This is a genomic window from Methanobrevibacter arboriphilus JCM 13429 = DSM 1125 (assembly GCF_002072215.1).
Lineage (GTDB): Archaea > Methanobacteriota > Methanobacteria > Methanobacteriales > Methanobacteriaceae > Methanobinarius > Methanobinarius arboriphilicus.
The window spans coordinates 57672-115342 of the sequence record NZ_JXMW01000005.1 but is presented as its reverse complement, the minus strand read 5'-3'; the positions used below and the strand labels follow the sequence as shown (position 1 = coordinate 115342).

The following is a 57671-nucleotide window of genomic DNA, read 5'->3' as shown; positions in this document are numbered from 1 at the left end:
TACTGTATAATTAATGTTATATAATGTAATTAATTACTGTATAATTAATATTATATAATGAATTAATTTTAGTGTAATGCATTAAATATATAATAATCAATATCATAATATTAATGTTATGATAAAATTAATTAATAATTGTTAATCATATTATTTATAATTATTAATTTTGGGTTGATACTTATTCTTTGATTAATATGTATATTTAATAAAACACTATCAAATACTTTTAAAATAATATTTAAAGAGTAAAAACATGAAAATTTTAATTATTAACAACAAAGGCCAATATAATCATAGAATTGGCAGAAGTTTAAGATATTTAAACATTCCTTATGAACTAATTCCAAATAATCTTTCAATAGATGAAATTAAGGAAAAAGAACCTATGGGTTTGATATTTGGAGGAGGTCCATCTATTGAGGAATCAGAAAATAGTTTAGAATATATTAATAACATCGATGATATTGGTGTCCCTATTTTAGGAATATGTTTAGGTCATCAGTTAATAGCTAAATCATTTGGAGGAGAGGTTTCAAGTTCTTCAACAGAAAGCTATGCTCAAATTGATATAGATATATTAGATGAAAATAAGCTTTTTAAAGGAGTTTCATCACCTATGAAAGTTTGGACTTCTCATAAAGATGAAGTTAAAACCTTACCAAAGAATTTTAAAACATTAGCTAAGTCTTCTATATGTGATATTGAAGCTATGAAGCATGAAAAAAAAGATATTTATGGTATTCAATTTCATCCTGAGGTTCATCACACTCCTGAAGGAGAAATTATATTTAAAAATTTCCTTAAAATATGTGAAAATAATTTGTAATAAATTTTCAATAATTTAATATTATTATTTTTAATAATACATTTTATAATCTAATGTTATTATAAACATAAAGTATTAGATTATTTGATAATATATAATTAAATAAAATGATAATCAAAATATTATATATTAATATTATATAATCCTAAATAGTAATATTATATATTAATTTACTAATAATAATTTAATTTACTAATAATAGTATATATTAGTCTATTTATATTAATTTATAGTATTAAATTTTATATTATTAGTAATATTTATATTATTAGTAATAATTATTATTGTCTATTATTTAATATTATTATTTAATACTATTATTTAATACAATTTAATAATATTTAATCTATTATCCTTAATTGGATATATAGCAGAGGTATAACAATGATCGATAATGTTGAAGAATTAAAAAATAAAGCAGTAGATTATAAACAAGAAATCAAAAGAGAAGGTTTGTCCATCATAATAGGAGATTCTGAAGAAAATTTTAGAATTTCTGGAATCGGTGAAAAGGCAGTTAAAATAGAAAAATTTATTAAATATGAAGATATGATTGAAGCTTTAGAACTTGGAAGAGATGATAGTCTTGAAATAGCTATAAAGAAAGTTATTGAAGATTTTGAACCTTCTGAAGATAAAGAATAATTTTTAGAATAAATTATATGTAAGATTAGCTACTTTATGTATTCATAGCTAGTTATATAGTATTTATATAGTAATGTATTTTTATTATATATTTTTATATTCATATTATAGTTATTTTACTAATTTAATAATTCATTAATAATTTATTACTAATTCATTACTAATTTATTAATGATTTATATATCTAATTGTCTATTTTTTATATTATTAACAATTAAAATAATTAAAATCAAGACTTGATCCTATTATCTTATTAATTTGAAATCAAACTAATTTTAACTCATAATTTTAAAATAAAAATACATATATTAAATATGCTAATAAAATAACAATTATCACTGGAGCTAACCATCTTAGTACTTTATATGTAACATATGCTAAAAAAAGACAAACTAAAATAACTAATATGTTTTCTATTGTAATCATATATAAAAATAGGTTATTAAATAATATAAATCTTTTTAATGATTATTTTATTGATTTCTAATATTTTATTTATAAGATATTTCATTTAGGAAATATTTCATTTATAATGTATTCTGTTTATGAAATATTTTATTTAGAAAATATTTTATTTAGGAGATACATTATTTAAAATATTTAATACAGGATTTTTTATTTAATAGTAAATTATTTTTATTTTTAGTATTTTTTATTAGTATTTTTTATTTAGTATTTTTATTTAGTATTTTTTGTTTAATAAAAAATTATTTTTCATTTAGTAATATATTTTTATATTATGTTTTCATAATATACATTTAGAATATATTTTAAATATTTTTATAAAAATTTATTTTTATATATTATTTTAAAATTTTTGAATATTATATACTCATAGGTGTCATTAATGATTAATCCATCTGAATTTATAAAGGAATCTATTGAAAATATTAAAAATGAAATTAATAATGAAAAAACTATTATAGCATTATCTGGTGGTGTAGATAGTTCAGTATGCTCTGTATTAGTTAAAAAAGCTATTGGCGATAATTTAGTAGCTGTTTTTGTTGATCATGGTCTTCTTCGTGAAGGTGAAGTTGAAGAAGTTTGTAAAACTTTTGAAAATAGGCTTAACTTTGTTTATGTTGATGCAAAAGATGAGTTTTTAAATGCTCTTTATGGAGTAGAAGATCCAGAAGAAAAAAGAAAAATTATTGGGAAAGTCTTTATCGATGTTTTTGAAAGAGAAGCTGAGAAAATTAAGGCTAAATTCCTTGTTCAAGGAACAATAGCTCCAGATTGGATTGAAAGTGAAGGTAAAATTAAATCTCATCATAATCTTGCCCTGCCTGGGGGGATGGTTTTAAAAGTTGTTGAACCTGTTCGTGATTTATATAAAGATGAGGTTAGAGAAATTGGGCTTGAATTAGATCTTCCAGATGAACTTGTTTTTAGACAGCCTTTCCCAGGACCGGGACTTGCAGTTAGGGTTGTTGGTGAGCTTTCAGAGGAAAAATTAGAGATTTGTAGAAAAGCTGATGCAATTGTTAGAGAAGAAATATTAAAAAATGGGCTTGGTAAAGAATTATGGCAATATTTTGCAGTTCTTACTGATACTAAAGTTACTGGTGTAAAAGGCGATCAAAGAGACTTTGGATATTTAGTGGTTTTAAGAATGGTTGCATCAGTAGATGCTATGACAGCTTATGTTCCAGAATTACCATGGGATGTTATTAGATCTATATCTAAAAGAATAACTTCTGAAGTTTCTGAAGTTACTCATGTTTCTTTATCTATAAGTGATAAACCACCAAGTACAATCGAGTTTGCATAAATATATATTTATATACTTATCAAAATCTTTATCACGATATTTATTAAAATATTTATCAAGATCTTTATCAAGATCTTTATCAAAATATTTATTAAAATATCTATTAAAATTATTAATATATTTATTAATATACTATTAATATACTTATTAATATTATAAAATAATTATAAAATATGATATAATTAATATGAGTATGAATATTATTAGTATATTGTATTACTATTAGTATTATTCCTATTTGTAATCTATTTATTTGTGATGCATTATTATACTGCATTATTTTATGTATTACTTTATAGTGTATTATTATTTAATAAAACATATGTTAATAGAAATATTATATGAATGAAATATTTGGAAGAATTATATTAATAATACATATGTTAATAGAAATATTATATGAATGAAATATTTGGAAGAATTATATTAATAATACATATGTTAATAGAAATATTATATGAATGAAATATTTGGAAGAATTATATTAATAATACATGTATTAATAGAAATATTATATAAATGAAATATTTGAAAGGATTATATTATAAACTGATTAAAGGAAGATAATATGGAGATGGAGTCTGAAAAACACAAATATTGTATCTATTGTGGAGAGAAGATCTCTGCTGATGCTGAAAAATGTGAACATTGTGGAAATTGGTTTGAAAGAAGTTCAGTATCTAGAAATCATATTCAAAACAATTATGTTTCAAAAGATAATTTAAATAAAGATAATGATTTAAAAAATGAAAATAGTAATGATATTCATACTAATGATATTGAGGATAAATCCAAGCCTTTTTCAGAATCTAATACAATTAATACTTATAATAAAGGGGATTTTCCTAGATATTCAAATATTCTTCCAATAAGAAGACTTTTACTTTTAATGGTTTTCACATTAGGTTTATATTCATTTTACTGGGTCTATAAGACTAATTGTTATTTAAAAGATGATCTTGGTAAGGATGTTAGTCCAGGTATAAGAACATTTTTAATGATAATCCCTATAGCTAATATAATAGTTTTTTATCAAACATTAGAAGATATGAACCAGTTTATTAAACAAGAAAAAATTGAATCTTCTTATTCTTCAGGTTTAAATGTACTAACTTTAATATTTTCTAATTTTCTTCCATTTTTAGGAGTAGTATTATCTTTCTGGGTATATGCAAATATTCAAGAAAGTATTAATGACTTTTGGAGGATTAAACAATCTAAACTTCCTGTCAGAAGGGAATTTAGTAATTCTGAAGTATTGGTGATGATTTTAGGAGCTATATTTTGGCTAGTGTTTTTTATATTTTATATGGGATTTCTAGTTTATGCTTAATCAATGGTTTTAATCTGATCAATGGTTTAAATTTTTAAATAATTATTTTGTTTTCTATTTTTTTTATTATAGTTGGTTATATAAATGGATTTATTACTTATTCAATCTCAAGAACATGAAACTCTTCCTTTAGCTGAGTTAAAAGCTGTTTTGGCTTGTGAAGATATTGATTGTGATGTTGAGGTTATAGCTCAAGGATTAATTTTACTAAAATCATTAAATGAATTGGATTTTTATAAAAATTACAAAGTATTGGTTAGGCGATTAGCTTATACTCATGAAATTCATGAACTTATATTAAGAACAGATTTATATAATCTTGAAAGGGACTTTAACTCTGTTAATTGGAATGATTATATTGAAAAGGATTTTGTAGTTAGAATTAAAAGGTTTGAAAAAGTAAATATCGATACAACAGCTATTGAACGAAAATTAGGTCATTTAATTTTATCTTCAAATAATGCTGTTTATGGTGCTTCTGAAAAAACTGATGGGATTGATTTTAAGGTTAATTTAAATAATCCAGAATCATTTATTAGGGTTGTAGCTACTCAAAAAGAAGTTTTCATTGGTATTGAAAAGCTTAAACTTAATAAAAAGCATTTTCAAGATTTAAAACCTCATAAACGTCCTTTTTTTTATCCTGGTTCTATGAGTCCTAAGCTTGCTCGTTGTATGGTTAATTTATCACATATAAAAGAAGATCAGCTTCTTCTGGATCCTTTTTGTGGTACTGGTGGTATTCTTATTGAGGGTGCTATGATAGGTACTAAGCTTATTGGTTCTGATATTAATTGGAAAATGAAAAATGGAACACTGATAAATCTTGATTATTGTAGTAATCTTGATTATTGTGATATTTGTGAAAATGATTTTGAGGCTCATCATATTGATGTTCGTGAATTGAAGCTGTATAAAAAGGTTGATGCTGTTGTTACTGATCCTCCTTATGGTATTTCAACTTCTACTGGTGGTGAAAAAAGTGGTAAGATATTTCACCAGTTCCTTGAATCAATCGATTATAACATGAAAGAAAATGCATATTTATGTATAGCTCATCCTCACTATCTTGATATAGATCCTTTCTTAAATGAACTTGGCTTCAAATTATTAGAGAGGCATAAGATTAAAATGCATAAAAGTTTAACTCGTATTATTTCTGTTATTAAAAAAACCAATTAAATAACTTATTTCTTTTAAACATTTTTAATTTTAATATTTTCACTTTTAATATTTTTATTTTTAATTTTAGTATTTCTATTATTTTTAACTATATTATTTTTACATTTAGTATTTTTATTTTTAATATTTTTATTTCTATTATTTTTAATAAATTATATTATATTGTAATTATAAAATAGAATTATTAGAAATATGAAATAGAGTTAAATAGAACTAAAATTTAAAATGTATTATATATGAAATATGAATAAATATATGAAATTTAAAATATACTATTAAAATGTAATATGTATACAATATAATAGATATGCAATATAAATAAATACACCTTTAGGGGATTAGATGAAAATAAAAGTATTAGACACTACCCTTCGTGATGGGGAGCAAACTCCTGGAATATCGCTCACAGCTAGTGAAAAGTTAAGAATAGCTACAAAACTCGATGAAATTGGGGTTAATATTATTGAAGCAGGTTCAGCTATTACTTCTCATGGTGAAAGAAAATCTATTAAAGAGATAACAAGTGAAGGGCTTAATGCTGAGATAGCTAGTTTTGCTCGTGCTGTTAAAATAGATGTCGATGCTGCTTTAGAATGCGATGTTGATAGTGTGCATCTTGTTGTTCCTACATCTAACCTTCATATAGAACATAAACTTAAAAAATCTAAGGAAGAGGTTTTATCACAAGCAATTGATGCTAGTGAATATGCTCTTGATCATGGATTGATAGTTGAATTATCTGCTGAAGATGCAACTAGAAGTGAAATGAAGTTTTTAAAGGAAATTTTTAATCAAGGTGTTGATGTAGGAGTACAAAGAATTTGTGCTTGTGATACTGTTGGAATGCTCACTCCTGAAAAATCTTTTGAGTTTTATAAAGAGTTAAGTACTATTAATGCACCTTTAAGTGTTCATTGTCATAATGATTTTGGTTTAGCTGTAGCTAATACTCTTGGTGCGATTCGTGCTGGAGCTACTGAATTTCATTGTACTGTAAATGGAATTGGTGAAAGGGCAGGGAATGCTTCTCTTGAAGAGATTATTGTTTCATTAAAAACACTGTATGGTAAAGGTCAAAATTATACCATTGAAGATAATGATTCTTCAATTTATAAAACAGATATTAATATTCAAGAACTTTATTCAACATCAAAACTGGTATCTAGACTTACTGGTGTTTATCTTCAGCCTAATAAAGCTATTGTTGGTGAAAATGCTTTTGCTCATGAGTCTGGAATTCATGCTGATGGTGTAATTAAAAATGCTGCTACTTATGAACCAATAGTTCCAGAACTTGTTGGTCATAAACGAAAATTTATAATGGGAAAACACATTGGAACTAAGGGATTGAAAAACAATCTTGATGAGCTTGGAATTAAAGCTAGTGATGAACAGTTTATGGAGATTTTTGATAAGGTTAAAGCTTTAGGTGATATGGGCAAGTGTGTTACTGATGTTGATTTACAAGCTATAGCTTATAATGTTTTGGAGTTAAAAAGAGAGCAAAAAGTTAAACTTGAAGAAGTTACTATTGTTTCTGGAAATAAAGTTATCCCAACTGCATCAATAAAGCTTAAAATTGATGATAAAGACATTTTAGAAGCTGGTGTTGGTATTGGTCCTGTGGATGCTGCTATTGTAGCCGTTAAAAAGGGAATATCTGAATTTGCAGATGTTGAACTTGAAGAATACCATGTAGACGCGATTACTGGTGGTACTGATGCTTTAATTGATGTTATTGTTAAGTTAAGGCTAGGTGATAAGATAATTTCTGCAAGAAGTACACAACCAGACATTATCAATGCTAGTGTTGAAGCTTATTTAAGTGGCGTAAACAGACTTTTAGAAGATGTTGAATGAGGATCAATCTTCAATTTTTTGATAAATGGTGTTATTTTGAAAAATAATAATGAATTGAAATATAATGGGGAAAATATAGATGAATTAAACCTTTTTGAAACTTTTGGAATTGAAGATAATATTGAAATAGTTGGATTTAAAGGTAATATAGAAAACATTCCTAAAATTTTAGAAAAAGTTGATTCAATAAAGAATAATTGTTGTGATGGTTGTATAATTCAACTAATGGATGCAACTGCAATAGCTGGAAAGAAACATCTTTTTCATGGAGTAATTCACGCTATTTTAGCTTTTAAAAGAGGCACAAATTTAGCTAATGATTTGGGAATTGAAATTGTTTTAAGAACATCAGCTCAAAGACAAATATCAAAAGCTTTAGATGTTTTAGGTTTAAAAGAAAAACAGATGGATATAGCTATTGTTTTAATTAATTGCCCAGATTATTTTATTGAAGAGCTATCTGAAATATTTATTAGAGATGATATTGTTTTAAAACCAAACTTATCCCTACTTAAAGAAATATTCAGTATTCCAGAGGAAGAATTAGCTATTATGGCTGTTGATGATATTTTAATTGATAGAACTTCAGCTTTAATAGTTGAGTTATGATTTTTTATCTTTTTTTTATTTTTTATTTGAACATAATTTAAAAAGCATGATTTATTAAAATTAAAAGAATTTTTTATTCAAAGTTTCTAATTTGTAATTTTTTCTAAAGCAATACTATAACTATAGAATACTTTTGGTCCTTTAGAAGTTTTAAATCCTTTTTCTTTGATTAATCTAACAGACTTTTCAAAATTTTCTTTAGAAACATGACCTTTAGGTTCTATGATTAGAATTTTACCTTCATTTTTCAATAAATTCTTTAATTCTCCTAAAAACTTTCTTTTATTTGGTACTTCATGTAACATATAAAAGATTAAAATGAAGTCAAATTTCTCTGAAAGACCAATACTATCTTTTTGAGTTTTATGAAGTTTTATAATCTCTTTTAAATGGTTATTTTTTGTTTTATTTTCTACTTTAATTAGCATTTCTTCTTGCAAGTCTGCTGCAACTACTTTTCCAGATTCACCAACTAAGTTTGCCATTTCTAATGTGAAAAATCCAGGTCCACAGCCTAAATCAAGAACATTCATCCCTTTATTAATATAAGGACTTAATATTTTATTTGGGTTTTGAAATAATTTACGAATTTTAGAATCGAAAAAACCAGCTCTCTTATAAGAACAAACATCTTCATTGGCCATAATATATCACCATAATAATAAATATAATTGTTATAATGCTATCACTAAAAAACTCAAACCTATTTTTTAGATAAACAAAAAATCATATTAAACATATTAAATATAATCATTTAATTCATTTATTAAACTTATTAACTATTTTTAATTTTTTATTTATTTACCAATAATTAAAGTTATTTTATCTTTTCATCTTTTGCACTGATATTTCTGGACAATTCTGATGATTTCATCTAAATTTTCTTTTTCAAGGGATTTAATATCTAAATTTTTAATTTCAATAGCTATTCCCTTTTGTTTCACCCGGTTATAGTTTGGACATTTAGTTATAAATGTTCTCCCACCTAGATCAAATTCTTCTTTTAGATTTTTAGATAATTCATGATGTTTATCACTAGCTAATATAACGTTAGTTCCCCTTTTATCTTGGTGTATAACATTATCAAGATTATTTTTAATATAACTTGTAGCTTGAATTGTCTTTTTTAGATTGTTTTCTGCAAAATCTATCTCAGTATGAATAGCTTTTTTTGTAATATTATTAGATTTGCATACTTTTAATAGAAGTTTTGATTTTTCAAAAATCTCTTTATTGTTAGTGGTTATAAAACCACCATCATTAACATTAATCACCTTGGGTGATGAAGTTGAAACTATTATAATATCTGAATATTTTCCATTAGCTAATTTCTTCTCAAAATCACATATTCCTCCTGAAGCATCTTCAACAAGAGTAATATCATTTTTTCTAGACCAATTACTTATTTCTTTCATTGGTTGTTCTGCTGTATATCCTGCAAAACTAGTTAAGAATATAGCTGAAGTTTCATTACTATTAATAGAAGGGTTTTTTTCCAGAAACTCATCTAATTTTCCCTGACTTATTATCCCTAAATCTGTTTTAATTGTTAGTATTTCTTTATTTAGGAATTTAGCTATTTGTTTAAAACCATGCCAAGCTCCCTGGTCAGGTATTATTATTGGGCCTTCAATTGCATTCATAGCTACCATTATAGCTGCATTTCCACTGTTTACAATTTCACAATAGCTATGATTTGTTTTTGAACATATTTTAGCCTTAACATCTTTATCATTATTATTTTTATTTTCAAAATTTAGTGAATCTTTTATTGCTTCTTCCATTGCTTCTTTTGTTTTTTTTGAAGGTTCTTTGTATAATAGATTCATTTTTTGGCCTTTTGATAAATTTTTTATTTTTTAATTCAAAATTCTTACATTTGATGCTTAACATCTTTTTTAAAGAAAGAATCTAATGTTGTTTGTTTTGATTGTAATAATTCTTTTAATAGTTCACTTGTTTTAACATACTTATTTACTGGGATTTTAAGCTTTGTTCCTATATATTCAAGTGATTGTTTTAAACTTTCAAATTCATTATAAGGTTGTTCCATTGCATATTTAACATTTTCTCTGACATTGAAAACTCCAAGAGGAACATAACCAGAGTAAGCTTCTCTAAGAACAATAACTCCTGCCTGTTTTTTTTGTTTAGCTAATGAGTCTAACACTGCCATTTTACAAGTGTAATAACATCCTCCAACACTAGAATACTCTTTTTTCTCTGTACTGGTTTCATAATCTGAAAAGATTATCTCTTCTTTTCCAAGTATTTTTATAAATGCTTCCATCCATTCATATTGCCATTCCATTGGAGTAAGAATTATAGCATAATAATTTTTAAGACTACTAAATTCATATACTCTTGTAGTGTCAATAATTGGGTAATTTCTAACTTCCTTAAGAAGTGTTTTCGCTATTGAGCTATCACATGCTGTAATTGACCATCTTGTTGGAACAAGTTTTCTCCTATTTTTAGTTCCTATTGCTCCAACTGAAAAAGCTTTTTGCATTGCTGAGAAGGGCACATCTTTATCATGTAAATTTATAACTGCTTCTGTAGCTTTTAAATCAGTATCATAGTAAGTTTTTTCAAGTTGTTTATCCCATCTTACACTATCTATATCAAATTTTTCAATAACAGCACTTGGTCCATGAGGAGTGCTATCTTCATTAAATGATAATCCTACTGGTCTTTTACCAAATTTTGCTTCAGTATCTGTTGATTTTGATGATAATGATATGTCTTGTAATTTTTCAACAAATGGGTTTTCGATATCATCAATCTTTATTAATTGCTTACCTCTAACAAGATTTAAACGATAATTTATTATATCTTCTTGTGTTTTATTTTCATCAATCCATGATTCTGGTGAATCCATTATAGAAGTATCTCCTGTTTCAGCTACCATCATTGGACCTGCATATACTTTTGGATAGCTCCATCTACCAATAAATACTGATGGTGGCGTACTTCCATCTAAATCTTTACCTACTTTTACAGATTTCATCTGAATTTTTTCTGTTAATTTTTTTAAATAGGCATTTTTTGATCTAAACATATACTTAATTTATATTATAAAGTAGTATTTTAAAATATTGTTTTACTTATTTTTATAATATTTATTATATTTAGTATTGAGAATTTAGTATTTATAATATTTAGAATTGAGAATATTTATATAAGTATATAGTATAATATATTACTATACTTTAATTGAATATATTAGTGATATATTAGATTAATAAATAAAAAGGTTTTTTATATGAATAATAAAGATAAAATAGCTGAAGCTACATTTTTGCTAGCTCTTAAGTATGGGTTTGATAATGTATCTTTAAAACAAATTCAAGAAGCAGCAAATGTAACTACTGGAGCAGTATATTACCATTTTGATAATAAAAACGACATATTAAAACATATGGTTGAATTATATCTTTTAAATGAAATTGATAATTTTAAAAAAATAGTTAAAAATTATAAAGGTACTATAGTTGAAAAATTAAAATTTGTTTTTTATTATCATACTTGTCTTGATATTGAGAAAGATTGCAATATTTTTGAGCTTTCTAATAAAGAGGGAGTTGATTATAAAGAGTATTATTTATTACTTATGGGTATTTATCATCAACATCCTGAACTAAGAGAAACTTACCATGAATTAAATCTTAAAATATTTAATTTTTATAAAGATTTAATAGAAGAGTCAAAAAAGAAAAAAGAAATTTCTGAGGATATTAATTCTGAAGATGCAGCTCTTTATATTTTCACAATATTTATGGGTTTCATTGAACTTTCTATAATATTTCCTCATTTTGGATTAGAAAAACTCATAGATTTAAATTTAGATATGATATGTAAGAATTTAGGATTAGATTCATAGTAAATAATTGTTTTTAATTAATTTTATTTTACTATTATTATTTAATTTTTAAATATTATTATCTATATTTTATTATTATATTTTTTAATATTTTTAATATTTTTATTAATACTTTTTTTATTTTTTATTCTTATTTTAATATTATTCTTATTTTAATATTATTCTTATTTTAATATTTTTATTTATAATAATATTTTATTTTCAATAATTTCCTTATTTTTAATAATTTTATTATTTTTAATAATTTTCATTCTAACTTTATTGTATTATTTGAAAAGTAAATTTTATTATACTGTTCTAACATAATATTATTAGATTCATTAAATTCCCATATTTTTATATATATTTATATACTATCCATATTTTTATTTATATTTTATTCATATTTTTAATTATATCTTTCATTATATGCCTTGATTTATTTTTGATATTTTATCATTTTATGGGAAAAACCTTATTAATCTTTAAAAAATGAAATTTTCTTAGTTCGATCTGTCATATTCCTTAGATTTTGGTGTTTTAAATGAATATTAATAAAAAAAGTATTAATAAAAATAATAAAAATAATAATAGTAATAATAAAATAAATGAAAACAGAAAACCAAATGATTTGATTAATGAAACATCTCCCTATCTCTTGCAACATGCATACAATCCAGTAAATTGGCATCCTTGGAATGAAAAATCTTTTTCACTAGCTAAAAAAGAAAATAAACCTATATTTTTAAGTATTGGGTATTCAACATGTCATTGGTGTCATGTAATGGAAAAAGAATCTTTTGAAGATGAAGAAGTAGCTAAGATTTTAAATGAAAACTTTATAAGTATAAAAGTTGACAGAGAAGAAATGCCTTCTGTTGATAGCATGTATATGGAATCAGCTATTATTTTCACAGGAAATGGTGGTTGGCCATTAACAGTTTTAATAGATCATGATAAAAAACCTTTTTTTGCAGGAACATATTATCCTAAAATATCTCTTATTAGAATATTAAATGATGTATCTAATACTTGGAAGAATGATCCAAATAAAGTTAAAAATATTGCTAATGATATAATTAATGATTTAAAAAATTTAAATAGATTAGATCGGCTTGATAATAAAAATATTATCAATAATAGAGATAAAGATGGACCAGTTTTAGATTATTCTCTAATTGAAAAAACATTTGAAGATCTTAAATCAAGGTTTGATAATCGGTTTGGAGGATTTGGATATGCTCCTAAATTTCCATCAGTTCAAAACATTCTTTTTTTAAATAGATATTATTTTCAAACAGAAAGTTTGGAAGCAAAAGATATGGTTGAAAAGACATTAGATAGTATGTTTAATGGAGGTATTTTTGATCATATTGGTGGTGGTTTTTCAAGGTATTCAGTTGATTATAAATGGTTAGTTCCTCATTTTGAAAAAATGATGTATGATAATGGTTTTTTAGCTATAGCTTATCTTGAAGCTGGTTTATTATTTAATAAAAAGTATCTTAAAATAGCTAAAAAAATTTTGGACTATTGTTTTAGAGAAATGTTAGGAGAGCATGGGTTTTACACTGCTCAAGATGCAGATAGTGAAGGTGAAGAAGGAAAATATTACTTATTCACAATAAATGATATTAGAAAAGTTTTAGGCTCTTCAGACTCTGAAAAATTTTGTAAATTATTTGATATAACTAGAGATGGAAATTTTAAAAAAAAGAATATTCCTAACTTAATTAAAACCTTTTATAATAATAAAGAAGATTATGATGCTATTTTTATAAGTGAAAATTACAATATACAAGGTTATGATAAAGATAATCACAATATAAGTGAGAATATTATTCAAAATCATGATTCTGATGGAAATTTTGAATTTAATTCATTTATTGAAGATTCTACAAAAAAATTATATGATTTTAGGCTAAAAAGAACTCCTCCATTTAAAGATAAAAAGAATTTAGCTTTTGTTAATGGATTAATGATAGCTACTTTGTCTATGGGGGCAAATATCTTAAAGAAAAGAGAATATATTGAAAAAGCTGAAGAAATTGGAGAATTTATTATAAATAAGTTAATAAAAAATGGAAGACTATATACTAGTTATAAAGATGGCAAAATCAGAAACAAAGGAGTTTCAGATGATTATGCTTATGTTATATGGGGATTTATTGAGTTATTCCAAGTAACATTAAATAAAAAATGGTTAAACAATGCTCAAAATTTAATGAATAGCATGATTAATCTATTTTTTGATGATGGAGTTTTATATTTATCTGGATCTGATGTAAATGATCTACCAATTAGAACTAAAAATGTTTATGATGGTGCTATTCCTTCAGGTAACAATATAAGTGTATTTAATCTTATGAGATTGTATTCAATTACAAATAATGATTATTATAAAGATGTTTTTGAAGAGATTATTTATAGTTTAAAGACAGATATTGAAAAAAATCCATTAGCATTTATAACATTGATTTCAGGATTAATTTATGATAAATCTGGTGGTCTTCATATTAATTTATCCCTTGATTTAGATAATAAAAATAATAATAAAGACATTACTAAAAACATTACTAAAGACATTACTAAAGATATTACTAAAGATATTACTAAAGATATTAATAGAGATATTAATAAAAATATTACTAAAGATTGTATTAATATTGCTAAAGAAAAATTAAACTTTTGGAATCCTTTTTTAACTATTTCTCTTATTGATAAAGATTCTGAAAATTTTAATGAAAATATGGTTTCTGTTTGTGAAAATATGACCTGTAAACCTTATAAAAAAATTGATGACTTTTTATGTGATGATATTGATTCTAAAATTATTAAATTAACTAATAAAAAAGTAGAAAATTATTAAAAATAATAAAATTATTAAAAATAAGGAAATTATTGAAAATAAAATATTATTATAAATAAAAATATTAAAATAAGAATAAAAAATAATAAAAATAGGGAATAATAAAAGATAAACTGGCATAATATGAGGTAATAAGAAATAATAAGGAATAATAAGGAATAATAAAAGATAATAAGATATAATATAAGGTAATAAGAAATAATAGGATATAATGGAAATAATAAAAAATAATAGAGGATAATATAATTTTACCCTTCTATTGTTATATTATCATTTAATAGTGAATTGTCTGTTGATTTAAGTATTTTTCCATCTAAAACTTCTATTACTCTATCAGCTAATTTAGCTACATTCATATCATGTGTTACCATAATTAATGTAACATTTTTTTCTTTATGCATTTTATTTAATTGATCTAATATTTTTTTACTAGTCCTTGAATCAAGGGATCCTGTAGGTTCATCAGCTAATATTATTGAAGGATCATTTGCCAAAGCTCTTGCAATAGCTACTCTTTGCCTTTCTCCTCCAGATAGTTTAGTTGGTTTGATTTTTGCCTTATCTTTTAACCCTACACTATCTAAGAGTTTTAAAGCTAAGGTTCTTCTATCTTTACTAGATAGTTTTCCTTCAAACATAGGTATTTCTACATTTTCAACTACTGAAATATTTGGGATCAAATTGTGTAGTTGAAATATAAAACCTATCTTTTTTGATCTAAATTCATCTAACTTCTTGTTTTTACTTAAATCATAACCTGCAACATTAATTGTTCCACTATCTGCTACATCTAATGCTCCAAGCATGTTAAGTAGTGTTGATTTACCAGATCCAGATGGTCCAATAATGGATACAAATTCTCCTTCTTTTATATCTAAATCAATTCCATTTAAAGCTTTTATATTGCCTTTTTCATAGCTTTTTTCTAAGCCTTTAATTTCAACAATATTCTCTTTGACGATATTATTTTCATTATTTTCATTAATGTATTTATTATTATCTTTAACTAATTTTTTATTAATATCTTTATTATTATTTTTATTATTTTCATCTATATTTTTAATTTCATTTGTTTCAGTTAAATCATTGTTTCCCATTAAAATCACCTCCATTTATTTATTCATATCTTAATGCTTCAGTTGGTGGGAGTCTACTAGCTCTCCATGCAGGATAAAGTCCTCCAACAAGTCCCACAACAATTGCTACTGCAAATGCTTGTAAGAATATGTATGGTGTGTACATTGGAGTCATGCTTCCTAAAACACCTAAAGCTACTAAGATTTCAAGTCCCACTACTCCGATTATTGAACCTATAACTCCCGAGGTCACTGTAAGTACAATTGATTCTCCAAGTATCATTCCAAGTATTCTTCTTCCTTTCCATCCAACAGCTTTTAAAACACCAATTTCTCTTGTTCTTTCATATACAGACATAATCATAGTGTTTATTATTCCAATTCCTCCAATGATTATAGCTAAAAGGGAGATTGCAAATGACGCGCTATTTACCATATCTAATGCATTAGCTATTGTTTCAATATCTGAAATAGATGTTACTGTAGTAATATTATCTCCATAATCATCTTCGATTGTTTTTGTAACACTATCTACATCAACACCACTATCAACTTTAACATAAATCATACTGATGTTTCCAGCATCATCCATTAAATCTTGAACACTCTTAAGTGAGCTGTATGCTCCTTCATCTTGATTAGGATCTCCTGTTTCAAATATTCCAGTTATCTTGTATTCTTCTCCATTTATTTCTAAGTTATCATTGACAGTTTTGTTTAATTTATCTGCAGATATTTTCCCAAGTATAATCTCATCTGCATCATTTTTAAACATTGTTCCTTTAGTTAATTTTAAATCTGCAAAATCTGTATCTTTTGAATCAATACCAATTAGTGTGAAAAATCGAGAGTCTGGAACTGAAACCATTCCAATATAAACTCCTGCAGCATTTTTAACACCACTCACATTATTAATCGTTGATGTCCAATTTTCACTAAAAGTGCTTGTGCCTAGTGGATTAGTGGTAGTACCTGAGTTATCTGTTTTTCCACTTATTGAAAAGTCAGATCCTCCTGCATGTAATGTTTCATCCATGGTTGAAGTTAGTCCTGCTGTTATGGCTCCAAGTGCAACAATTGTAGCTATTCCTATCCCAATTCCAATAATAGCAAGAATTGCTCTGCTTTTATTTCTAAAGGGATTTTTAAAAATTAATGATATAAATGACATAAACAATAATTAAGTTTGATAATATATTTAAAATTAATGTCCTTTTTAAGTATCTTTAGTATTTTTTTTATCTTTATTGAGTATTTAGTTATATTTATATATAAAAAGTAAATATTATTAGTAGTGAATATTCTATATTATTTTCATATTACTATTTTATAATGAATAAAATTCTGTATATTGGAGGTTTTACATGTGAATTAAAAATACCAGATCATTTAAAGTATCATTTTGGTTTAGTTTATTTATATAAGCTTGGTTTTAATAATAGTATTAATAATTACTTTATAAATAGTATTAAAAATACTATTAAAAATAATATTATAATAATATTTAATAATTGTATTAATAATAATATTTAATAATTGTATTACTAATGATATTAACAATAATATTAATAATAATAATATTAATAATAATATTTTATTTTCCAATGATTTCTTTTATAACGGCCTTATCTGTAGAATCTAATGATTTTGTTAAGTATATTCCAATTAAATAAACGATGATTGCTACAGGAAGAGCTATCCACATTGATAAATTGAGTATCAACAGAATAATAGCTAATATAATTCCAGAAACACAAATTTTCACTATTCCATAAATTAAGGATTTATCTGGCTTGTATTTATTTTTTAGAATGATATAAGTCATTAATATGAATATTATTACTCCTGTAATTACTGTAGCTATACTTGCTCCAATATAACTTAAGTAATATATTAAAAATAGATTTAAAACTACATTTACTAAACAAGCTAATCCATTTATTTTTGTAACAGCTACTTCACTATTAGATGAATTTAAAAGTGATGTCGATGCTCCATTAATCATAATGAATAGTACATTCCATATTAATATTTTTAAAACATCTCCAGCAAAAATATAGCTTTCTCCATAAATAAATGTTATAATATCTTGTGAATATATTGTTATTCCAATAGCAAATGGTAACATGATCATTAGTAAATATTTTATGGATTTTTCATAAGAAACTTTTAAAAGATCTTCTGAATCTTTATATAATTTTGACATTAATGGAAAAACAACATAAGTATAAACTGTATAAATTGTTGTAAAAACAGTGATAATCTTATAAGCTGAACTATATATTCCAACAGCAGTACTACCTGCCATAAATGATATCATAACTGTATCAATCATAAAGTATATGGTAGTAAATATTCCAGTTATTCCAAAGGGAATAGCCTGTTTTATAGATTTTTTCCAAAAATCTAAATCAATTTGAATTTTAGGAACTACTATTCTATTTTTAATATTATTATATAAATAAATTAGAGTAATTATACTTCCAACCATATATGATAAGGCAACAGCAATCAATCCTAAGTTAAAATATGTTAAAAGAAGAGTTCCTGATAGTATTAATGAGCTATTTATAATTATTCCTATAGCTTGGTATTTCATTTTGCTAAATGCTTGGAATACTCCATTGAATAACCATCCCATATTTAAGAATATAGTTTGTATTGCAAATAACAGTACTACTTCTATTGTTAGTAAATTGTAATCCATTATCAATAAAATGACTAATGTGGCTATAAATGATAATATTGATAAGAATATTTTTAATGGAATTGCATTTCCTATGTATTTTTGTGATAATTCTGGTGATCTTGATAAATCTCTTGTAACATATGTATTAATTCCTAAATCAATAAATATGCTCATAATGCCTGTAAAAGAAATAGCAAAATTCATTATTCCAAAATCTGAAACTCCTAAATATCTAGCTAACAAGACAATCCATACAAATCCAAAAATGCTTGTTATTACCTGTGAAATAAGTAACCAGCTAGTATTTTTAAAAATTTCATTTATTTTGCTCATATTTTCACTAGTGTTTAAGTTTTTATATTTTAATTTCTATGATTTAAGTTGAGATATTAGAATAAAATTAGTTTGATAAAGTTGTTTATTTGTTTCTAGTTAAATTGTTATAAAAATATTTTTAAAGGATTATAATTGTTATAAAATTGTTTTTTAATTGTTTTTAGAGGGTTATAATTGTTATAAATTTTTTTTTAAATTAATTTTAGATTTCATTATTTTTAAACCATTTTATTGTTGTTTCTAATTGTTTATTGAATAAAGAAGGATCAACTCTAAATCCGATATGTTTCATATTTTGAACATTAGCTAAAGAATGTTTTATATCTCCTGGACGTTCTTCTTTATAAATAGGATCTAATTCAGAGCCTAATGTATTTTTTATAATATTATAAAGCTGATTAATACTCATAGATATTCCAGAAGCTACATTCATAACTCCATTATATTTTGATTCTGCTGCTGCAATATTTGCTTTTACAATATCCTTAACATAAATGAAATCTCTTGTTTGTTCTCCATCTCCATATATAATTGCTTGTTCATTGTTAACTAAGGAATGTATAAAATTTGGTATCACTGCTGCATATTGAGAATTTACATCTTGACGAGGTCCAAAAACATTAAAATACCTTAAAGAAACAGCTGATAACTCATAACTTTCAAAAAAAGACTGGCAATATAATTCACAAGATGCTTTTGATGCAGCATATGGGGATGTAGGCATTAATGGTTCACTTTCACAGAGAGGCATATTTGGATTTTCACCATAAACAGCAGAAGAAGATGAGAAAACAAGTTTTGAAATTTCAGAATCTTTAGATGCATTTAGTAGTTTTACAGTTGCATCAACATTATTTTCATTAGATTTTATAGGGTTTTTAACACTCATTGGAACGCTTGCAAGAGCAGCTAAATGAAATATATAGTCTACATCTTTTAAAATTAGAGTTAAATCATCTAGGTTAATTGTAGTCAAATCTTCAGTTATTATTTTAAGGTTTTCATGGTTAGGATTAGCTAAGTTCTCAATTTTTCCAGATGATTTATTGTCAATTATTGTGATTTGGTTTTCATTGATTAATTCTTCAACGATGTGTGATCCAATGAAACCTAATCCTCCAGTAACTATGATGTTTTTGTTTTTCATTTGAATTACCTATTAGTATTTTTCAGGGATTTTTAATATAAGATTGTTTAAGATTGTTTTTAATATAAATACTATATTTTTTAATAGTATAATATAGTAGTATAATATAGTATATTTTTAATATTTAATTATAATTTTAATTATAATAATTATGATAGTATAATATCATAGATATGATAATATAATATCATAATAGAATTATAATAGAATATTATATTTTTAATATATTTATCTCTAAATATATTGTTATTTGTAGGTATATTATTATTTTCTAGATTATTTATTTTTAAGATTATTAAAATTTATTCTTCAGATTACTATTTTCTAGATTATTTTTCTTTAGATTATTATTTTTTATGTTATTCTTTTTTTATATTATTATTATTCTTTTTTTATGTATTAAAATACTTTTTACTTTTTCAATATTTTTAATAATATTTTTTAAACTATTAATAAAAATAGTAGAAATATAATTGATATGTAAATAAAATATGTTTAACCTTTAATATTATGTTATTTTTTATTTTTATTTTTATTTTTCACGAATTTAATTAAAACATTTTTAATTTATTTAAGTTTCAGGATTTAAAATAAAAAATAATTTTTAGATATATATAGGTTTCTCCAACCAGCAAGTAATAAGTTTTATATATTATAATTGGTAAACATTTTATCATGATTATTCATGTTGATGAGATGTACTTATTACTAAATTTGTTAATTACAGTAATTGTATCTATAGTAATTGCATTGGGATTGGGATTACCTTTACTTCCAAAAAAACCTATTAGATTCTCATTTGATAAAAGCGCAATATTTCCCACTCCTATTTTTGCTATTGGATTTTTAGCAATTTGTTTTTCTGTTAATTTCTATTGGATTTACAATGGAATGTTATTAGCTGTGTTTTGGGGTGTTATTTCTGGATTATTTGTTAAATACGCCTTTGATTATGTATTTCCAAAGCCTGATGATGAAAACGGAGATAATTTGAATAAAGATTCTTCTAGTGAACTTTCAAAAACAAAGGAGGCTAACTAATGAACGAAATTTTAGGAATTATTATTGCAGCTATTATAGCTTGGTTAAATTTTGTTCTTATTGATACTTATCTTGGTTTACCTGAGGCTCCTGGTGTTAAAGGTGCAGATATTGTAGGTCATGATATTAAAAAAAGAGGTGGCGATATATCAGGTGGATTCTTCCAAGGGAATATATTGTGTTCTCCAGATGCTTCTGCAGGAACTCTCTTAGTTTCAATCGGTTATATGTTAATTGGAATTGAAGGTGGATTGATAGCTACTTTCTTTGTTTATATAGGAAATCGATTATGTGCAGATCCTGGATATGCAGGTACTGTTGGTGCATTAACTACAATAGTTATAATATACTTAACATCTTTCATTGGTTTAACACCAGAAATGTTTGTTGTGGGCATGGTAATAGCTATAACTACTATTCAAGGGTTACATCATCCAAGTTCATCTAAATTACTTGGTCGCATCGCTAAATCTTTTAACAGATATACTAAATTAGAATAATCATTATTAGAAGATTATAACATTAAATTTATAATATAATATTTTTATAATATGATATTTATAATATGGTATTTTTGTTATATCTAAATTATGCTTTTTAGTTTAATTATGTATTTATTAGTATTTGAGTTTATATTATATAATTTAGTCTTATAGTTTAGTTTAAAATGTGATTAAATGAATCAATAATCGTTATGTGTATTATAATAAGTTTTATATGTATTATAATAATTTAATTATAAAATATAATAATAAGTTTTATAATAATAATTTTATAATAATTTAATAAATCATGTTTAATTTATATAGGTGATAGTAATAGTTATATAGATAATAGTAATAGTTGCTTAAAAAAGTAATAATTACTTAAAAATAGATTTAATTTAAGATAAATTTTATGTTTATAAATAAAAATTGTATTATATTGGAATGTTAATTATGATAGAAGAAATCATTGGAATAATTATTATTATAATGGCTATAAGAACTATTTTAGCTAAAAATAAAGCTGAAAGAATGCTTTATGTTAATGTTATTGACTTTGCTGTTTCAGCACTTATTGCATTAACTGTTGATAGTCCGTTTGGTCTTATAATTGCTATTACATTTTTCATAACTTCTACTATTGGTTCTAATGCAATAGCTTATACTTTAAATAGGCTAGAAAATGAAATTATCCTTGATGAGTGAATATGTTATGATGAGCAAATATCTTATAATATTAGTATAATCGGTGAATTTAATGATTTTTTTAGATTTTCTTAATGTAACATCTATATCAATAATCTTGATGTTTATTGGTGCTTTTGGTATTATATTGCTTGTTAAACCTCTTGATAAGCTTATAATGTTTGCAGTTATGGAAGCAGGATTATTATTAGCGGTTGTTTCATTTAGATATTTAGATGTAGCTTTAGTAATTGCTCTTTTTGGACCAATATCTACTGTTATATTCCTTTTATCCATTATTAAAATTAATGATATTCGAAAGAGAGATATTAAAGAGGGAAATAAAAACAATCCTGAAGGTGAGATATTTGATTGAAATTCAAATGTTATTTTATGCGGGTTGTATATTAGCTATAATTGGAAGCATAGCTACTGTAGCAGGCCCTGGAGTTAATGATCCTATTGTCAGAACGTTTAATACAGAAATTGCTGCAGTTGGAATATCATTAATATTTCTTGTTTACAATCATACCTTAGCACTAATGACTTTTGTGGCTGCTACTGCAGCTATTACTTTGATTTTACTTAGGGCTATAACTAGACTAGAAGAAATGGGGGCTGACGTATGAGCCGGATTGGTCGTTTTTGGAACTCTCTTGCTAATCCAGATAAAATTCCTAAAATTTATTCTGTAATATTAGCAGCAGTTATTTTAGTTGGATTTATTGTTCCTTTAAGTTTAGATGTTGACCAAATTTATCCAAGACCTGCTCCTCAAGTTCAAATTGAGCAAGGAACTCCTACTGCTCCTTATGATAGAGGTGGTATTCCTTTAGAAGTTCCAGGTATAACTAAAGCTCAATATCCAGAAAATTCAATGTCTTTAGGTATGGTAACTTCTTATATGAGTCCTCAGGCGCTTCTTGTAGCATCGCTTTCTCCATATTTTGGAACTAGTATTTATTCTTCGCCAGGGGGACTTATTGATGAGATTCTTTATTATACAAGAGGTTTTGATACAATATTAGAATCTTCAATATTGATGATGTCTTTTATTATAGCTTCTTGGTTAGCACTTAACTTTACTATAAATAGGAAAAAAGAAAATGATGAGAAAACCCATTCTAAAGATGGTTCTTCTAAATTAAAAAAGGAGTAGAATGATATGGTAACTTTGGTTCCAGAAGTTGTTCCAGCTATTACAGCATCTTTATACCTTCCTGCATTGTATGTAGCGATATTAATAGGGTTCATTGGTTTAACTGGGATTGCTATTCAGAAAAGAGATATTCATATTTTAATCCTAACTGATCTTGTTGGCTTAGCTATGTTAATTGTAGTTGCAGCTGTTGGAACAGATTTAGCTGAAGCATTGATACTTCCTGGTTTAGTTGTAGAATTAGCTGAGATTATGGCTATTTCAGAAATCTTAATATCTCGTGAAATGAGAAAAGCTGAAAATTCAGTTCCTAAAGATAGAACTATAACAGAAAAACCTTCTGTATTTCCACTTCCTTTAAGTTTAGATATGGAGATTATGAAAACAGCTCCAAATTTTATAGCTCTTGTTATGATATTATTTGGTGCATTTTTAACTGGTTTTACTGGTGGTGCAGTTGCTGGTGGAGGTATATTATTCTATATGATGTGTAAGAAGGCAAGAGGGTTACCAGTATTTGTGGTTGAAGGTATTGGGGCAATATCTGGTATTTCATGGTGTTTATGGATAGTTGGATTTGTATTGTTCTTCTTGGCTCCTCAATATTGGCTTCTTTCATTATTTATGGCTGCTTGTGGTTTAGTTTTAAAAGTAGCTTCAAAATTAGGATTGATTGGATCTATTCTTACTGAAGAATATAGGAGAGAATAATTAAGTAATGAGATAGATTGATATTAGAATAGATTAAAATTAAATTATATTGATAGTAAATTATAATAGTGAATTATATTCGTATTAAAATAGTACTAAATAGATTTATATTAGAATATAATACTATTCTAAATTCAAAAAGATTCAAATATGATAAATCGATAATATGTCGAGAATTTATAATTATTGAAAAAATTAAGAATAAAAATGATTATAATAAAAGATTATAATAAAAATGATTATATTTAATAGATAATTTATTATAAAATAAAGAGGATTATTATGGATATTACGTCATTAGGTGGTAATTTACTTGGAACAATACCTTTAGGTGATATTGTACTATATTTAACTCCATTCCATCTATTTATGTTTGCAGTTGTCTTAATATTCACATTTTTAATAGCTATTAGTAGAACTGAAACTCAAGTTGAAGCAGAATTTGGAACTTTAAAGGAAAATAAGGTTTCAATTGGTTTGGCTGAGTTTAAGGTAAGAAGATTTTTAGCTATTATTTGTGGGTTGGCTACTGCTGGAGCAATGATTACTGGAGATTTATTTAACTTAACCTTGTTTATTGCTTTAATTGGTATTGTTAATGTGGGTATAGTTTCTGCAGTAAAACAAGTTGATGTTCTTGATGCAGCTTATCAGTATGGAATTATGGCTATGATTTCTTCTCTTCCTTTGTTTGGTGGAGCATCTATAATTCTTGCAGCTACTGGAACTTTAAGTTTATTTGTAATTTCTGGTTTAGTTGCAACTCCTATGATGATTTTTGGAGCGATTCTCCTTTTAATAGGAGTAGCTGGTGAAACTGGTATAGCTCCATTTTTTGCTACAAAAGCTGAGATGTTTAGGACACCAGGTTCTCCATTCTTATTAATAATTCATTTAAGTTCTTTAATGGTAATTATAAGGGTGATTGAAGTATTGTTGATAATTGTAACATAATAAATTGTAATATAAAAAATTGCAATATAATAAATTTTAATATAATAATTATTTTATTATATATTACTTTATTAAAAATCATCTCATTAAAAATTATATCATATTTATCATTATAGATATTATATATATTATTAAAAATTATGTTATTATAAAATTATGTTATTATAAAATTATGTTGTTATAAATTATATTATTATAATAAAAAAATTTATAAAAGATTTATATAGATTTAATAAAATTATTGAATTAATAGGTGTGAAAATGAATAAACTAATGCTAACTAGCTGTTCATTATTGATAATATCTTTATTGCTAATATTATATGCTTTAATATTTAGTCCTTCTGATTGGATTGTTTATGGGATAGCTATTGTATTCATACCACTATTTATACTTTCATTAGGTTTAATAACTATGGCAAAAGCTAAAAGAGAAGAAATGGAGGAAAGAACTGAAGAACCATTCATTGGATATTAATTGGTTATATAATTAATTCTTATGTTTAGTTTTTCTTCTTGAGTTGATACTATGAATTTAATGGCTAATATCATTATTAATGTTGTAATAGCTTTCTTATTAGGTAGTTTATTATTAGGTTTCCATAGGAAAGTTATGGCGAGGATACAACTTAGACCTGGCCCTCCAATTATCCAACATTTTCTTCATTCTTTAAAATTCTTTTTTAAAGAAGCATCGTTTCCAAAAACTGCATCTATGCCATTTTATATAGCCATTGCTTGTATGTATTGTGCTATATGGATTGTTGCTGTTATTGTTGGTCCTGTTACTTATGGGTCATTATTACTAATATTTGGTGTTTATGCTGTTTATAAAATTGTTGAACACAATGCAGGTTCTTCATCAGGTTCTCCTTATGGTAAAATGAGTTGTGTTAGAGCAGTTTTTTCAGCAGCTGCTGAAATTCCATTATTTGCAGTTTTAGCTATTGTATTTCTTCAAACTGGAACTATGAATTTAGGTGAGATTATTACTTACCAATCTGCTAATGGTCCATTAATATATTCAATTCCTTTAGCTGCATTAATGTTCTTTGTTCTTATAGTTTCTAAATCACCATACTCTCCTTTTTCAATAACTAAGGGAAAAGATATTATCTCTGGCTTTGAAACTGAGCATTTCGGTGTTTTAAGAGGTTATATGATGCTTTCAGAATCAATTGCATGGTATATTTTATTATGGGTATTTTTAACAGTGTTCTTTGGACCACTTTCAATAATTGAATATTTAATTGGAATGATTTTGATTACAGCTATTACTGCAGTTATAAATGCTACTACTCCGATTTTAAATCCTAATCATACTGTTATGAGTCAAATATCTTTAGCTATTATTGGAATTGGAGGATCACTTTTATTGATGTTTTTAGCTTAAATTAGTGATAAATGGTCATTTTGATAAATCGATGTTTAATAGATCTGATCTTTAATAGATCTAATCTTTAGTAGATTTATTAAATCTTTAGTAGATCTATTAAAATTTTTTATTATTTAAAATCTATTAATAAATAGTTATATTAATAAAATAGATCTGTTAAAAAATTACATTATTTAATTAAACTTATAGTAATTAATATAAATTATAAAATTGAAAATTTATACCTTAACTTAGGGATATTATGAATAAAGAGAAAGATTTTGTTGTATTAACCTCATGTATGGCTATTGGAGTTATATTAGCTAGTGGTTTTGCTGCAGTATTACAAAGATGGTTGGTTCTTCCTGTAACTATATTTGGAATTATAATGTTTTCTTTAATTTTACTTCAAAATAAAGAGAAATTTGCCCATATAACTGAAAATTTAGAAAATATAGTCTTTATGATAACATTAATTATTATAATAATATCCTTTATAATACTTTTTAAGCCTATGTAGTAAATATTAACCAATTATGATCTTTTTAGAGTGATATGAATGAGTGAATTATCCTATTTAATATATATACTGGTCTTTATTATAGGGTCTGTTTTAGGTCTTTTGATAAGCTATAAAAAACATGGAGAGCCTTTTGTATTTAATGGTATTGAAATATTCTCTTTAATTATTGCTATTATTGGATGGATATTATTATTTAATTATAGCTTTATTTATCATATAATTGGTTTTATTTCACCAGAAATATTAATATCAATAGGGTTATTCTTAATAGCTTTAGTAATTGGAATGAGGCCTGGATATGGAAGAAAAGAAACTCTAATAGGAATAATCCTATCAGCTATAATTTGGATTATTACTTATATGCTTATTTAATCCTTAAAAACTTTTATATGAGATAATAATTATTATTTAAAAATTTACTACCTGATAATTATATAATTTCTTAAATAATATATTATTATGATATATTATTATAATAATATAATTTTTAATATAATTGAAATAATAAAATGTATATAATATTCAAATTTAATATAATAATCAAATTTAATATAATAATCAAATTCAATATAATAATTAAATTTAATGTAATTAAATTTTAATATATTTAATCACACTAAATATATTTAATCAGATCTAATAAGAATAATAATTATAAGAATAATAATTAGTTTAATAATAATTAAAAATTACTATCTATGGTGATATTGTGGATGAAGATGATGAGCTGCTGGAAACAATGAAACTTAGAATTCTTCAAAGTTTCAGATGGAGAGAAGATGTTGTTAATCCGTTAGCTAAAGAGTTAGAAATTTCCAATGAAATGTTTGAAAAAATCTTAATGAACCATCTAGATATGTCTAGTTTAGAAGCCCTTCATGCCACTCTTGAATCAGCTAAGCCTCAATGCCTTTCTGAAAAGCTTCATGCAGATTTGAGATTTTGTTGGTTATGTGATGTTATGGAATTAGTAACAATTGAAGAAGCTAATAGAATTAAATTATCTTTGGTAAAAGAAATAATTGATGGAAAAGATTATGATATGGCTTTAAAAGATGGTAAAAAGCAAGTTTTAGACTTGTTGTTAATGTAAATATTAATTTAATATGATTTATTGTAATAATATTAATAATAATGCAGTAATCAAATAATAAATATAATATAATTAAATATTATTTAATTAAAAAATATTATTTAAAAAATATTATTTAATTAAAAATTAAGTTGAATAAAAAACTAAATCTGAAATCATGTTTGATTTAAAAAGTAAATTTGATTTAAGAGGTTAATAAATGATAAATACTCTTAAAGATATTGTTAGAAAAAGTTCTATCCATGTTTGTTTAGTAAATTGTGGGGGATGTAATGGTTGTGATGTTGAAATTGTCGCACTTTTATCTCCTAGATATGATCTTGAACAATATGGAATTTATGTTCATAATAATCCTCGTGAAGCTGATGTTATATTGATAACTGGAGCTGTTACTGAACAATGGATTAAAAAAATAAGAAGAATATATACAAAAGCCCCTGAACCTAAAGTAGTTGCTTGTATTGGAAATTGTCCATTATCTGGAGATGTATTTAACCAAGAAGGTGGGAAAGTACATGCTCCTGTTTCTGATTTCATTCCAGTGGATGCTGAAATTTCTGGATGTCCTCCAAGACCTAGTGAGATTTTAGAAGCAATTTTAGCTGTTGCTCCTGGAGCTATTGCAGCTAGGGGGAGAGAAGCTAATGGAAAAGAAGTTGTAAAAGAGTCTAATGAGGGAGGTAAATAAATGATATTGCCTATTGGTCCAATTCACCCAGGTTTAAAAGAACCACTTCGGCTTAAATTACATACTCAAGGAGAAAAAGTTTTAAAAGCTGAAATTGATTATGGTTATGTTCATAGGGGAATTGAGAAGATTATGGAAGGTAAAACTTGGCAAAAATGTATTTACCTTGCTGAGAGAGTTTGTGGAATTTGTTCTTATGAGCATACTCAGACTTTTGCTGAGACAATTGAGAAAATTTCTGATGTTCGAGCTCCTGTTCGAGCTCAGCTTTTGAGAGTTATTACAAATGAGTTAGATAGGATTCAAAGTCATTTTTTAGCTAATTCTACTTATTTTAAGGCAATAGAACATGAAACATTGTTTATGTATGTTTTATCTTTAAGAGAGCATGCAATGGATGCTATTGAATTATTAACTGGTAATAGAGTTAATATGGGATGGAATGTTGTTGGTGGCGTTCGTATGGATGCAAAAAATATTCATCTTGATGCTATTTTAGAAAAAATTAGTCTCATAGAAAAAGATTTAGATAGATATACAGAGATTTTTAGTGAAGGACCTCTTGTTGGTCTTCGTTCTAAAGATGTAGGGAAAATGACTAGGGAAGAAGCTTTAAAAGGCAGAGCTGTTGGGCCTATTGGAAGAGCTTCTGGTTTAAAACATGACTTAAGAGAACAACATCATACTTATAGGGATTATCTTGATTTTGATCCTATTTGGAGAAAGGAAGGAGATAATTATGCAAGAACTATGAATAGATTTGATGAAGTTGCTCAGTCTATTGATTTAATTAGACAAGCTATTGATGTTTTGCCTGATGGTGATATTAGAACTAAAGTTGATATTGGTTCTGGATATGCTGAATGGAGAAATGAAGCTCCAAGAGGTGAAGTTGCTTACATGATTGAAACTAATGGTAATCTGATTAAGCATATCTCTATTAGAACCCCAAGTATTATGAATATTGATTCATGTGCTAAATTTATGCTTAAAGATGTTGCAACAGTTTCTGATGCTGTAGCTACTTATGCTAGTGCTGATCCATGTATTGCTTGTGCTGAACGAGTAGCTATTATAGATGTTGATAAAGGTGAGACTTCAAAAGATATTTATAATTTAAAATAATTTAATAGTTAACTTCTAATATTTCTTTTGAAGTTGTATTATAATATGATCAAATATAATGTGGTTATTTAAATATAAGGGAAAAATATGTCTTCTGTAATTTGGTATTTATATGAATTTGCTAGGAAATCTTTTTTTGAAGGGGTCACTGATGCAAAATCTAAACATGATATTGTTGAAAAGCCTGATAGATTTAGGGATTTTCCAGAAGTGCTTAAAGAGTATTGTATAGCTTGTGGAGCTTGTACTCAATCTTGTCCTTCTCCTCATGCTATTAAACTTGTTAGGGATGGAGACAATGATGATGGTGAAGGTCAGACTTATCCTGTAATTAATACTAGAGCTTGTATTAGGTGTGGTTTTTGTGCAGAAGTTTGTCCAACTGAACCAAAAACTTTACTTTGTGGTGAAAATCATTTAATTAGGGAAGAATTTAATATTATTCCTTCTAAAAGACAATACACTGTTGATGATTTTTTATGTATTAAATGTAAAAAGTGTATTAAATCTTGCCCTGTAGATGGAGCTATAATTGAAAGAGATAATAAAATTGCAGTAGATCAATCTAAATGTATTTCTTGTGGTAATTGCTTAGAAGCTTGTCCTGTTAAGGGAGCTATGAAAGGAGTATTTATAGATAATCTCGAAGATCAAAAAGCTATTATTCGTCTTGTTGTAAATACTCTTGAAGAGTTTATTGAAAGTAAAGAAGATGAATTACAAAGTTTACCTTCTGAAAAACTTCTTAAATTACAGTTACCTTTATCTAAAATTTGGGATAAGGCATTACAGATATTACCTGATGAAGAAGTTGCTTTAGAAGTTATTGAAAATGCAACTGATAGATTAAAAATTAGGATTATTACTTGGGATGAGTCTAAGTGTGAAAAATGTCGTTTATGTGTTGATGAATGTCCAACAGGGGCTATTACCTATAGTCCTGATGAAAATAAAGTTGAAAGAGATTCTGACAAATGTTTAAGATGTAGTAATTGTTACCAGACTTGTCCTTTCTCTGTTGTTAAATATTTCATAGCTAAGTTTTTACTTGATGAAGTTGATGGAGAAAAAGTTATTTTAATTACTTTGAAAGAATCTCAATTAGCTAATAGGTGAATTTATTGAGGAGATGATTATTATCGAGGTTTCTACTAAAAAATGCACTAAACCATTAAGAGAAGTTGAAGTCGATTATGAAATCGATAATAGTAAGTGCGAAATATGTGAGGATAAACCTTGTCTTAAAGCTTGTCCAGTTGAAGCAGTTTATATTGATTCAGAGGATAATAATACTAAAATTAATGAAAAATGTTTTGGTTGTGTTTTATGTAGGGAAGCTTGTCCTTATGATGCTATAAAAATAGAAACAAAGTTAGCAGAACCTATTAGAGAAAATATTCCTAATATAAATCCTAAACTTTGTAGAGCTTGTGGGGCTTGTGTTTCTTCTTGTAAAACTGGAGCAATTCATTTAACTTCTTCTGGTAGTGAAGAAGTTCATAGTGAAATTGATGAGGATAAATGTGTTAGATGTGGGTATTGTTTTAGATCTTGCCCAACTGATGCAATTAAATATGGTGAAATTCTTCCTAGAACTGTTTCTGGTGGAAGGGCAATTGTTGTAAATCAAAAGAATTGTATTGGTTGTATGACTTGTACAAGAATATGTCCTTCTAGGGGAGCTATTAATGTTGGAAAAACAAGTAAATTGCCTTATATTGATCCATCTTATTGTGCAAGATGTGAAGAATGTATGGAGGTTTGTCCATCATCAGCTATTAAATATTCTTCTCGTAAAAAAGCTTATGAATCTTTTAATAAAATTAGATCTTTAGAGATAGCTTCTAATATTATAGATAATGATATTAAAAAATTATCTAATGATATTTCTAAAGTTGATTCAATTTTAACTGATTTAGCTCATGATTATTCTTCTAAAGAGGGTAAAGATTTTGAAATCAATGTTACTAATTCTATTATTGATAAAATTCAAGATAAAATTGTTTCAGACATCTCTGTAGTTGAATTAAATGATTTAGTTGAATATTTCCCACCAATCCGTAAAATCAAGATTTTTGAAGATACTTGTATTGGTTGTGGTGAATGTATTCCTATTTGCCCTGTAAATGCTATTTGGCTTGAAATGCCTTCTCCAATCCATATTGAAGATAATTGTGTTTTTTGTGGTAAATGTGTCTCTACTTGTCCTGTAACAGCTATTGAATTAACTGAGGAGTTTTTTGAAACTCGTGGTAATGATATTTATTTCATTAGGAGAACTATTGATTCTGTTCGGGATGGAGAATTTAGGATTCAGAAAAGTTTATGTCAAGCTTGTGGAGTTTGTGTAAATCAATGTCCTGTTGATGCATTAAGTTTAAAAGACGATGAGATATTTGTGAATCAAGATTTATGTATATCTTGTAGAGAATGTGAGGCTTTATGCCCAGTTAATGCTATTAAAATTTGTTTGAACAATGAATAATTGAATAATTCAATATTTGTATTATTAATTATTTACATTATTGAATATTTTTATTAAATATTTGTATTACAATAAATGATAATATTTTATTAAATACTTGTATCTTACTAAATATTTTTATCTTACTAAATACTTGTATTTTATTAAATATTCTATTTTATCTTTATTTTTAGTACTATTTCTATTTATAAGTACTAATCCTTTTATTTTTTAATCGTTTTTAGAATTTTTAATACTGTTAGTAGATTTTCATTTTATGGAGGAATTTTAATGAAAAGATTATTTGTAACCGATTGTGAAGGGCCATTATCCTTAAATGATAATGCTTATGAGATTGCAAAAGAGTTTATTCCAGAAGGAGATGAATTTTTTAGGATTATTAGTTTATTTGATGATTATTTAGTGGATATTATTAAAAAAAAGAATTATAATTCTGGAAGCACCCTTAAGCTTATTGTGCCTTTTTTCAAAGCTTTTAATGTGACTAATGAAAATATTGTTAACTTTTCTAAGAATAATATTTTTTTAGTTGATAATGCACCAAATACTCTTAATTTAGCTAAAAATACTATGGATTCATATATAGTAAGTACTAGCTATGGTCAGTATATTGAAGCTATTTCAGATTATCTTGATTTTCCCTTTGAAAATACTTACTATACACATTTAGATAATTTAGATAATTATGAGTTGTCTGTTGATGAAAAAGAAAAGTTGATTGAATTTAAAGATATTATTGTTGATATAGCTAAAAAAGAGTCTGAAAGTGGAGTTTTAAGTATTGATTCTTTAAATAAGATTTTTTTTGAAGAAATTCCTAAAATGAATGTTTATTCTTTAATTAAAGATATTAAATGTGTTGGTGGAATTGGAAAGCAGCTTGCTCTTGAAGATATTTTATCAAAGCTTAATGTTGATGAAGCTAGTATTATGTATGTAGGGGATAGTCATACTGATGTTGAACCTTTAAGATTTGCAAAGGAAAATGGTGGAATTGCTGTTTCTTTCAATGGTAATGAGGTAGCTATACGTGAATCTGATATAGCTATAATCTCTGATAATACGATTGTAACTTCTCTTTTAATAGATCTTCATAGTAAGTTTAATAAAGATTATGTTTTAGAATTTGCTAAATCTTTTAATATGGATATTAAACGTGCTTTTGAAAGTTTTAGAATTAATTTTACTCTTATTGAAGAATTCAATGAATTATTTAAAAATAATGATTTACCAGTTATTGAGCTGGTTAATGAGGAAAATATTGATGAGCTTATATCTGAAAGTATTAAAATGAGAAAAAAGATTCGAGGGAAAAGTATTGGTTCTTTAGGGTAATTTAATAATTTATAATTATAGTATATTGATAATTTATTTATTATTTTAATAATATATAAAATTAATAAAGTTTATATTAATTATAAGTTTATATTAATATTATAATTAATCTAGTAATATGATTCAATACTTTAATGATTAGTCATATATTTAATATTTTAATTGCTATTATTTCTAGCTATTATTTATTATATTATATTAATTTATAAAATAATTAATATTTTAATTAATATAATTAATAGTAATAATTAATATCAATAGCTAATAATAATTAATAATAATCTAACAATTTAACATGGTTTAATAACTCTATATGCAATTAATGAAGGTGTTTTATGATAGATAAAAGTTTAATTGATGATACTTTTGCAGAATGCTTTTCTGGAAAGTATATTAGAGCATTAATTACTGCAGAAGATGAAGAAACTTTAAAACAAGCCGCGTATGATTCAACTTCAACTCCAGGAGCTGTTATTGGAAGAATTGAAGGTGGAGTTGAAAGCTTTATTGATGGAAATAAGACTCCTGATGGTCGTATAGGTGCTATTGTTCAGTACTGGTTTGGGCTTGATGATATGGAGAAATATGAAGTTGAATTATCTTATAGGATTCGTCAAGACGTTTTAGTTAAACCATTTACTCGAATGTTTAATTATACTAATGTATCTAATAAAATTGATTCTATTAATATGATGAAACAAGTAGGCCATTGTGGGGATGGCTATGAATGGATTGAAAATAATTATGGTCGTGAAATGATAAATGTTCCAATAGCTGTTCCTGATTTTCAAATAGAAAATGAACTTTACTATGGTGAGGGTATAATGGGAGCTAATTTTTGGTATATGTGTAAAAGTAAAGAAGCAGTTCTCGAAGCTGGTAAATTAGCTATTGATGCTATTATGGAAGTTGAAGGTGCTATAGCTCCTTTTGGAATTTGTTCTGCAGCTTCTAAAGTTGAAACAAATTATCCTTGGATTGGACCTACTACTAATCATCCATATTGTCCTTCATTAAAGAAAGATATTGGAAATATTTCTAAAGTTCCAGATAGTGTTAATTATATTCCTGAAATTGTTATTAATGGAATCGATATGGATGTTGCGAAATTAGCTATGAAAAAGTCTATTGAAGCTGTTTTAGATAGTGATTATTCTGATGATATTGTTAAAATTTCTGCTGGTAATTTTAATGGTAGTCTTGGTGAATATAATTTAAATCTATTGGATATTTTTTAAATATAAATATTTTGATCTAAATATGATTATATTATTAAATAATTCTTTACTAAATGATTCTATTATTAATATATTACTAAATGATTTTTTACTAAATGGTTCTGTTATTAAATGATTATATATTAGATATTAAGGAGTAAATTATGAGTATTTTAGATAATAATATTCCTGTTGAGGTAATTGGTTTTGGGGCTTTGAATCTTGATAAGATGTATTATGTAAATGATATTGCTTGTCATGATGAAGAAAGCTATATTAAGGATTCTGATTCAAATCCTGGAGGTTCTGCAGCTAATACTATAATGGGACTTTCTCGTTTAGGAGTTTCTACATCCTATATTGGTAAAATAGCTGATGATGAAGAAGGAGAAATGATTGAATGGAACCTCATATCTGAGGGTGTTTTTGTTAATAATCTGATTGAATCTGAAAAAGGTAATTCTGGAAAAGTTATGGGTTTCATTGATGAAAATGGTCAAAGAGCATTGTATGTTGATTCTGGAGTTAATGATGAAATAACTATAGATGAGATTAATATTGAGAATATTAAAAATACTAAAATAATACATTACTCTTCTTTTTTTGGAAACTCATTTAATACTCAGTTGGAACTTTTGGATTATATTCCTGATTCTGTTGTTTTAAGTTTAGATCCTGGAATGTTCTATGCTAAAAAAGATATTAAAGAGCTCAAAAAATTATTAAATAGAACTAATATTCTTCTTATAAATGAAAATGAACTTAAATTATTATTTAAAGATTATTATTTAGAAATTAATGGATTGAAAGGTTCTTATAATGAATCAACAGATGTTGATAATTCTTTATCATTTAAAGACATTGCCCGTATTGTTGTTAATGATGGAATTGAAACTATTGTTGTTAAAAGGGGAGAAAAAAGTGTCTTTGCTATTAACAATCAAAATGAAGAAGTTGAAGTTCCAGTTTTTAAAACTGATGTAGTTGATACTACGGCTGCTGGAGATTCTTTTAATGCGGGATTTTTATATTCTTTTTTAAAGGGTTATTCTCTTCATAAATCTTGTTTGATTGGAAATTGGGTAGCTTCTAAATGTGTTGAGAATATTTGCACCGTTGGCCTTCCAAATAAAGCTCAACTGGAAGATTTTGAGAAAAGTATTGATATGTAGTAATTATTATTAAATTATTATTAATTATTATTAGCTATTGATATTAATTATTACTATTAATTATAAGTTATTAAATTATTGTTAGCTATTATTAATCATTATTTTTAATGATCATTTATTATTAGATATTTTTATTAATTATTAAACTATTATTAAAAATTATTTTTAATTATTCAATTATTATTGTATAATATTATCTTTAATAATTAATCTATTATTTTAATTATTCAATCATTGTTTTATATTAAATCTTAAAATATAAAGCGTAAAATATAATGAATATAACATATTAAGTGAAATTTTAACTATGGGGATTAAGAAGATAATAATATATATTAGAATTAATAAAAATATTTTTATCTTTTATAATAATAACCTTTGATGTTTCTTAAAATATCAAAATAATATTTTTTTATAGAATGATCTTTTTGATATTTATATATCTTTATGATTTTAGAGGAAGATTTATGGAAATAAAACTTAAAAAACAAATGGAGGATCTTCAAAGAGAAGTTGTTCTTAAATCAGTAGATTTGGACGATGATATCGATGATTTTGAAGTTGATATTGGTGCTTATGATGGATATGATAAGCTTATAACTATTTCTCCACGTTGTGTTAGATGTGACCTTTGTGTTGAAGAGTGTCCTGTTGATGCTATTTCTCCTTCTAGTGCTGTTAAAAAATCTAGGGTTGAAAATAACTGCGTTAAATGTGAGATTTGTGCACAAACTTGTCCTGTTTCTTGTATTTATGTAATGGAAACTAAATCAGCTATTAATAAAGAAAGTGATGATGGTGATGTGGAGTATTCATTGAAAGAAGTTAAGGTTCCACATCGTGTTCTTAGAATGAAGGACATTAATATTGATAGAACTAAATGTGATGATTGTGGTGATTGTGTTAAGTTCTGTCCTACAAAAGCTATTACTATTAAAGAAAAATCAATAATTGAAGCAGCTGATGATACATCCTATCCTTATTTAGAGGATAAAGAATATCCATACATTGATAAAGAGCTTTGTGTTGGATGTGGTTCTTGTGTTAATTTGTGTAATACTGATGCTATAACTCTTGATAGGACTTTAGGGCCTGTTATTGTTACTAAATCTCTTTGTATTGATCAAGATGCTTGTGTTCAATGCTATCTGTGTGAAGAATCATGTCCTGTTGATGCTATTAGGTTAGATGGGGATGAAGTTGTATTAGATGATGATAAATGTATTAGGTGTAATGTTTGTTCTAGTAAATGTCCAGTTAATGCTTTATCTTTGAAAGATTTAGAAAAATCAGAAAGTTCAGAAGAATTAAAAGATTTAGAAAAGTCAGAAGACTTAGAAAATAATACTGATTCAGAAACAAACTAATCATTAAATAAATAAACTTATTAAATTTATATTTTGAAGGGATTTTATGAAAGCAAAAGAAATGATGGATAAAGATTTTATCTATGTATCATCTGAGGATACTGTAGAAAATGTTTCTATAAAAATGGAAGAGTCAAGAAGGTTTACTAGTCCTGTTGTTAGTCCTGATATGAAGCTAATTGGTTGGATAACTTCATTAGATGTTACTCGTGGTTTAAGAGAAGGTAAAAAAACTGCTTCTGATATTATGCATCCTAAAGAAGAGATTATTTATATTTATGAAAATGATCCTTCTAGATTAGCTGTTATTGAAACTTCTAATCATAAATTAATTAGTATGCCAGTTCTTAACAAGGATGAAATTGTTACTGGAGTAATCAGGTCTTTTGATATTATTGATACTTTATCCTCTCTTTATGATGTTAAAGTCTATAAACTTTATGAAGCTATGCAGCAAGAACTTAAAGGTGTTACTTGGGAAGAGTTAATGGAAGCTTCAGCTATTATTAGTCGTAGAACTACTGGAAAACGTGTTAAGGCTGAGGATTATGAGAGAAATATTCGCAATGCTACTTTTGGAGAAGCAATATGGGCGACTGGTGGTCTTGAAAAATTTTTTGTTGGTTTGATAGCTGTTGGTGAACTTGTGATTGCAAGAAAGGTAGGCAAAGCAAGAAAATGATAAGTTTTAATAGATATATTTAATATATATACTTTTAATAAATATTTTAATAAATATTTTTTATAAATATTTTTATAAATACATTATTGATAGTATATTTTTAATATTGATAAATATATTTTTGATATTAATATTATATTTTTGATAAAGAATTTTTAATAAATATTAAGTTTAATTAATCATCGATGATTTAAATGAGTGAAAAAAATAATTTTAATGAATATCAAGAGAAAACAGTTCTTGTAACTGGTGGAGCTGGGTGTGTTGGTAGTAATTTATCTGAAAAGTTAGCTAATTTAGGTGCAAAGAAAGTTATTATTCTTGATAATTTATCTTCTGCTTATGAATGGAATATACCTAAAGATGATAATATTGAATTTATTAAAGGAGATATTCTTGATGAAGCTATCTTAAAAAGAGTTTTTAAACAAAGACCGTCTCATGTTTTTCATTTAGCTGCTCATTTTGCTAATCAAAATAGTGTTGATAATCCTGAGCATGATTTAATGGTTAATGGGATTGGTATTCTTAAAGTACTTCAACATGCACAATTAACTGGTGTTGAACGCTTTGTTTACTCTTCTTCTGGTTGTGGTGTTTATGGACTTGATTCTAAAATGCCTTTTGAGGAACCTGATATTTCTATTTCTTTACACACTCCTTATCAAGTTACTAAACTTCTTGGAGAACTTTACACTAATTATTTCAACAACTTGTATAAAATGCCTATTGTAAATGCAAGATTTTTTAATGTTTTTGGCCCTGGTGAAGTTCCAGGTAAGTATAGAAATGTGATTCCTAACTTTTTTTATTGGTCTATGACAAATCAAGCTCTTCCTATTACTGGTGATGGCAGTGAAACAAGAGATTGGACTTTTGTTGGGGATATTGTTAATGGTCTTTTAGCTATGGGTATTGAAGAAGAAGCTATTGGTGAAGCTATTAATTTAGGTTCTGGTAAAGATCATCAGGTTATTGATATGGCAAATAAAGTGAATGCTTTAACTGGAAACAAAGAAGGCATAGCTTACAGAGCAAGAAGAGATTGGGATGCTAAAAATAAGTTATTATCTTCAATTGATAAGGCTAAGGATATTTTAGATTATGAGCCTTCTGTTTCTTTTGATGAAGGATTAAAATATACACATAATTGGTTTGCTGATAATTGGGATAATATTGAAGAAAGTGCAGAATTTGATTATTAATTAGCTAAGTTTTATTTTTAGCTTTTCATTAATTTATTTCATTTTTTAGCTTTTTTCTTTCATTGTTTTTAATTTTATAATTTTTTTATGGAGGTTTAAGTATGGATTTTAAAGATTGTATTGATTTTGCAAATGAAAACCCTGTAGCTTGGTTAGCTACTTCAAAAGATGATCAACCTCATGTTAGGGCTATGGGTATGTGGTATGCTGATGAAACTGGTTTTTACTTTCAATCAGCTATTATTAAAGATTTAGTTGGGGAAATTAAAGAGAATCCTAAAATTGAATTGGCATTTTTTAAACCAGATGATGGAAATGGAACAATGCTTCGTGTTGAAGGTGAAGCAGAATTTATAGAGGATATTGAAATGAAAAAGCTTTGTTTAGAAGATAGACCTTTTTTAAAAGAATTTGGTTTAACAGCTGAAGGTGATGAGTTAATAATATTTAGAATTGCCACTGGTAAAGCTCATTTTTGGACTATGGCTACTAATTTAGATCCTAAGGAAATTATTAAGTTTTAAAACTGTTTATAGTTTTATAATTTTAATTTTATATTTTTACAGCTTATAATTTTATATTTTATAATCTTATAATCGGTAGCTTTATATTTTATGATCTTATACTTGGTAGTTTTATATTTTACAATCTTATACTTGGTAGTTTTATATTTTGTAATCTTATACTTGGCAGTTTTATATTTTGTAATCTTATAATTATTAGTTTTATTGATTATAATTTTATATTTTGTAGATTTATTGTTTATAATTTTATAGGGTTATAATTATGATTTTATAGTATATAATTTATTATTTTTCTATTTTAATTGATCTTAGATTTTTTGATATTATGAAAATTTTAGTTATTCAAGAATCAGACTGGTTAGAGAGAAACCCTCACCAACAACATCATCTTATGGATAGAATGGCTGTAAGAGGCCATGAAATTCGTGTAATTGATTATCCCATTGATTGGCCAAATGATAATGATAAAGGACTTGTTTATCCTAAAAAAACGTTTTATAATGTGTCTAAGGTAGATGATAATGCAAATATTCAAGTCATTCGTCCTAGTTTTATTAAACTCCCAGTTTTTAGCTATTTGTCTTTAGCTAATTCTCATAGAAATGAGATTAAAAAACAAATAAAAGAATTTAAACCAGATGTTATTATTGCTCTTGGACTTATGAATGCTTATATAGCTTCAAAAATAGCTAAAAGTGAAAATATTCCTTTTGTTTATTATTTAATTGATGTTTTATACACTTTAATTCCAGAAAAGGCTTTTCAGTCATTTGGTCGTATGATTAATAAGAAAGCTATATCTAATTCAGATCTTGTAATTACAATAAATGAACAACTTAAGAGTTTAGCTATTGATTTAGGTGCAAAAAAGGATGAAACTGTTGTAATTGATGCAGGAATTGATTTTGAATCTTATAATCCTGATTTAGATGATTCAAATATAAGAAAAGAATTAGGTATTAATAAAAATGATATTGTTCTTTTCTTTATGGGTTGGATTTATGATTTTGCTGGTATGAAGGAGTTAGCTATTGAGTTAGGTAAGAAAAGAGAGGATTATTCTAATTTTAAGATTGTTATTGTTGGTGATGGTGATGCTTATGATGATATTGTTAGAATTAAAGATGATTATGATCTTTCAAGTCAGTTGATTTTAACTGGTAAGCAACCTTATACTCGTATTCCTGAATTTTTATCTTTAGCTGATTTTTGTCTTCTTCCTGCTTATATTGATGAGGAAATTATGCAGGATATTGTTCCGATTAAATTATATGAATACTTAGCTATGAGAAAGGTGGTTATAGCTACAAAACTTCCTGGTATTTTTAAGGAGTTTGGAGAGTCTCATGGTATTGAATATGTTAATTCTGCTATTGAGGTTCTTGCTTGTGCTAGTTCTATTATTGATAATGGAGATTATGATAGAATAGCTAATTCTGGTCGGGATTTTGTTAAAAATAATGATTGGAATCTTATTACTGATGATTTTGAAAAGGTTTTAAATGATTTGATTAAAGATTTTAATTAATACCTTTTTATTATTTTCTTAGTAATTTTTATTAATTTTTATTAATTATTATTAATTTATTTTATTATTTTTATTACTTTATTATTTTTAATATTTTTTCTGTTTTTACTTTATTATTTTTTATATTTTTTCATTATAATTATGGCTTTGTAGAAATCCTTTTAATATCAATATAATTATAAAAAATGATTATGATTAAAAATCTTTTATTTTGAAATTAAAGAATTTATTTTAACAATTTAATTTCACAAATTAAAAATTTCAAGTGTAAAAAATAAGGATTTCTACAAAGCCATAATTATAACAAGTTTTAATTTGATTAAATTAGTAATATTTATATTATACTTTATAGAATCTATATATGGGATAAATAATTTGGTTACATATAAACATAATCTTAAAATTATATTGGTATTTTATTTCAATATAACTATTTGGTATATCTAAATTACTAATAATATATTGAGTAAATATATTTGAGTATTAAAAATATTTTTTAGTTTAATTGTTAGTTAATAGTTTAATTGTTATTTAATCTATTTTAATTGTTAGTTAATAGTTTATTTAGTCTAATTTTTTAGCTTAATCTTTTTTTTAATGTAACCATTTTTATGAATTATTATTCATTTATCCATTATAAATAACGGGGGAATTTATAACGTGATTAATAAAAATTTTAAGTGTTTTAATCTATTGTTTATGGTTTTTTTATTAATATTTTTAGTTTTTGTTTCTTTTAGTTCAGTCACTGGAGCAAATCCTATAAATATTGATAATTCAACTTCTGAGGGTGGGATTAAAAATGCAGTTGATAATTTAGATAATAATGGTACTTTATTTTTAGATAATGGAATATACAGTGGAGTTAATAATACTAATATTTTAATAAATAAGAATATTACAATTGTTGGTAAAGATAAACAAAGTACGATTATTGATGGTAGTGGAATTTCAAGAATTTTCAATATAACTAGTGGAAATTCGTTAACATTAATTAATCTTACAATTAGAAATTGTAAATCTGATGTTGGTGGTTCTATTTATAGTCAAGGTAGTTTAACCTTGGAAAATTGTATTTTTACAAATAATAGTGCTGTTTATAATATAGGTAATTCTATTAGTGATTATGGTGGTGCTATAGCGATTTTTGGCAATGTTGATGATGTAAACATTATTAATTCAACCTTTGATTCTAACAATGCTACTGGTCTTGGTGGTGTTTTCTATTTTGATGGAAAAGTTAATGGTATCAATATAGCTAACTCTAATTTTTATAATAATTATGGTGCTCTTGGAGGAGGATTATACATTAACAATACATTTAATGGTAATCTACGTATTACAAATTCTACTTTTAGAGGAAACAATGCTAGTGGTCCGGGTGGTGCTATTTGCTTTAATAATGAAGTTAATGGTAGTATAATTATTATTAATTCTTCATTTAGTAACCATAGTAGTTTTGGTATTGGTGGTGCTATTTGTTTTATGAATAGCATCAATGGTTCTGTGTCTATTATTGATTCTGATTTTGTCAGTAACAATGTTTCTGGTCCGGGTGGTGCTATCTACTTTGGTAATATGATTGAAGGCCCAGTAAATATTGTAAACTCTACTTTTATGAATAACACTGGTTTTGGTAATGGTGGTGCTATTTACTTCGGTAATATTAATAATTCTGTGAGTATTATTGATTCTAGTTTTGTTGAAAATAATGTTTCTGGTCCAGGTGGTGCTATATACTTTGGTAGCATGATTAATGGTTCTGTGAGTATTATTAATTCTACTTTTGATGATAATTCTGCTGGTGGTGTTGGTGGTGCTATTTGTTTTGGTTTTATTAATGGTTCTGTGAGTATATCTGGATCTAATTTTAATAATAATAATGTTTCTGGTCCTGGTGGTGCTATCTATTTTGGTGGTAATATCAATGGTTCTATGAATATAGTTAATTCAACTTTTGATGATAATTCTGCTAGTGGTGTTGGTGGTGCTATTAGTTTTAGTCTAATTAATGGTTCTGTGAGTATATTTGGATCTAGTTTTAATAATAATAATGTTTCTGGTCCTGGTGGTGCTATATACTTTAATGATATTAATGGCCCTGTAATTATATTTAATTCTAGCTTTGATGATAATTCTGCTAGTGGTGTTGGTGGTGCTATTAGTTTTAGTTTGATTAATGGTTCTGTGAGTATATTTGGATCTAGTTTTAATAATAATAATGTTTCTGGTCCTGGTGGTGCTATATACTTTGGTAATATTAATGGTTCTGTAATTATATTTAATTCTAGTTTTGTTGATAATGTTGTTAATTCTCCAGGTGGTGCTATTAGTTTTAGTTTTATCAATGGTTCTGTAAGTATTATTGATTCAATTTTTAATTATAACAATGCTAGTTATCCTGGTGGTGCTATTTACTTTAATGTAATTAATGGTACTCTTTATATTGCTAATTCCAGTTTTGATAATAATAAAGTTTTATCCGATGGTCCTGGTGGTGCTATCTATGTTGGAGGAGATATTTTTGGTAATTTAAAAATTATTAATTCTAGTTTTGATAGCAATAGTGCTGGTGGTCCTGGTGGTGCTATTAGTTTTGGTAATATTCATGGTAATGTGAGTATAATTGACTCTAGTTTTGATGATAATGGTGTTTCTAGTCCTGGTGGTGCTATTAGTTTTGGTAATATTGATGGAGATGTTATTTTAGCTAATTCTACCTTTAATCGTAATATTGCTGGTGGTCCGGGTGGTGCTATATATTTTAGTACTATAAATGGCAATGTTAGTATTGTTGATTGTAATTTTGATAACAACAATGTTTTATATGCTCCAGGTGGTGCTATTTACTTTTATGTTATACAAGGATCTGTTATTTTAGCTAACTCTACTTTTAATAATAACAATGCTAATGGTCCTGGCGGTGCTATTGGTTTTGATGGTTATATTTTGGGCGATATTTTAATCATTAATTCTACATTTATTGGTAATAATGCTAGTGGTTCTGGTGGTGCTATATTTTTTAATTCTATTGGTAATTTTCTAAATATTGTTAATTCTAGTTTCATTGGTAATAATGCTAGTGGTTCTGGTGGTGCTATTTCATTTAATGAGAATTTTAATAATATAATTATTACTAATTCTAATTTTAGTAGTAATAGTGCTAGTGGTCCTGGTGGTGCTATTTATGTTGAAAGAGCTTCTAATTTTAATATATCCAAATGTAACTTTACAAATAATTCTCTAACTAATGAAGGAGTTATTTATCTTATTGAATGTGAAAATGTTTCAATAATATCTTCTAACATTATAAATAATACTCAGGGAATATATATTGTTAATTGTACTAATGTTTCTATAAGTTATAATAGATTATTTAATAATAGTTTATTTGATCTGAATGTTACTAATGGTGGAGTTGTAGCTGATTATAATTGGTGGGGAAATAACACCCCTTCAGCTTATTATGGTGTTATATTAAATAATTACTTTATTACAAATGTTATAAACACTACTTCTGTAGCTTATGAAGGTATAGCTAAGTTTAGATATATTTTTAAATTGACTGATGATGGTAGTTTTGATCCTTTTAAATTGCCTTATTTTGAATGTTTTGTTTATTTAAATAATTCTTGTATTAATTCATTTGATGCTAGATTTAATAATAATTTCACTGTTTATAGTGGGGTCTTCAATGGTTTTACTAATTATAAATTTTTAATTGATAATCAGAATATTTCTATAAGTCTTTTTTCAACTAAAAAAAATACTAAAATTAGTATATCTTCACCTACTATAAATCAAGGTAAAAAAACTTCTATTAGAGTCACTTTAACAGATTCTCAAGGTAATCCTTTAGCTTATAAATCTGTTAAACTTATAGTTAACAAGAAAACATATATTAAAAACACTAATGCTTATGGAGTTGCAGTATTTAACATTGGTGGATTAAAAGGAGGTAAATATAAAGTTACTGGAATCTATGATGGAGATAATACTTATGCTTCATCTATGAGTTCTAAATACCAAATTGTTAATCCTAAAGTTGATTTAGCTATTTTAAAAGTTAAAAAAATCAAAAATAGATATAATAAACAAGTAAGTAAATATATTGTAACAATCCAAAATAAAGGTAGTTTAAAATCTAAAAAAACACAATTAAAATTATGGCATGTCAGAAAAGGAATTAAAATACACTCTAAATATATAAATATAAAGCCTATTAAAGGTAATGGGAAAATAAACATTATTGTTACTTATTATCCAGATAAGGCTCATCATAAATATTGTAAAAAACAATATTTTGTTTTAAATCCTAAAAAAACAATGAATGAAATAACATATAAAAACAATAAAAAGGTTATAAAAGTTTAAAATTTTTAGTTTATTTTATTTTTAATTTTTTTATTTATTTTACTTTTTTATTTTTCATTTTTTATTTATAATTATTTACAAACATTTATAGCAAGAAATTTAGATTTTATTTTATAAAAATATAGATTTATAATTATGAAATTGAATTTATTCAATTTAATTCTTAATTTATATATAATATTAAAACATAATATAATATAGGTGATTTTTATGAAAGAAAATGTTTTTTATGGAAAAGGAATGGGACCAATAAAAAGAGATTTTCCTGATATATATGAAGCTATAGTTGAATTAAACGATGCAGTCTATACAGGTAAAGTTATTGATTATAAAACTCAAAAATTCATCGCTTTAGCTATTGCAGCATCAAATTCAGATGATAGGGCTGTTAAAAAACAAATTCAAAGTGCAATTAATGAATTTAATGCTACTAAAGATGAAATCATGGATGTTTTAAGAATTGTTCTACTTACTTCAGGAATGCCTCCATTTGTAAAGGCAGTTAAAATATTATATGAGGTAATGGAATAATTTTAATTCAATAATCTCTAGAATTTTTATTTTTACTTTTTATATTTATTATAGAATATGTTTTAATTTTATATAATTTTCTACTTTTTATATAATTTTTTACCTTTTGTATAATATATTTCATATTTTTTATATAATATTTTTTTATATTTTATCAAATTAGGGAAAAGTTTTTATATAATGAAATATTAATATAATATCATTAAATAGAGAGTGTTCACATTTTATAGTCTTTATATAATATTTTTTTATATTTTATCTAATGAGAGAAAAGTTTTTATATGATGAAATATTAATATAATATCATTGAATAGTGAGTGTTCACATAATTCTAACTATTCTTAAAATAAAATATCTTTGACTGAAACTGGTTTAAAAAAATTTAATGTTTTTATACCTCTAAATTTTTTTAGATATAATGATATTAAGGGCTATATTTAGTATTAATAAGAAAAGAAGCTTATTTTTATATAATTCATATTTTTTTTAATTTTATTCCTATATTTTTAGGCTTCTTTTCTTATTAATAATATAGTGATTGTTCACTAAAATTTTAGTGATTGTTCACTCAATTAGAAATTATTGTCTATTCAATTAGTGATTGTTTATTCAATCAAATTTCTTTTTTGTTATTAATAAAATAATAATTTAATATAAAACGAAAATAAAGGGGGGTGAAAATGATAAAAATTTATAATCTTAAATTCATAAGGTTTTTTTTACTGTTTATTGTTGCAGTTTTTATACTTTTTTCAATATCTTCTATTAATGCAGCTGACATAAATTTAAATAGCACTAATTCTAGTGGTATTGGTGGTGCAATAGATGATATTGGTAGTGGATCTGACATAGATAATACTTTAACTTTAAATCCTGGTACTTATAATAAAACTAGTGATATTAATGTTAGTATTAATTTTAGTGGTAAAAATGTTTTGATTCGTGGAAATGGTTCTCCTGATCAAGTTATCATTGATGCAAGAGGATTAGGAAGAATGTTCAATATTTCTGGTAATTCTAACATTATTTTTGAAAATATAACATTTATAAATGGTTATATAAACAATGGAAATGGTGGATCTCTTTACATAACCGCAGGTAAAACAACTATAACTAACTGTGTCTTTAAAAACAATAATGCATCTACTGTTAATACATCCGCATCATCACCAGCTTATACTTATGGTGGTGCTATTTATAATACTGCTAACAACCTTGAGATAAATAATTCAAAATTTACAAATAACACTGCTTACACTAGAACTTATCACGATAATTGGGGAAAGGATTCTTTTGCATATGGCGGTGCTATTTACAATACAGGTTTTAATCTTAGTGTAAATAATTCTGAATTTAATAATAATACAGTTTATTCAGAATCTGGTTCTGGTCATGAGTCTGATAATGCTTATGGTTATGGTGGTGCTATTTATAATACTGGTAATAATTTTAACTTGATTAATTCTAGTTTTAATAGTAACAAAATCACTTCTGATGCATGGGCTGATGATTATGATTATCCCCATTCTGATGCTCAAGGAGCAGGTGTTTTCAATTCAGGTAAAGGATTGTCAGTGACAAATTCTACATTCATTAATAATAACATCACTTCATATGCAGGATCTCGATATGATTTTGGTTCGAATAATGCTTGGGGTGCTGGTATTTACACTAATAATGAGTTTTCTATAAATGGTTCAAACTTCTTCAATAATACTATTGTTGCTACAAGTTGGGCTGATGATTACAGCTATTATGGTGGTTATGTTGAATATGTGGATAATGGTACTGGTATTGATATTTATGTTAATTCTGCTAATGTAGGTATCAATTATAATCGATTTGTTGGAAACTATTCCAATAAAGTTTTCTTTGCTAATTTTGTTAATGTTAGTGCAGATTATAACTGGTGGGGTAAGAATAGTATTACGGGTTATACTAATTTGAATACTAATAATCATTATATTCTTAATATAGCTAATACTACAAGTTTGAATGGTATTGTTATTGGTGATAAAATAATATTTAATCTTTTGGTATTAAATACTACTCGTAATAATGATGGTGTGGAATATTTACCTTATTTTGCCATCAATGGTACTTTTAATAGTTTTGCTTTTAATAGTACTTGGAATGATAGATTTAAATATAACTACACAATCAATAGAACCAACTGGCAATATGTTCTTGCTCATTTAGATATGCAAGATATTAGTTTCCAATTCTATGTAATGATGACTACTAATTCAACAATTGTAATAGATCCAATTAATCCCAACATAGATAATAATGTTAATATCACAGGACATTTAGCTAATTATACTAATATTACACAGGTTAATGTTACTATAGAGGGTAATAATTATCTTGTTGATGTTAATAGTACTGGTGGTTGGATTTTAAACTATACTGTTTCTAATGTAGGTGATATTAGTGTTTCTGTTAGTTTATCTGGTGATTATTACTACATGGATTTCATAAATAAAACTAAATTTTTAGTTAATAAGTTAAATTCAACTATTTCTGCTGAAATTCCTAATGAAACTGTTGGTGAAACAGTTAATGTTACTGTTAAACTTGATGAAACCATTAATATTATAGCTAATGTTACTATTGGAAATCATGCCTATTATGATGTTGTTTTTGTAGATGGTGTAGCTATTATTCCATATTCAATAACAGCACCATATCTTGGAAATCTCAATGTAACTTTCTTAGGTAATGATCAATATAATAGTGGTAGTGTCCTTGTAAATGTCAACTTTAAGGCACCAACTAATATTATTGTTGATAAAAAGACTACTGGAAAAGGTAAAGATGTGATCTTATCTGCTAAACTATTAGATCACAATGGTAACCCATTAGCTGATAAAACTATCAAGTTCTATATCAATGGTAATTATATTGGTGAAGCTATAACTGATGAAAATGGAATTGCAAGACTAAAATACACTGCAAATACTGTAGGTAACTTAACAGTAAATGTTGAATTTGTGGGGGATGACCTATATCTTTCTTCTAATAGTAGTAATATATTGAAAGTCATAACTAATCATCAAAACAATACAAACAAAACAAACAAAACAAATACTACAAATAATACAAAAACAAACCATACTAATACAGATAAAGCTAATGCTTTTATGAAAAAAACAGGAATACCTTTAATCCCGGCTATATTAGCAATATTCATTGTTTTAGGAATATTACTAAGAAGAAAACAAAATTAATGTTTAAATTTTTAAGGGATAAATTCTTCTTTATCTCTGTTTTTTATTTTTTATTTTTTTATTTTTTATAAATAAAGCAAAGCTTTTTATACCTCTTATATTAAATATTTTATTATCATCTAAAGTTAAGAATTAATTTAAAGATGGTGTGTTAATTATAGGTATTTTAATTATGGATATATTAATTAAGTAATTAATACAAGTTAGTAATTCATTTTGATTATTATAATGTATTAAATTGAAATTAATATGTTATTTAATTAATTTTATGATAATTAATGGAATATTAATTATTATAATAATCTATTAGTTAATAAATAAACTCTTTTTGGGATATAATCCCTGGATGTGGCTTAATTGCTGAACAAGAGGTGTAATAATGTATAAGTATATTAGAGATGCATGGAAAAATCCTGATAAGTCTTATGTAAGAGAACTTATGTGGGAAAGAGCTCCAATTTGGAGACGTGAAAAAGTAATTCAAAGAATAGACAGACCTACAAGAATCGATCGTGCTAGATCCCTTGGATATAAAGCTAAGAAAGGTTATGTTGTTGTTAGAACTAGAGTACGTCGTGGTGGAAGGAGAAAAACTCGTTTTACTGCAGGTCGTAGACCAAAACGTATGGGTGTAAATAAGATAACTCCTTCAAAATCTATCCAAAGAATAGCTGAAGAACGTGTAAGTAAAAAATATCCTAATATGGAAGTTTTAAACTCTTACTGGGTATGGTCTGATGGTAAATTCAAATTCTTTGAAGTTATTTTAGTAGATCCACAAAGTCCTTCTATTATCAATGATCCTAAAATTAATTGGATTTGTGAAAGTCAGCACAAAAATAGAGCTCTTAGAGGTTTAACCAGTGCTGGTAAGAAAGGTAGGGGACGAAAAACAAGAGGAAAAGGTTCTGAAAAGAGACATTAATAAAACAAGTTATTTCTTGTTTTAAATTTTCTTTTTTATTCTTTTTTGCTCATTGTTTTATTGTTCTTTTATTCTTTTTTATTTTTATTCTTTTTTTATTTTTATTTTCCTTTTTAAAAATTATTTCATTATTTTTTATATTTTAGCTAAAATTTTTATCATTATTTTTCCTAGTTTTTTATATTTTCTTATTTTTATAACTTAATATTAGTGTTTTTTAGAAATCTTAATATGTTAATTTTGATATAATAAAATATTAAGAATAATATTTAATATATGAAATATTAAGTAAATTATTAATTAATATATTCATTAAAAATTAATTTATTTATTAAAATATTAATTAAAATATTAATTAGAATATTAATTAGAATATTAATTAATATTAATTATAGAATAAAATTTATTATTTATATATAATTCAAATTGTTTTTTGTGTTGATTAAGATGATTCATAATATTAGATATCGGGTGTTTGTTTATGCAGATGAAAATGAAGAAGAACTATTAAAAGGACTAAAAAACCTTCTTCCAACAGCTAAACCAGACCGTGAATTAGCTGAAGGCATACTTGAAGATGATATTGTTATTTTATCTGGAAAAATTGAGAGAAAAAAAGAAACAAAAGATTTTCTTAAAAATCTTTTAGATATGGATAAAAAATCATTGTGTAAGTTAAGTGATGATTTAGAAAGAAAAATTGATAAAAATGGAAATCTTTTTCTCCGATTTTCTAAATCTTCAGCTTGTGAAGAAAACTGGGAGATTTGTGATACTGGTGATTCAATTCATCTTAAAATAAAAATTGCAGCTTATCCTGCTAAAAAGAATGTAGCTATATCTCTTTTAAATGATATATTAGATGATTATATTTAATTATTATAGGATTAAATTTAATTATTGATAGTAGTGTTATCTATAAATGAATTATATAAAATGAGGTGTTTAATGAAGTTCCATGATTTAAATTTAAAGGGAAAGAATTATAAACTTGATAAAGATTTGATCTTGGATTCTTATAAATTAGGATGGGATTATGTTAATCTAAATTATTCTATTGAGAATTTTAAAAAAGCTATTGATTATAAAGATAAATTAAAACAAGAAATAGATGAAATAATAGCTAATTATCAAGATAAAAACAAAATAAACAGTAAAAATAAATTTAAATTTGAATTTGGGCTTGAAATTAATCCTAAAAATCAGAATGAATTGTATAAACTCTCTAAAAAATATAGGAATGAATCTAAATATATTTCTGTTTTAGGAGGAGATTTAGCTGTAAATCGGGCTGCTTGTGAAAATAGGCAAATCGATGTTCTTTCAAGACCTTATTTTAGAAATCGTAATTCTTGCGGAATTAATCATGTTTTAGCTAAAGAAGCTGTTAGAAATAATGTTGCTATTGAACTTTGTTTTAATGATATTTTGTCTAGTTATTTAAGTTTTAGGGCAAAGATAATGGCTCATTTTAGAGAAATTATTAAATTATATAACAAATTTAGATTTCCTTTAATAATAACTTCTGGTGCATCATCAATTTGGGAAACAAGATCTCCTAAAGATATTTCTTCTGTTTTTAAAAATTTGGGTCTTTCTCAGGATGATTTAGATTTATGTTTAGCTGATTATCCTAATCAGTTGATTGAATTTAATAATGAAAGAGAAAATATTATTGTTCTTGGAGTTAAAAAGATTAATAAATGATTATTAGGTTGATTATTAGATATTTTCCTCTTATTTTCCTCTAAATAGTGTTTTTTATAAATATTCTAAATATTATTTTTTATAGATAACTAAATAAGAGTTTATATGAATTTATATAAATTTATATAAATTTATAAAGATTTATAAAGACTTATAAAGATTTATAAGGATTTATAAGATTTACAAGGATTTACAAGGATTTATGGATATGAAATTAAAAATATTGCCTCCTACATTACGTATTAATAATAGATATTTAGTATTGGATATAAAATCAGAAATAAAAATTTCAAAGGATGAATTGGTTTCAGCTATTTGGTATGCTTGTTTAAGACTATATGGTGAAATAGGAACTAGTGATTTTAATCTTTGGTTAATGAAATTTTATGATATTAGTAATTATTCTTCAAAGTATTATAAAATAGATGATAATATCATTAATAGTGGTATTGATACTAATATTAATACTAATTCTAATAAGATTAATAATAATATTAATAATAATATTAATACCAAAATTAATACCAAAATTAATACTAAAATTAATACTAATAATGGCAACAATAAGATCAACACTGACAATCTTAACAATAGTAGTAATAACAATAATAATAAGGTTAATACTAATAGTAATAGTAATAATAATTTTGCTAATTATGATGAAGAAGGACCTTCGTATTACCATTTTAAAGTTGTTCTTCGTTGTAAAAGAGGTTGTGAAGACAAAGTTCGTGGAAGTTTAGCATTATTATCTAATTACAATAATAATAAAATAGCTATAACAACTATGGGTATATCTGGAACTATATCTTCATCAATAGAAAACTTTATTAAGTAAGTTATATATATCTATAAAAGGATAAAACATAAAAAATATCTATCACTAAATCATGGAGGTTTAGTTTAGTTTTCAATTTGGATTTTTAATTTAAACCATATGTGCTATATTTTGATAAATGCTTTATTAATGCATTTAATAGTATATATTACTAAATATTATGTTTATCATTATGTAATATTAATTATGCAATTATTTAAGTATGATTTTGAGTTGTTTGCTATTATGTTATTATAAAAGATATATTAAAAGAACTTTTTTATAAAAATAAAGTAAATTAAAAATTAAAATAAAATTAAAGATAATATATATATTAATTAAGAAAATAATATATTTAATTAAGAATAATATATTTTAATTAAAGATTAATGTATTTTAACTAATATTAATTAGAAACTTAATCAATTAAAACAAATCTAGATTTTTATTTAATATAATATTTATTTTATTATATAAATTATTAAATAAATTATTAAATAAATTATTAAATATATTATTAATTATATTATTAATATAGCTTAATAATGTAGCTTAATAGTAATTTAAATTATTATACTCAATATAAAAAATGATATATTATGAAAATAACTTAAGATAATTGTAAAAATAATTTAATAAAAAATATTTATAGATAAAAATATTTATAGATAATATATTTATAGATAATATTTTATTATTAAATAATCCATTATTAATATGATTTGTTATTATATAATTTATTAATAATACTTGATTGGTAATATAATTAATTAATGATTAATATTTTACTAATTATAGTTAGTTTATTAATTAGAATTATAAATAATAATTAAAAAATAACTTTGCTAAAAAACGAGAGGTATTAGAATATGCAACCTTTACAAAATGCTGGATATGATAGGGCTATCACTGTCTTTAGCCCAGATGGAAGACTATTCCAAGTAGAATATGCAAGAGAGGCAGTAAAAAGAGGTACTACTTCTTTAGGTGTAAAATCAAAAGAGGGTATTGTACTTTTAGTAGATAAAAGAACTACAAGTAAACTTGTAGAGTCAAAATCTATTGAAAAGATCTTTCAAATTGATGACCACATAGGTGCAGCTACATCTGGATTAGTAGCTGATGCAAGAGCATTAATTGAAAGAGCAAGAATGGAATCTCAAATTAATAAAATTACTTATAATGAACCAATAAGAGTTGAATCTTTAGCTAAAAAGATTTGTGATATGAAACAAATGTATACTCAAAATGGTGGTGTACGCCCATTTGGTTCTGCACTTATCATTGGTGGAGTAAATAAAAACGGATGTAAACTCTTTGAAACTGATCCTAGTGGAGCATTAATTGAATATAAAGCAACTGCTATAGGATCTGGAAGATCTGCTGCTATGGATGTTTTTGAAGAAAATTACAGAGAAGATATGACTATTAATGAAGCGATTGATTTAGCTCTTGATGCGGTCTATGAAGCTACTGAAGGTAAAACTACAGTGGAAAGTGTTGAAATAGCTGTTGTTGACAAAGAAACTAGAAAATATAGAAAAATTTCTGACGAAGAAGTAGCAGTTCATGTTGAATCACTTATTGCAAGAAAAGATACTGATGATAATACTGAAGAAGAAGAAATTGAGGATGAAGAATAATTGAATTTTAATTCAATTTTTTAATCCTCTTATTATTCTTTGTTTAAATTTTTTATTTAATAAACTTCTTAATCATAAGATTGTTCATTAATTAGAGTAATATTATTCTTTAGTAAATTATTAAGTAATCATTAAGTAATCATTTAGTATATAATTTAGTAATCATTTAGTGATATAATTTAGTAATATCATTCAGTAATATTCTTTAGTCTAATATTTAATTAGATTTATAAGTTTTTATTAATCCAGCTATTACTTATCCAATTAAGCTATTATTTAGTTTAATTAAGTTTTTATTTAGTTTAATTGTTCACTTAATTTAATTGAGTTAATTAGTTTAATTAAGTTACTTAGTTTAATTAATTTTATAAATTTATTAGATTTTAATAAATTTATAAAATATAATAATCTTATAGATTTTTAATTGAATTTTAACTTATTTCTTATTCTGATATGAAGATATTCTGATGTGAAATGTTCTTATATTAAATGTTCTTATATGAATATGTTTTCATGAAGATATTTTTATTAATAAAATGGTTATTTTAGATATTAATTATTATTTGAATTAAAAATCATTTAAATTAAAATCATTTAAATTACAATTATTTAATCATAATTATTTAAGTTAAAAATCATTTAAATTAGAGATTATTTAAATTAAAGATTTTTTAGCTGGAAACTATTTAAAATAGAGTTCATTTAAAATAGAATCATTTATTAGAGGAAAAATAATGGTAAATATTGATGAAGCTATTATAGCTAGATTAGAATCTCATGGTGAGAAATTTGAAATTTTAGTTGATCCTGATTTAGCTGCAGATTTTAAAAATCCTGAAAAAGATGATGTGATTATTGAAGACGTTTTAGCTGTTGAAACCATATTCAAAGATGCTAAAAAAGGGGATACATCTCCTGATGATGCAATGATTAAAGTGTTTGATAATACTGATGTTTTAGAAGTTGCAAAAGAAATAATTAATAAAGGACATATTCAACTTACTGCTCAGCAAAAAAGAGATATGCAGGAAGAAAAAAGGTTAATGGTTATTAATAAAATTGCTAGGGAATCTATTAATCCTCAGACTGGCCTTCCGCATCCAGTAAAGAGAATAGAAAATGCTATGGAAGAAACTAGAGTTAAAATTGATCCTTTTAAATCAGTTGATGAGCAAGTACAGATTGTTTTAAAAGCTATTAAAATTAAAATACCTATCAGGTTTGAGCATGTTAAAGTTGCAGTAAGGTTACCTGGTTCAGTTGCTGGAAACGCTTTTTCTATAATATCTAAATTTGGTAAAATATTAAATGAAGAATGGCAACAAGATGGATCTTGGATAGCTGTTGTTGAAATTCCTGGTGGAGTTCAAGAAGACTTTAATCTTAAAATGAATGAGATTTCTGGTGGGGATGCTGAAACTAAAGTTATTTAATAATTATCCTATTAAATTTTTAATAATTATAAAAAATCAAAGATTTCTTAATTTTGATTTTTAATTTTATAAAAATAATAAATTTTTATAATTATTAAAACTAATTATTAAAGAAAATTATTAAAAATAACTATTAAAGAAAATTATTAAATCTAATTATTAAATTATAATAATTATTAAATAATTTTAAAAAGCTCATTATTAAATATTTTAAGAAAATTATTCTCAAATAATTTTGCAAAATTCATTATTAAATCATCATTAAATAAGAAAAATTCATTATTATATAGGATTGATTTATATTCATAAATTTTATTACCCTATGGGGGCATATTGTACATGATACACGTAGAAGATAAAGAATTAGTTGTTCCAGGACAAATATTAGCTGAAGAGGGCTATTATTCTGGAAGAGGAACCTTTAAAGATGGGAATTGTGTTTGTTCATCTTTAATGGGTTTGGTTTCCCTTAGGAACAAAAAAATTAGTGTAATTCCTCTTAAAAGTAAATATGTTCCAAAAAAAGGTGATGTAGTAATTGGAGAAATTGATGACGTTCGTTTTTCAATGTGGGGAGTAGATATTAACTCACCTTACTCTGGAATATTACCTGCATCTGAAGTTTTTGGAAGAGAAAAAAAAGAACTGAGTAAAGTATTTGATATTGGTGATGTTCTATTTTTAAGAGTTGTTGATGTAGATGAAGTTAAAAAAGTCAAGTTAGGTTTAAAAGGTCGAGGAATGGGTAAATTTAAAGGAGGAATTTTAGTTGATATTACTCCTACTAAAGTCCCCCGTTTAATTGGCAAAAAAGGTTCTATGATCAACATGATTAAAGATAAGACTAAATGTAAAATTGTTGTTGGTCAAAATGGACTTGTTTGGGTTAAAGGTGATAAAGGGATGGAACAGATTACCAAGACCATCATAAATTTAATTGAAGCTGAAGCTCATACTTCTGGTCTTACAGATAGAGTTAGGGATAAACTTTATCTTTTAGTTGATGGAAAATTACCTGAAGAACAAGAAGAGTTTGAAATTACTGCTGATGATTTAGAATCAATAGATCACTCTAATTCTAATAATGGGAAAACTAATTCTCATAAAAACAATAATAATAAGAATTATAATAATAAAAACAGTAATAATAATGGTAATAATAATAGAAATAAATTTGATGAAGAAGAAACCGATGTATTAGAAAAGCCAAAACTTGAAAATATTAAAGAAGAAGTTGAAATTGATTTAGAGGTTGATTCTAAAGAAGATGATTCTAAAAACAAAAAAGGTAGTTATTTAGATACTTTTAATCAGGTTAAAGCTCAAAATTCATCTAATAATCCTAGTTTAGGTGAAGTTGATAAAAGTGAGGTTAGTTCTCCTACTTTAAAAATTCAAAATTCTTCTAAAAGTGAATCTAAAAATAACAGGATAAAACCAGTTACTAG

At 25.1% G+C, this 57671-nt stretch carries 50 protein-coding genes and 2 pseudogenes; 45 read left to right on the top strand and 7 right to left on the bottom strand.

Going from position 1 to position 57671, the window contains the following annotated elements:
• Positions 1-256 precede the first annotated feature (256 nt).
• The 7 genes from MBBAR_RS03805 to cgi121 all read left to right on the top strand — a co-directional run bounded on the left by MBBAR_RS03805 (position 257) and on the right by cgi121 (position 8232).
• Positions 257-829 carry a GMP synthase subunit A gene (locus MBBAR_RS03805; RefSeq protein ID WP_080459935.1) on the top strand — a complete coding sequence of 191 codons (573 nt, stop codon included), beginning with the start codon at positions 257-259 and terminating at the stop codon, positions 827-829.
• Positions 830-1213: 384 nt separating this feature from the next.
• Entirely contained in the window at positions 1214-1474 is a 261-nt protein-coding gene (locus MBBAR_RS03800; RefSeq protein WP_080459934.1) for a hypothetical protein, read from the top strand.
• An 847-nt stretch (positions 1475-2321) separates the two neighbouring features.
• Positions 2322-3248 (top strand): glutamine-hydrolyzing GMP synthase, encoded by a 927-nt coding sequence (gene guaA, locus MBBAR_RS03795; protein ID WP_080459933.1) that lies wholly within the window; start codon positions 2322-2324, stop codon positions 3246-3248.
• A 568-nt stretch (positions 3249-3816) separates the two neighbouring features.
• The gene (locus tag MBBAR_RS03790; RefSeq protein ID WP_080459932.1) at positions 3817-4581 is read left to right on the top strand and encodes a zinc ribbon domain-containing protein; all 765 of its coding nucleotides are present in this window, start codon (positions 3817-3819) and stop codon (positions 4579-4581) included.
• Between the two features lie 84 nt (positions 4582-4665).
• Positions 4666-5763 (top strand): TIGR01177 family methyltransferase, encoded by a 1098-nt coding sequence (locus MBBAR_RS03785; RefSeq protein WP_080459931.1) that lies wholly within the window; start codon positions 4666-4668, stop codon positions 5761-5763.
• A gap of 342 nt (positions 5764-6105) precedes the next feature.
• Positions 6106-7623 (top strand): (R)-citramalate synthase, encoded by a 1518-nt coding sequence (locus MBBAR_RS03780; RefSeq protein ID WP_080459930.1) that lies wholly within the window; start codon positions 6106-6108, stop codon positions 7621-7623.
• Positions 7624-7659: 36 nt separating this feature from the next.
• Positions 7660-8232 carry a KEOPS complex subunit Cgi121 gene (gene cgi121 / locus MBBAR_RS03775; RefSeq protein WP_225370287.1) on the top strand — a complete coding sequence of 191 codons (573 nt, stop codon included), beginning with the start codon at positions 7660-7662 and terminating at the stop codon, positions 8230-8232.
• 86 nt (positions 8233-8318) lie between these two features.
• On the opposite strand, the gene MBBAR_RS03770 is transcribed toward cgi121, so the two are convergent.
• From MBBAR_RS03770 to MBBAR_RS03760, 3 genes are all read right to left on the bottom strand, one after another.
• On the bottom strand, positions 8319-8876 hold the full coding sequence (locus MBBAR_RS03770; protein ID WP_080459929.1) for a class I SAM-dependent methyltransferase: 558 nt from the start codon (positions 8874-8876) through the stop codon (positions 8319-8321).
• 186 nt (positions 8877-9062) lie between these two features.
• Entirely contained in the window at positions 9063-10061 is a 999-nt protein-coding gene (locus MBBAR_RS03765) for a DegT/DnrJ/EryC1/StrS family aminotransferase (protein WP_080459928.1), read from the bottom strand.
• 44 nt (positions 10062-10105) lie between these two features.
• Positions 10106-11293: an Nre family DNA repair protein gene (locus MBBAR_RS03760; protein ID WP_080459927.1), complete on the bottom strand. Its 1188-nt coding sequence runs from the start codon at positions 11291-11293 to the stop codon at positions 10106-10108.
• 204 nt (positions 11294-11497) lie between these two features.
• Between MBBAR_RS03760 and MBBAR_RS03755 the strand changes: the two genes are divergently transcribed.
• Positions 11498-12115: a TetR/AcrR family transcriptional regulator gene (locus MBBAR_RS03755; protein ID WP_080459926.1), complete on the top strand. Its 618-nt coding sequence runs from the start codon at positions 11498-11500 to the stop codon at positions 12113-12115.
• Positions 12116-12638: 523 nt separating this feature from the next.
• Entirely contained in the window at positions 12639-14963 is a 2325-nt protein-coding gene (locus MBBAR_RS03750; RefSeq protein WP_080459925.1) for a thioredoxin domain-containing protein, read from the top strand.
• Positions 14964-15211: 248 nt separating this feature from the next.
• Here MBBAR_RS03750 and MBBAR_RS03745 read toward each other — a convergent pair whose 3' ends face one another.
• From MBBAR_RS03745 to MBBAR_RS03725, 4 genes are all read right to left on the bottom strand, one after another.
• A complete protein-coding gene (locus tag MBBAR_RS03745) occupies positions 15212-16060 on the bottom strand; it encodes an ABC transporter ATP-binding protein (RefSeq protein ID WP_080459924.1) in 849 nt (282 codons plus the stop codon).
• Between the two features lie 19 nt (positions 16061-16079).
• On the bottom strand, positions 16080-17210 hold the full coding sequence (locus MBBAR_RS03740) for an ABC transporter permease (RefSeq protein ID WP_080459923.1): 1131 nt from the start codon (positions 17208-17210) through the stop codon (positions 16080-16082).
• Positions 17211-17633: 423 nt separating this feature from the next.
• Positions 17634-19061 (bottom strand): flippase, encoded by a 1428-nt coding sequence (locus MBBAR_RS03730; protein ID WP_080459921.1) that lies wholly within the window; start codon positions 19059-19061, stop codon positions 17634-17636.
• A 205-nt stretch (positions 19062-19266) separates the two neighbouring features.
• Positions 19267-20211, bottom strand: coding sequence for an NAD-dependent epimerase/dehydratase family protein (locus MBBAR_RS03725; RefSeq protein ID WP_080459920.1), 945 nt, complete (start codon positions 20209-20211; stop codon positions 19267-19269).
• A 675-nt stretch (positions 20212-20886) separates the two neighbouring features.
• Between MBBAR_RS03725 and MBBAR_RS03720 the strand changes: the two genes are divergently transcribed.
• From MBBAR_RS03720 to rrp4, 36 genes and pseudogenes are all read left to right on the top strand, one after another.
• Entirely contained in the window at positions 20887-21252 is a 366-nt protein-coding gene (locus MBBAR_RS03720) for an energy-converting hydrogenase A subunit A EhaA (protein WP_080459919.1), read from the top strand.
• Positions 21252-21752, top strand: a complete 501-nt coding sequence (locus MBBAR_RS03715) for a hypothetical protein (protein WP_080459918.1) — start codon at positions 21252-21254, stop codon at positions 21750-21752. Before MBBAR_RS03720 ends, MBBAR_RS03715 begins: the two co-directional genes overlap by 1 nt.
• A 438-nt stretch (positions 21753-22190) precedes the next feature.
• Positions 22191-22442, top strand: a complete 252-nt coding sequence (locus tag MBBAR_RS03710; RefSeq protein WP_211272911.1) for a DUF2109 family protein — start codon at positions 22191-22193, stop codon at positions 22440-22442.
• A gap of 52 nt (positions 22443-22494) precedes the next feature.
• Entirely contained in the window at positions 22495-22797 is a 303-nt protein-coding gene (locus MBBAR_RS03705; RefSeq protein WP_080459917.1) for a DUF2108 domain-containing protein, read from the top strand.
• Positions 22790-23050 carry an EhaE family protein gene (locus MBBAR_RS03700; protein WP_080459916.1) on the top strand — a complete coding sequence of 87 codons (261 nt, stop codon included), beginning with the start codon at positions 22790-22792 and terminating at the stop codon, positions 23048-23050. Before MBBAR_RS03705 ends, MBBAR_RS03700 begins: the two co-directional genes overlap by 8 nt.
• Positions 23047-23580 carry an EhaF family protein gene (locus MBBAR_RS03695; protein ID WP_080459915.1) on the top strand — a complete coding sequence of 178 codons (534 nt, stop codon included), beginning with the start codon at positions 23047-23049 and terminating at the stop codon, positions 23578-23580. The genes MBBAR_RS03700 and MBBAR_RS03695 overlap by 4 nt, the downstream gene beginning before the upstream one ends.
• Before the next feature lie 6 nt (positions 23581-23586).
• Complete coding sequence (locus tag MBBAR_RS03690) at positions 23587-24291, top strand: EhaG family protein (protein WP_080459914.1); 705 nt, start codon at positions 23587-23589, stop codon at positions 24289-24291.
• A gap of 282 nt (positions 24292-24573) precedes the next feature.
• Positions 24574-25245: a hypothetical protein gene (locus MBBAR_RS03685; RefSeq protein ID WP_080459913.1), complete on the top strand. Its 672-nt coding sequence runs from the start codon at positions 24574-24576 to the stop codon at positions 25243-25245.
• Between the two features lie 261 nt (positions 25246-25506).
• Positions 25507-25722 (top strand): hypothetical protein, encoded by a 216-nt coding sequence (locus tag MBBAR_RS03680; RefSeq protein WP_042704108.1) that lies wholly within the window; start codon positions 25507-25509, stop codon positions 25720-25722.
• A 51-nt stretch (positions 25723-25773) separates the two neighbouring features.
• On the top strand, positions 25774-26637 hold the full coding sequence (locus tag MBBAR_RS03675) for a respiratory chain complex I subunit 1 family protein (protein ID WP_080459912.1): 864 nt from the start codon (positions 25774-25776) through the stop codon (positions 26635-26637).
• 244 nt (positions 26638-26881) lie between these two features.
• Entirely contained in the window at positions 26882-27139 is a 258-nt protein-coding gene (locus tag MBBAR_RS03670; protein WP_080459911.1) for a hypothetical protein, read from the top strand.
• A gap of 39 nt (positions 27140-27178) precedes the next feature.
• Entirely contained in the window at positions 27179-27514 is a 336-nt protein-coding gene (locus MBBAR_RS03665; RefSeq protein ID WP_080459910.1) for an energy-converting hydrogenase subunit EhaL family protein, read from the top strand.
• 367 nt (positions 27515-27881) lie between these two features.
• On the top strand, positions 27882-28235 hold the full coding sequence (locus tag MBBAR_RS03660; RefSeq protein ID WP_080459954.1) for a DUF1959 family protein: 354 nt from the start codon (positions 27882-27884) through the stop codon (positions 28233-28235).
• A 199-nt stretch (positions 28236-28434) separates the two neighbouring features.
• Positions 28435-28923 (top strand): NADH-quinone oxidoreductase subunit B family protein, encoded by a 489-nt coding sequence (locus tag MBBAR_RS03655; protein WP_080459909.1) that lies wholly within the window; start codon positions 28435-28437, stop codon positions 28921-28923.
• Complete coding sequence (locus tag MBBAR_RS03650; RefSeq protein WP_080459908.1) at positions 28924-30048, top strand: hydrogenase large subunit; 1125 nt, start codon at positions 28924-28926, stop codon at positions 30046-30048.
• 87 nt (positions 30049-30135) lie between these two features.
• Complete coding sequence (locus tag MBBAR_RS03645) at positions 30136-31164, top strand: 4Fe-4S binding protein (protein WP_080459907.1); 1029 nt, start codon at positions 30136-30138, stop codon at positions 31162-31164.
• 13 nt (positions 31165-31177) lie between these two features.
• Positions 31178-32533 (top strand): 4Fe-4S binding protein, encoded by a 1356-nt coding sequence (locus MBBAR_RS03640; protein ID WP_080459906.1) that lies wholly within the window; start codon positions 31178-31180, stop codon positions 32531-32533.
• Between the two features lie 270 nt (positions 32534-32803).
• Complete coding sequence (locus MBBAR_RS03635; protein ID WP_080459905.1) at positions 32804-33868, top strand: hypothetical protein; 1065 nt, start codon at positions 32804-32806, stop codon at positions 33866-33868.
• 338 nt (positions 33869-34206) lie between these two features.
• Positions 34207-35106: a formylmethanofuran--tetrahydromethanopterin N-formyltransferase gene (locus tag MBBAR_RS03630; protein ID WP_394325480.1), complete on the top strand. Its 900-nt coding sequence runs from the start codon at positions 34207-34209 to the stop codon at positions 35104-35106.
• Positions 35107-35249: 143 nt separating this feature from the next.
• The gene (locus MBBAR_RS03625; RefSeq protein WP_080459903.1) at positions 35250-36257 is read left to right on the top strand and encodes a carbohydrate kinase family protein; all 1008 of its coding nucleotides are present in this window, start codon (positions 35250-35252) and stop codon (positions 36255-36257) included.
• A 467-nt stretch (positions 36258-36724) separates the two neighbouring features.
• The gene (locus MBBAR_RS03620) at positions 36725-37624 is read left to right on the top strand and encodes a 4Fe-4S binding protein (RefSeq protein WP_080459902.1); all 900 of its coding nucleotides are present in this window, start codon (positions 36725-36727) and stop codon (positions 37622-37624) included.
• A gap of 46 nt (positions 37625-37670) precedes the next feature.
• Positions 37671-38306 (top strand): CBS domain-containing protein, encoded by a 636-nt coding sequence (locus MBBAR_RS03615; protein ID WP_080459901.1) that lies wholly within the window; start codon positions 37671-37673, stop codon positions 38304-38306.
• Positions 38307-38500: 194 nt separating this feature from the next.
• A complete protein-coding gene (locus tag MBBAR_RS03610) occupies positions 38501-39511 on the top strand; it encodes an NAD-dependent epimerase/dehydratase family protein (RefSeq protein ID WP_080459900.1) in 1011 nt (336 codons plus the stop codon).
• Between the two features lie 101 nt (positions 39512-39612).
• Entirely contained in the window at positions 39613-40035 is a 423-nt protein-coding gene (locus MBBAR_RS03605) for a pyridoxamine 5'-phosphate oxidase family protein (protein WP_080459899.1), read from the top strand.
• Between the two features lie 325 nt (positions 40036-40360).
• Positions 40361-41563, top strand: coding sequence for a glycosyltransferase (locus MBBAR_RS03600; protein ID WP_080459898.1), 1203 nt, complete (start codon positions 40361-40363; stop codon positions 41561-41563).
• 660 nt (positions 41564-42223) lie between these two features.
• Positions 42224-45937, top strand: a complete 3714-nt coding sequence (locus MBBAR_RS03595; protein ID WP_143746126.1) for an Ig-like domain-containing protein — start codon at positions 42224-42226, stop codon at positions 45935-45937.
• Positions 45938-46147: 210 nt separating this feature from the next.
• The gene (locus MBBAR_RS03590; RefSeq protein WP_080459896.1) at positions 46148-46468 is read left to right on the top strand and encodes a carboxymuconolactone decarboxylase family protein; all 321 of its coding nucleotides are present in this window, start codon (positions 46148-46150) and stop codon (positions 46466-46468) included.
• Positions 46469-47148: 680 nt separating this feature from the next.
• Entirely contained in the window at positions 47149-49698 is a 2550-nt protein-coding gene (locus MBBAR_RS03585; RefSeq protein ID WP_080459895.1) for an Ig-like domain-containing protein, read from the top strand.
• A gap of 379 nt (positions 49699-50077) precedes the next feature.
• Positions 50078-50623, top strand: coding sequence for a 50S ribosomal protein L15e (locus tag MBBAR_RS03580; protein ID WP_042704081.1), 546 nt, complete (start codon positions 50078-50080; stop codon positions 50621-50623).
• A 447-nt stretch (positions 50624-51070) separates the two neighbouring features.
• Positions 51071-51499 (top strand): RNA-binding protein, encoded by a 429-nt coding sequence (locus MBBAR_RS03575; protein WP_080459894.1) that lies wholly within the window; start codon positions 51071-51073, stop codon positions 51497-51499.
• Between the two features lie 72 nt (positions 51500-51571).
• Positions 51572-52330 (top strand): ribonuclease P protein component 3, encoded by a 759-nt coding sequence (gene rnp3, locus MBBAR_RS03570; RefSeq protein ID WP_080459893.1) that lies wholly within the window; start codon positions 51572-51574, stop codon positions 52328-52330.
• 208 nt (positions 52331-52538) lie between these two features.
• Positions 52539-52724: pseudogene (locus MBBAR_RS10520) on the top strand (Rpp14/Pop5 family protein); the annotation flags it as partial.
• Positions 52707-53168: an Rpp14/Pop5 family protein gene (locus tag MBBAR_RS03565; protein WP_249025028.1), complete on the top strand. Its 462-nt coding sequence runs from the start codon at positions 52707-52709 to the stop codon at positions 53166-53168. The pseudogene MBBAR_RS10520 and the gene MBBAR_RS03565, both read left to right, overlap by 18 nt.
• An 848-nt stretch (positions 53169-54016) precedes the next feature.
• Complete coding sequence (gene psmA, locus MBBAR_RS03560) at positions 54017-54790, top strand: archaeal proteasome endopeptidase complex subunit alpha (RefSeq protein ID WP_080459891.1); 774 nt, start codon at positions 54017-54019, stop codon at positions 54788-54790.
• Positions 54791-55524: 734 nt separating this feature from the next.
• On the top strand, positions 55525-56223 hold the full coding sequence (locus tag MBBAR_RS03555) for a ribosome assembly factor SBDS (protein WP_080459890.1): 699 nt from the start codon (positions 55525-55527) through the stop codon (positions 56221-56223).
• A 339-nt stretch (positions 56224-56562) separates the two neighbouring features.
• Positions 56563-57255, top strand: a pseudogene (rrp4, locus tag MBBAR_RS10515) (exosome complex RNA-binding protein Rrp4); the annotation flags it as partial.
• Positions 57256-57671: the final 416 nt, after the last annotated feature.

What these genes read in the sequence shown, in the direction of transcription:
- MBBAR_RS03730 (WP_080459921.1), bottom strand. Translation starts at nt 19,061, where the DNA reads ATGAGCAAAATAAATGAAATTTTTAAAAATACTAGCTGGTTACTTATT.
- psmA (WP_080459891.1), top strand. Translation starts at nt 54,017, where the DNA reads ATGCAACCTTTACAAAATGCTGGATATGATAGGGCTATCACTGTCTTT.
- MBBAR_RS03690 (WP_080459914.1), top strand. Translation starts at nt 23,587, where the DNA reads ATGGTAACTTTGGTTCCAGAAGTTGTTCCAGCTATTACAGCATCTTTA.
- MBBAR_RS03760 (WP_080459927.1), bottom strand. Translation starts at nt 11,293, where the DNA reads ATGTTTAGATCAAAAAATGCCTATTTAAAAAAATTAACAGAAAAAATT.
- MBBAR_RS03785 (WP_080459931.1), top strand. Translation starts at nt 4,666, where the DNA reads ATGGATTTATTACTTATTCAATCTCAAGAACATGAAACTCTTCCTTTA.
- MBBAR_RS03695 (WP_080459915.1), top strand. Translation starts at nt 23,047, where the DNA reads ATGAGCCGGATTGGTCGTTTTTGGAACTCTCTTGCTAATCCAGATAAA.
- MBBAR_RS03715 (WP_080459918.1), top strand. Translation starts at nt 21,252, where the DNA reads ATGAACGAAATTTTAGGAATTATTATTGCAGCTATTATAGCTTGGTTA.
- MBBAR_RS03590 (WP_080459896.1), top strand. Translation starts at nt 46,148, where the DNA reads ATGAAAGAAAATGTTTTTTATGGAAAAGGAATGGGACCAATAAAAAGA.
- rnp3 (WP_080459893.1), top strand. Translation starts at nt 51,572, where the DNA reads ATGAAGTTCCATGATTTAAATTTAAAGGGAAAGAATTATAAACTTGAT.
- MBBAR_RS03720 (WP_080459919.1), top strand. Translation starts at nt 20,887, where the DNA reads ATGATTATTCATGTTGATGAGATGTACTTATTACTAAATTTGTTAATT.
- MBBAR_RS03675 (WP_080459912.1), top strand. Translation starts at nt 25,774, where the DNA reads ATGAATTTAATGGCTAATATCATTATTAATGTTGTAATAGCTTTCTTA.
- MBBAR_RS03605 (WP_080459899.1), top strand. Translation starts at nt 39,613, where the DNA reads ATGGATTTTAAAGATTGTATTGATTTTGCAAATGAAAACCCTGTAGCT.
- MBBAR_RS03610 (WP_080459900.1), top strand. Translation starts at nt 38,501, where the DNA reads ATGAGTGAAAAAAATAATTTTAATGAATATCAAGAGAAAACAGTTCTT.
- MBBAR_RS03585 (WP_080459895.1), top strand. Translation starts at nt 47,149, where the DNA reads ATGATAAAAATTTATAATCTTAAATTCATAAGGTTTTTTTTACTGTTT.
- MBBAR_RS03665 (WP_080459910.1), top strand. Translation starts at nt 27,179, where the DNA reads ATGAGTGAATTATCCTATTTAATATATATACTGGTCTTTATTATAGGG.
- MBBAR_RS03575 (WP_080459894.1), top strand. Translation starts at nt 51,071, where the DNA reads ATGATTCATAATATTAGATATCGGGTGTTTGTTTATGCAGATGAAAAT.
- MBBAR_RS03750 (WP_080459925.1), top strand. Translation starts at nt 12,639, where the DNA reads ATGAATATTAATAAAAAAAGTATTAATAAAAATAATAAAAATAATAAT.
- guaA (WP_080459933.1), top strand. Translation starts at nt 2,322, where the DNA reads ATGATTAATCCATCTGAATTTATAAAGGAATCTATTGAAAATATTAAA.
- MBBAR_RS03740 (WP_080459923.1), bottom strand. Translation starts at nt 17,210, where the DNA reads ATGTCATTTATATCATTAATTTTTAAAAATCCCTTTAGAAATAAAAGC.
- MBBAR_RS03800 (WP_080459934.1), top strand. Translation starts at nt 1,214, where the DNA reads ATGATCGATAATGTTGAAGAATTAAAAAATAAAGCAGTAGATTATAAA.
- MBBAR_RS03780 (WP_080459930.1), top strand. Translation starts at nt 6,106, where the DNA reads ATGAAAATAAAAGTATTAGACACTACCCTTCGTGATGGGGAGCAAACT.
- MBBAR_RS03680 (WP_042704108.1), top strand. Translation starts at nt 25,507, where the DNA reads ATGAATAAACTAATGCTAACTAGCTGTTCATTATTGATAATATCTTTA.
- MBBAR_RS03660 (WP_080459954.1), top strand. Translation starts at nt 27,882, where the DNA reads ATGAAACTTAGAATTCTTCAAAGTTTCAGATGGAGAGAAGATGTTGTT.
- MBBAR_RS03650 (WP_080459908.1), top strand. Translation starts at nt 28,924, where the DNA reads ATGATATTGCCTATTGGTCCAATTCACCCAGGTTTAAAAGAACCACTT.
- MBBAR_RS03565 (WP_249025028.1), top strand. Translation starts at nt 52,707, where the DNA reads ATGAAATTTTATGATATTAGTAATTATTCTTCAAAGTATTATAAAATA.
- MBBAR_RS03745 (WP_080459924.1), bottom strand. Translation starts at nt 16,060, where the DNA reads ATGGGAAACAATGATTTAACTGAAACAAATGAAATTAAAAATATAGAT.
- MBBAR_RS03805 (WP_080459935.1), top strand. Translation starts at nt 257, where the DNA reads ATGAAAATTTTAATTATTAACAACAAAGGCCAATATAATCATAGAATT.
- MBBAR_RS03580 (WP_042704081.1), top strand. Translation starts at nt 50,078, where the DNA reads ATGTATAAGTATATTAGAGATGCATGGAAAAATCCTGATAAGTCTTAT.
- MBBAR_RS03770 (WP_080459929.1), bottom strand. Translation starts at nt 8,876, where the DNA reads ATGGCCAATGAAGATGTTTGTTCTTATAAGAGAGCTGGTTTTTTCGAT.
- MBBAR_RS03705 (WP_080459917.1), top strand. Translation starts at nt 22,495, where the DNA reads ATGATTTTTTTAGATTTTCTTAATGTAACATCTATATCAATAATCTTG.
- MBBAR_RS03620 (WP_080459902.1), top strand. Translation starts at nt 36,725, where the DNA reads ATGGAAATAAAACTTAAAAAACAAATGGAGGATCTTCAAAGAGAAGTT.
- MBBAR_RS03625 (WP_080459903.1), top strand. Translation starts at nt 35,250, where the DNA reads ATGAGTATTTTAGATAATAATATTCCTGTTGAGGTAATTGGTTTTGGG.
- MBBAR_RS03670 (WP_080459911.1), top strand. Translation starts at nt 26,882, where the DNA reads ATGAATAAAGAGAAAGATTTTGTTGTATTAACCTCATGTATGGCTATT.
- MBBAR_RS03725 (WP_080459920.1), bottom strand. Translation starts at nt 20,211, where the DNA reads ATGAAAAACAAAAACATCATAGTTACTGGAGGATTAGGTTTCATTGGA.
- MBBAR_RS03635 (WP_080459905.1), top strand. Translation starts at nt 32,804, where the DNA reads ATGAAAAGATTATTTGTAACCGATTGTGAAGGGCCATTATCCTTAAAT.
- MBBAR_RS03685 (WP_080459913.1), top strand. Translation starts at nt 24,574, where the DNA reads ATGGATATTACGTCATTAGGTGGTAATTTACTTGGAACAATACCTTTA.
- MBBAR_RS03640 (WP_080459906.1), top strand. Translation starts at nt 31,178, where the DNA reads ATGATTATTATCGAGGTTTCTACTAAAAAATGCACTAAACCATTAAGA.
- MBBAR_RS03655 (WP_080459909.1), top strand. Translation starts at nt 28,435, where the DNA reads ATGATAAATACTCTTAAAGATATTGTTAGAAAAAGTTCTATCCATGTT.
- MBBAR_RS03790 (WP_080459932.1), top strand. Translation starts at nt 3,817, where the DNA reads ATGGAGATGGAGTCTGAAAAACACAAATATTGTATCTATTGTGGAGAG.
- MBBAR_RS03755 (WP_080459926.1), top strand. Translation starts at nt 11,498, where the DNA reads ATGAATAATAAAGATAAAATAGCTGAAGCTACATTTTTGCTAGCTCTT.
- MBBAR_RS03710 (WP_211272911.1), top strand. Translation starts at nt 22,191, where the DNA reads ATGATAGAAGAAATCATTGGAATAATTATTATTATAATGGCTATAAGA.
- MBBAR_RS03765 (WP_080459928.1), bottom strand. Translation starts at nt 10,061, where the DNA reads ATGAATCTATTATACAAAGAACCTTCAAAAAAAACAAAAGAAGCAATG.
- MBBAR_RS03615 (WP_080459901.1), top strand. Translation starts at nt 37,671, where the DNA reads ATGAAAGCAAAAGAAATGATGGATAAAGATTTTATCTATGTATCATCT.
- MBBAR_RS03645 (WP_080459907.1), top strand. Translation starts at nt 30,136, where the DNA reads ATGTCTTCTGTAATTTGGTATTTATATGAATTTGCTAGGAAATCTTTT.
- MBBAR_RS03600 (WP_080459898.1), top strand. Translation starts at nt 40,361, where the DNA reads ATGAAAATTTTAGTTATTCAAGAATCAGACTGGTTAGAGAGAAACCCT.
- MBBAR_RS03555 (WP_080459890.1), top strand. Translation starts at nt 55,525, where the DNA reads ATGGTAAATATTGATGAAGCTATTATAGCTAGATTAGAATCTCATGGT.